Origin of the sequence: Faecalicatena faecalis (assembly GCF_012524165.2) — a bacterium.
GTDB classification, from domain to species: Bacteria; Bacillota; Clostridia; order Lachnospirales; family Lachnospiraceae; genus Faecalicatena_A; species Faecalicatena_A faecalis.
Genome location: NZ_JABACJ020000011.1, coordinates 57,672 through 115,342 on the forward strand (window position 1 = coordinate 57,672; position 57,671 = coordinate 115,342).

Here is a 57,671-nt window from a genome sequence, read left to right on the forward strand (position 1 = left end):
GAAAGCGTAGGGATCGAGGTAGTGGTCCCGCTGGCGAAAATGTAACATGATTGTGATGTTGATTTCAGATGAATCGAAGAAGGAAAGACAGTATATCGTAAGCTATGCCAAGGACCTGGCAGGAAGATGGACGGAAGAAAGCTGGAAAATGCTGCAGTGTGCCACTTATGCAGAATTAGAGGAGACGGTGAGCAACAAGATAAAGACGGACCTGATATGCGTAGATATCACAATGGAGGGGGCGCTGGAACTGACCAAAGAGCTGCGCCGGCTCACCCCTTCATCCTATATCATTCTCATTGCGAGCCCGAAGATCTCGCCTGCCATCTATATGCGTCCTACGATCGGCGCAGAGTCCCTGCTTCTAAAGCCGTTGACGTTTCAGCAGATCGAAGAGGTCTTGTCAGAAGCGGTAAGGACCTATCTGGATCGGTTCTATCGTCCCGATGAGAAAAAGGTATTCGTTGTGGAGCATAAAGGCGGCAGGGCCCTGGTAGATTATGAGAATATATACTTCTTTGAGTCCAGGGAAAAGCGTGTCTATCTGAATACAGAGACGGAGGAGTATGGATTTTATGATACGCTGGACCAATTGGAGGTAAGACTGGAAGAAGGATTTATGCGGTGCCATAGAAGCTTTCTGGTCAATAAAAACAAAATCGTAAAAGTATTCCTGTCACAGAACCGTCTGCTTTTGGAAAATGAGTTTGAGATTCCTTTATCGCGGTCATATAAGCCCGCAGTCAAAGCCTATCTGGAGAAAGGGGAGTGAGCATGTGGAGGAAATGATAGAAAAGGGATTTATCCTAAGCTTTGATGAACTGCGGATTCTGTTACATAGCTTAGGAGTCCGCACAGTGGAAGGTGTTTATATGCCAGAAAAGGAATTTACAGATTCAGAGGTGATAAAAGCACTTCATCACTTGGCGAAAAGCGGACTGATCCTTTCGGCGGGGGAGCGGTTCCTGATTCGGGAAGACCTGCGGGAGGTCCTGGAAGCAGTAAGCAGACCGGAGGCATCCTTTATCTGGCGCAATGAAAGTGAGGGAGGGCAGGAATATTACTGTTATGTAGTGCCCGGGCGGGTCGCCGTGAGTGAGCGCTATTGGAAAAAGAGCGATACGATAAAGCTGAGGCTGTTTACAGTGGAGGAATTTGAAGCATGGAAGGAGCAGGCAGAGGATGATAACGGTGGAGATCGAAATCCCTATGATGGGGAAATTGTATGATTTTCGAATCGATGAGGAGGTACCGCTGTGCGAGGTAAAGACTGAAATCACAGAGATGATCTGCCAGAAGGAGCAGTGTGCGGTACAGGGAGATGTGGAGCGTTTTCTGATGTGGAATGCACAGAATCATACACAGTTGATGCAGGATCAGAACGCACAGGAGAACGGACTTAAGACAGGAAGCAGGATTTTACTGGTGTAAACGGCCTTATATGAGTCATTTATCCCAGAAAAAATGCCGTCCGTCCGAAAATATAAATTTCAGGGGAAAACCTGTTATGATGAGTTCATCAAAGAGATACAGCAGTAAGCAAATAAGAAACGGAGGAATAGAAAATGTCAGATTTTACAGTATCAATCAATGACCTGAAAACAAAGGTGGATTCTTTAAGACAGTTAAATGCACAGTTCAAGAGCCAGGTAAATGAATTGGAGGGAACCGAGGCGAACTTGAATGGAATGTGGGAAGGACAGGCAAGAGAAACATTCCATAATGCATTCGCAAGTGATAAGGTGCAGATGGATAATTTCTACAATGCAGTTGAGGTCTATGCACAAAGGCTGGAAGGAATTGCTGCCAGATATGCCCAGGCAGAGGCCACTAATGTGGAGATTGCCAGTGAGAGGACAAATAAATAGGATTTTAGTCCTAAAAAGTTACCTTAAGAAACGAAATCATAACCGGATAGAAAAGGAGAATTTATTATGGAAGGAATCATTAAAGTATCACCTCAATTATTAACCAATACAGCATCTGAATTCAGCAGCCAGGGGGCCGCAGTCAACAGCCTGACAGGAGAGATGATGAACCTGATCACAGGAATGTCCGCCACATGGGAAGGAGAGGCAGCAACCGCTTATATTAATAAGTTCAAAGGGCTGGAGGATGACATTCAGAGAATGGTCCGCATGATTCAGGAGCACAGCAGTGATCTGGAAGAAATGGCACAGGTTTATGCACAGTCCGATACAGCGAACACTGAGGATGCCAACAGCCTTTCTTCAGACGTAATCATCTAAGGAGAGGTCAGGGAGAGCATACGTGAGCTACATTGATTTCAAATGTGTTCAGGCAGCCGCAACGGGGCTGTCTGGACAGATTTCCATATTGAGGGAAATTGAGGAAGAATTAAAGCAGTCAGAGCACAGAATCAGGGACATGGCTTATACGGATGAAACGGTGTACCTTTTGCGTAAGAGCCAAGAAGAAGTGCAGGAGGAAATCAGGAATCTGCAGCATTTTTCTGCATGTTTGGAAGAGTTGTGCGCCATTTGGAAAAAAACAGAAGGCAGGATTTCAGATACCTACAATTTGGAACTTACCGTTTATCCAAGGACAGTTTTTGGAACCAGCCGGATTACCGGGCTGGCTGGATTCGAACACTTGCTTACATTCTAGAAGGTAAGTCCGACCGGATATTGGAAGCTCAATGAATATGGAGTTTGAAATGACGTTTAAAAGAAGCAGCGGAGGATGAGATCATGAGTGGTTATATCAGGATATCAACGCAGCAGCTTTCCAAGGACCGGGATGCCTTGCAGGGGGAGATCAAGGAAATCGGCGGTGTTGTGAAGGAGCTTGCGGAAGAGATGCAGTTATTAGGGCAGACATGGGAGGGCCCGGCCTGGAATACATTCCAGAATCAGGTATCAGAAGATATCGAAAATATGCAGTCTGTCTGTGAAATGCTGTCTGTATACTTAAGTCATATCGAATATGCAGAACGGGAATACCGGGCCTGTGAGAATCGGATCGGGGATCTGGTGGACAGCATTCGGGTATGATAAGAGTCAGGAAACGTGGAAGGGAAAGGAGAACCGAGCATGGAGCAGATTCGGATCAAGGTTGAGACGGCCGCCCTGGAGGCCCGTGCAGATGCTGCACAGCAGAAAATCCAGGCGGTGAAGGAGCGTTTCAGTAAGGTCGGTGAGATTGTCTCCAACTCCCGCAGTTATTGGGAGGGAGATGCAGGGGACGCGCACCGCAGAGAATACCAGGAGTATCAGGAAGAGATTGAGGAAGCTCTCTTAAGATTTCAGGAGAATGTGACAGATTTGAGGAAGATTGCCGGAATTTATAAGGAGGCCGCAGATCAGACAGCGCAGCTTAGCTATGATCTGCCTTGCGATGTGATTCTTTAGCCTCATCAAGGAGGCGGATTTTGAACATCCGATTCGACGGGGGAATGGATATGATAGAATTTGATTTTGAACTTGCAGAGGCAGAAGAACAGAGATTGGAGAATACGGCAGAAAGGCTGAAACAGACGGCAGAGAATTCATATCTGGATATTGTGCACAAGTTAAGACAGGGCTGGCAGGGCGAGAGTGCTGGAAAGTTCGTGGAAAAGGCTGTGCTGCTGCAGGAAAAAATGGAGAGGACATTTGAGACTGTGCATCTAGCGAAGGATGCTCTGCGGCGTGCATCAGTCAGGGCAGAACAAGTGGAAAAAAGTGCAGAGGAAATTGTGGGTGTAAAGGGGAGGAATCGATGAGTACACAAGCGATGATTCTTATGATTTTTTTATTTCTCCTTATCACAGTATGCGTTGTGTTTACGATTCGAAAACTGTTATCAGGAAAGGAAGCACAGCGTAAGGAGTACCATAACCAGAGAAAAAATATACTCGTGCAGAATGGAATAGATGTCAAAAAGCAGATGCTCGGTTCTGGGAAAGGGGAATATTTTTCCGGGAACCTGCGGGAGTACGACACAAACTATGTCAATGGGCCCATCTATTCTACATGGAAAATTTCGTTTCAGAATCTGGCAACGGGCCGGATATATCAGTATCGTTTTCGAAAACAACTGCAGATTGGAAGAGTTCCGGTACAAAATAGTGACGCATGCCTTGTGCTGGATGGTGACTCAAAGGTTTCCAAAAGACATTGTATCGTTTACGAGGGGGAGGGAAGACTTTGTCTGGCAGATCAGAATTCCAGTAACCATACATACGTGAATGGTACTAGAGTAAAGGCACCAGTGTTTCTAAATACCGGGGATGTCATAAAAGTGGGAGATACAAAGCTTCGAGCAGAGTTCGGAAAGTAGTGAGGCGGATATGGTATACCCATTTTGACGATTAAGGAAAAGGAAGGCGGGGAATGAAATGACAGGAAGAAATGAGATCCAGTTGAACTACAAGAGGGCCTTGAGACAGGCAGATGAATTGGATAGACTGGCACGTCAGCTAAAAGCTTTAGAAGAACAAAATTGTGAGGATGCACTGGAAGGAATCAGGAATGCATGGGAAGGAGAAAATGCAGGAGATTTCTGCAGGAAAGGGCAGAGGATCAATCTTTTGATCAGGCAGCATAGTAATACGCTCAGAGAGACTGCGGCTGTTCTTCGCAGGACGGCTGTGAATACCTACCGTGCCGAGTTAAGGAGCATTGAAATTGCAGAACGGAGAAAGTATCATTAAAGCCAGAAGCTTTTCAGCTTTGCTCGAGGAGGAGGGGCCTTTTTTACTTTCTCCGTTGATGCTGATTTTATTTCTTTTTCAGAAGATTCTTTAATATTTTTACTGTTTCTTCTGTAGGATAGAAAAGACTTTCGTCCAAAGAACTCAGATAGTCGTAAAATGCATGCAGAAGGCTCGGTTCTTCTAAGTTCAGATAGACCAGGTCTTTGGTATTAGAAGAGAACAGCAGATATCCATTATGTACGGTGACATAGATGCATAGATTGCTGTTTGCAATCGGGGCATCTGGACGCAGCATAACATAGTTGTTGTTCTGACATGCATGGATCAGATTTCTCATGATTAATACCCGGTCTGAATATTCAATCGGTATATAGATTGAGTCGGGCAGTTCAGAGAGTCTTCCAGTCTGTAGAAAATTACGGATTCCTTCCTCCGTAAAAATAAAATGTGTAGACAAAGTCTTTAAAATCTCCGATTTCTGCTGGATATATTCTTTTACAGATATTACAAAATTTTTCCTGTCCGGCAGTGTACTCACGAGATACTTTTCTGGAAAGGAGAGGGGGACCATAGGCATGACGCAGGGTTCCTGTTGGAAGGAATATCCCGCCTTCTCTCCAAGGTTCAGGTTATTAAAGTATTCAAATTGCGTAAATATAGAATCAATCTTACACACTATAGGTGTGGTCTCTGCTTTCAGTTCATCAAAAATGGAACAGAATTTCTGCAGAGTGCTCTTCGAAGTAAATAAAATCCCATATTGAAGCTGCGGCGAAAATGTAATCGCATACTCTGAAGTAATGATCAGAGAGGAAAGCAGATTAAAATTGCTGTTATGTGAATTTATGCTGTCATAATAGCAGAACGGCGTATAATCACAAAGGCAGGTGTTATACATAGGAATAATTTTCTGCAGGCAGGAGAGGTTATAATCCCGCTTATCAGAAGTAATATTATCTGTATTATTCAAGCAGATAATATGATCAATCTTTAAATTCTTTTTATTCTTGCTGATAGAGGCAAGAATGTCCATGAAATCATCAGAATCCGGCTGAAAGAGCAGCTTTATATGTCCGTCCTTCTTTTGGGATTCTAAGGCCAGGATTCCGTATAAGGCGTGATTCAGTTTCGTTTTACCATTAATAGAAAGTGTGTCAGTGAACTGTGAGTAATCTAAAGTTGAAGAAAAGTAGGGAGAGGAATCAAATGTCTCTTCCTTTCTCATGGAGAAATTACTGATAAAGTCCTGAACGTTTTTACGTCTATAATAGGTCTCGTAGCCGGTGATTGTAATTTCATAGGCCTCCAGAAGTTCTCTGCGTTCTGTTGGTGTCAAACGCATAAAGTCGGCAATTTTTTGTACCAGTTCTTCGGAGCCTGGGTTTCTCTTACCGTTTATGATTTTATACATATTAGAGCGGTCTACACCACAATACTGAGCCAATTGGTGTATCCGTATATTTTTTGTCTTAATGTGTTCAGAGAGAATTGTTGAAAATAAAGTCATATAGTTACCCCCCAATTTGGATATATTCAAATCATAAAAGGAAGGCTATAAAAATTCCATAATTTGGAATAAAAATGTTTGACCACAATATGTGACACATGGAATACGGTTTTATTTGGCTTCGTAATAGTGAAATGGCCTGTCAGATTATAAGTGATACTTATGAATTATAAGGAGGGCGAAATGGAAAGAAATGCACCTGTTTTTATCGAGAATTTAATTACGCGAAATATTAAATTAAGAAAGAGAAGTTTTTTGTTCGGAAAAGTTGAAAAATGAAAGAAAATTCTGTAATATTAGATTATATTAAAATAAATTCTGAAAATATATAAATCATAATTGAGATGAATTTTTACCAAAACGATAGTACCCAATAAAATCAACTCGTGTCAAGAAAGACTGAGGGGGAAAGAATATGCCGGTAGAACAGAAAATAAAGCGTTTAAAAATAGTTTGTGGATATCTCATCTTTTTTTTATTGATATTTCAAAAATTGTATTCACCATGGGGACCTTGTTCTATTTGGGATTATATCCTGGAGTTAAAGGATGGGCAGGGTTTAGATGGAGATGCCAATACCTATCTGCAGTTTTTTACATTAGTTCCGGCTCTGCTTACGAATATATTATATTTTGTTCGGAGCATTTTACTTCAGAAAAATAAGTCGCCTAAATTTTTTGGGTATTTATCAGGGATTGGATTAGGAACATACGCGATAAGTATGCAGCCATACTTTTTGATAAACCTGGTATTGGTTATCTTTGATTTTATGTTCGCACGCTGGTTAGAGGAGCGAGACAGGATAAATGCGGCATATGAAATCCAGAAAGCCAAGGAAAAGGCAGAGAAGGCGGAAAAAAAGAGAATCCGATATTTTCCGGGAAGATATCCGGCAGAATTTTTTCAGATAATCAGAAAGAACACGGTCTATGAAAGGAAAGGCCTGAACATTCTGCGCGCCGGATGCTTTTTGAGCGGAACATGTATTTATACAATGCTTTCCATGTATGTGTTAACATCACAGATACATGGAAAAGAAGATTTGGTGACAGGCAGCGGACTGGTCCAGATTTTTCAGCAGGCAGGGCTATTGATTGTCGTGTTCAACATACTGATGCTTACTTTAATTATTTCTTATTATATTAAAGATAAGAAAAAGTCGAACCATTTATTAGTGATTCTTGGAATGCGCAGCCGGACCGTTTATCTGATGTTTGCGATCATATTTGGCTGGAATGCTTTTTTGGCAGGCATGGCAGGTATGGCGGGAGGATTTGTGACCTCATATATTGTCAGGGGAATCTGTCAGAGCAGCCTCAAGCATGGTGGGGTTCCTATTACTCTGGCATCCGTTATTTCGGGAAGAACAATCGCAATTAGTTTTCTGGTCTATGTAATAGTTCTTCTTTTAGCGCTTGGACTCAATCAGGAAAATATATTGAACCTGGCAAAGTCCGATGAGATGAATAAAGAGGTGCAGAAAGAAAAGCGGAAAAAGAAATTTGCATTGCTTTTGATTGCAATCGGAGTCGTTCTTTTTATGATTGCCATGTGTTGGCTCCGTTCAAGAAATTGGGCTGAAACTTTATATATCCACATTTTGAGTTCCATAGGTATACTTCTTATTCTAATTGGAAGCGTGACCTGCTTTTTGAACAGACTGGAATGTAACAAAGATAAATATTATTGTAAAATCATAGAAAATCGTCCCTTTTACTATCGGTATTGGAAAAGTATATGGAACTTATTTTATTTATCAATCATTCACTTTTTTGTTCTATCTGTATTTGTTGTGCAATTTAACGGTGCAGCCATAAAGCAGGATGTACCTGGAATGTTTCCGTACGATATTGTATGTACTGCATATGAAGCTGATTTAAATCAAATCTACCAAAATGCAGAGGAGCACCATGCAGAAGTACACACTTATCCTATGTTCAGAATGACTTCATTGTATGGATCTGACAAGTTAAATCCATGGTTTGGGCAGCGCCCGATTCAATGGCCCCAGGGACAGCATATTGCCATATCAGAATCGACATATGATCAATTAAATGAATATTTGGGAAAAGTACCAGAAAAACTGAATTTAGATGGAAAAGAAGTACACATTGTATATCAACAGGATCTATCTGTTAAGGCTCATACCATAGACTGGGATACGAATCGGGTAAATAAACATCTTCGAATTGGCCAGCCATTATCATATTATAATACGGCGAATTTTGAACGGATATTTCCGATATGGGATGTAAAAAGTGAAGAAAGAGATATCTTAACAGGGACCTTTTATCAGGGAATGCAGGATAATTTGATTGTATTTAACGACTCATACTTTGAGGAGGCTTATCAGCAGGTGTCTGATTATAATAAAAAGCAGTGGACGTTAAGGGAAGATGCGTCCTTTCAGGATTGGAGATTTTATGCGTTATACAATACCTCTAATATGACGGAAGGGCCCACACAGCTAATCTGCCTGAATGTACCAGATGAAGAACGGGATGGAATGATGCAGAGTATGAGGTTTCTGGAGGATAAATACCAGTACGACAGAATGTGGGATGATTCCATTCAACAGTTTTACGAGAAACGGCAGATGATAATCAACACGGAGACAGAGATTCTTTTCCGTAAAATAGTATATGCATTTGTGATACTATTACTTTTGGTAATGGGATTTTTCCAATACTATGTAAAGTTCGAATCAGAGATGAGAGAGCTGAACTGGCAGAATATCTTTCTTAAAAATCTGGGGATGAGGGAAAAAGACAGGAAAAAGGCACTGGCGGGACAGATGAAAAAGTTTGTGATACTGCCGTTGGTTATAGGAATCTGCGGAGGAGCCGCGTTCAGTATACTTACAATAAAGGCCCGTCTGTATACAACAACAGAGATGGTTCGCTTTTTGGGGGCAGAGGCTTTTATTTATCTGTTGTATGTAGGAGTTTGGATAGTATGGTACCTTTGGATTAAGAAGATGGTTTGGAAGCAGGCAGAGGTGGAAAGGTAAAAGAATTGGTATAATAAGTAATACATAAAGGTGGACTATTCCTCCCCTTTCACGCATACGATACATTAGACATGCTGATAATCCACAGCAATGAGGATTCACTCAGCCATCGTACAAACGTGAAAGGGGAGGTTTTTATTGTTTGAGGAAAAATCAGTACGAGAGATATCGGATTTATTACATACAGACAGGGAGAAGGGGCTATCAGAACAGGAAGCATCACTACGTTTGGGAAACTATGGACCGAATGTATTAAAAGAAGGCAGGAAAAAGACGAAGGCAGAGTCCTTTCTGGAGCAGTTGAATGATCCACTGATCTGTGTTCTGCTGGTTGCAGCGCTGGTGTCGTTTCTATTAAAAGAAGTCAGTGACGCAATCATTATTACAGTTGTGATTCTTGTGAATGCGACGGTGGGAGTCATCCAGGAAGGAAAAGCGCAGAAGGCGCTCGAATCGCTGAAAAAGCTGACAAGCCCGAAAGCCGTGGTTAGAAGGGAAGGAACGGCTCGGGAGATACCTGCATCAGAGCTTGTCAAAGGGGATCTGGTGCTGTTAGAGGCCGGGGTACAGATTCCCGCTGATCTGCGTCTTGTACGGACGTGGAATTTAAAGATTGAAGAATCCGCTCTGACAGGAGAATCTCTCCCGGTAACGAAGGATGCGGATTTTCAGGCAGTAAAGCCTCTGCCAGTAGGTGACCGGAAGAATGAGGCGTTCATGTCTACCCTGGTGACGGGCGGAAGAGGGGAAGGAATTGTAATAGGGGCCGGCATGGAGACAGAAATCGGAAAGATCGCTTCGATTATCAATGACGTGCCCCGGGAATATACCCCGCTCCAGAGGAAGCTGGCTGATTTAGGAAAAATACTCAGTATCGTATCTGTCCTATTATGTGTGGTTCTTTTTGGGATTGCTGTATTCCAGAAACGAAACATCCTGGAAATGTTAATTACTGCCATTTCCCTGGCCGTGGCGGCCGTACCGGAAGGGTTACCGGCAATCGTGACCATCGTCCTGGCAATGAGCGTTTCCAAGATGGTAAAGGTCCACACAATCGTACGTAAACTGCCTTCAGTGGAAACATTAGGAGCAGTAAATGTTGTGTGTTCGGACAAGACAGGGACACTCACGCAGAACAAAATGACAGTCATGAAGTATTTCGTAAATCAGAATGTTTACAAATGCAGTCAGGCTGCACCCAACATGCCGGATGAGTTTACAGAAGGGATGCTGCTCTGTAATGATGCGGTGATCACTTCAAAGGAGGAACTGGGAGACCCTACAGAATTGGCGCTGCTGAGGTTCGCAGAGAGTTATCATTCAGGAAGTGAGAACAAGACATTAGAGGGACGGTCTAAGAAAGAAGCTTTAGAAATCAGAATGCCCAGGATTCAGGAAAAGGCATTTGACTCACAGAGAAAGATGATGACTACACTTCATCGCGGGCCCCAGGGGTTCATTGCATATACAAAAGGAGCGCCGGAGGTACTTCTTAACAAATGTACAAAAATCCTGATTAATGGGAGGGTACAGTCTCTTACTGATTCACACCGCAGACAGATTCGACAGACCGTGGAGGATTTTTCAGCACAGGCATTGAGAGTTCTGGCTGTTGCATTTCGAAGGGGAGAAAAGGATGTACAGGAGGATGGTCTGACATTTGCAGGACTTGCAGGGATGATCGATCCTATCAGGCCGGAGGCAAAAGCTGCAGTTGAACGCTTCAAACAGGCTTCTGTGCGGACGGTTATGATAACAGGAGATCATATTGATACGGCCTTTGCAATTGCCAGGGAGCTGGGGATAGCAAAGAAAATGGACGAGTGTATCACTGGAGATGAGTTAGAGCATATATCTGACGCACAGTTGAAAGAAAGGCTGGGGAAGGTCAGTGTATTTGCCAGGGTCTCCCCGGAACATAAGGTGCGGATCGTGAGATCTTTGAAAGAAACAGGAAATATCGCAGCAATGACTGGAGATGGTGTGAATGACGCTCCATCTCTGAGAATGGCGGATATTGGAATTGCAATGGGAATCACAGGGACAGATGTTGCGAAAAATGCCGCAGATATGATATTGACCGATGATAATTTTGCAACGATTGAAAAGGCGATTGAAGAGGGACGCAGTATTTATGAAAATATCAAAAAGACGGTCTTGTTTCTTTTGTCTTCCAATTTCGGGGAAATCATTACTATGTTCACCGCTGTTCTTATGGGGATGGCGTCCCCTTTAAAAGCCAGCCATATCCTGTGGATCAATCTGATTACAGACTCCCTTCCGGCTTTAGCGCTGGGGGTAGATAAGAATGATAAAGAGGCACTCATGAAGCGGCCGCCGAGAAAGGCAAAGGAAGGTCTGTTTTCCAATGGAGGGATTTCCTGCACGATCTTTTATGGATGTCTGATTGCAGCGATCAGTTTAACGGCATTTTTAAAGGTGCCTTGGGAAATCCTGGCCCAGCAGCAGAAGGCTTTTACGTTGGCAAATATATCGGCAGTGTTTCAGTCAGCAGAAGTTCTGACAAGAGCGCAGACGTATGCGTTTACTGTGTTGGGAATGTCTCAGCTTTTTCACGCGTTGGGAATGAAGGATGTGCATACATCGGTATTTTCCAGGAAACGAGATTTTAATCCGGTGATGGCGGCATCCTTTGTGGTCGGGTTCCTTCTCCAGGCTGCGGTCACGGAAGTACCGTATCTGACTGTCATGTTCGGGACTGCGGCACTTTCATTCAGAGAATGGGGAGGCCTGATTATACTGGCAGCATTTCCTGTCCTCGCACATGAGATTTTTGTCCTTCTGCATGCGGCAGAAAAAAGAGATCCAGAAAAAGAGGAGCCAAAAAAAAGCCCCTCTCTGGTTCCGGGAAAAGGCCGTCTATAGGCCCCTCCAGAAAACAGAGAAGGGAAACTATAATTTTTTTACGAGCATCTCAGGATTGGTTGCGTGGGTCAGAGCAGTTTCTTTTGTAATGACACCATTTTGGCAGAGCTTCTGCAGACTGGAATCCATGGAGACCATATCCTCTTTTACCGATGAGTAGATGATTCCGTCAATTTGATGTACTTTGTTATCACGGATCATATTGCGGATCGCAGGAGTCACCGTCATAATCTCAAATGCGGGGGTGACCTTGCCGTCTACCGTCGGTACGAGCTGCTGCGATACAACGGCATTCAGGACCATGGAAAGCTGAACGGCAATCTGCCGCTGCTGATTCGATGGAAATACGTCTATGATACGGTCAATCGTATTCGCAGCACCGATGGTATGGAGCGTGGAGAAGAGTAAATGTCCTGTCTCCGCTGCTGTCATAGCGACATTGATCGTCTCGTAATCACGCATCTCACCTAAAAGGATCACATCAGGGCTCTGCCTTAAGGCGGCCCGCAGTGCAGTGACATAGTTGTCAGTATCTACGTTAATCTCGCGCTGGCTCACGATACTGCGGTTGTGTCTGTGGAGGAATTCCAACGGATCCTCCAGAGTGATGATATGTTCATCTCTCGTTCGGTTGATCTGGTCGATGATACAGGCCAGGGTAGTGGACTTCCCGCTTCCTGCAGGCCCAGTGACCAATACCATCCCTTTGCCGTTGTTACCGAGCTGCATGATATAGTCGGGTATTCCAAGCTCTCTATAATCTGGAAGCTGGAAGGTGATGATCCTGATGACAGCAGAGAGAGCACCCCTCTGTTTGTAAGCACTTACACGAAAACGGGAAACGCCCTGAATCGCAAATGAGAAATCATCATCTCCATGCTGGTGAAGCTGGTGAATATCCCGATGACCTGCAAGATGATAGATCTCGTCCAATAAGGATTCGGTATCTGGTGGAAGCAGACGCTCCTCCTCTTCCCGGTGGATGACTCCGTTGATTCTATATGAGACAGGGAGGCCGGCTACGATAAACACATCGGAAGCTCCTGCCGAAACAGCTTGTTCTAAGATTGATTTTGCGCTCATTGATACAAATTCTCCTTATATAATAATAAATTCATGATCTCTTCCTATTGGATGAGGTTTAACGTATCGTCTCCGCTCCATTCTTTTGTTGAAACGACCTTCCATTCACGAATCTTGTAAAGCCCCTCATCAGCATTTTTGCCAGGAACAAGTGTCAGTATGACAGATAGGGCCTGCTTCTCACTGATTGGTACAGTATAGGCGACAGTAGGCGAATCTGTAGAAAAATCTAATTCCAATTCTGTACTATTTCCGCCTTGTTTTGCATTCTCAAAAGTAAAATCAGACAGACGTCTTTGGACTTCATGGTAGTAAGTGCTTTGTGAGGATTTGTAACTCTCGGTGAGGACTGCATCAATGGCATCGAGGATCTCCTCTGCCTCATTGGCAGCCGTGTAGTAAGCGGTCCTACGGTCAGCCAGTCTCTTACTGAATTTATAATCGCTCTGGGCACTAGAAAGTGATAATGTGGCAAATGTGACCAGGCAGAGGACCAGAAAGATGACCAGTAAAGAGGAGGAACCGATATTTACAAATGGGGCTGATTTTTTCTTAGATTCCATTGCCGGCCCTCCTTTGCAGATGATGTGAAATATCCAGGGAATAGATGCTGCTGTTGTCGTCGGACTTTCTCATATCTAGTTTTCCATAAAGCATCTGGTCTTTTGTCCTTAAATCAACGGTCAAGACATAGACTCCATCCTGTTTGGGACAGCTTTGAAAATCCTGGTCGAAATAGATGGACATGCTGGCTGTCTTGTCTGTCCTGGCATCGGGATACTGGTTCAAAAGCAGTTCCAATGCAGAAGGGATGCTGTCGGAGACATCGATCAGTTCTGCCGCATTGGATACTTCCGTGACCGCCGCATTTAATGCCTTTGCGTCCCGGCTCAGCAGATGGGATTTTACAAAAAACTGCACACAAACAGCACTTGCGATAGAAAAGAATAAAATCGCAAGAATCAGTTCCAATAGGAACAGGCTGGAAGATTTGGCGCGGTTTCTGCGTATCATTGTGAACTCCTTTCGCTGTCAGAGGTGCTCCTTATACTTACAATGGAGGATGCCTTTTGTCCGTCCTGGTCAATACAGGTGAAAGAAAAAGAACTGTTTCCAGCTTCTTTCATCGTGAAAGATTTAATTGGCAGGATCGTCTTACCAGAGGCAGCATCTGTCTGCACACCATCTTTTACAAATAATTCTTTTAATTCATTTTGGTCTGTGTATATATAAGTGAAATAAGTCTCATCGCTGTATTCCTGCTCTAATATCAGGGCATCATGCCCGTCAAAGGTCCCAAGGGAAACATTCCCCTTCTCATCTCCCTGGTGGATTTTTTCTGTGATATAGGAGAGAGAAGTACCTGCTGTATAATTCAGTGAGGAACGTTCTGTTGTGGAGCGGTAGATGTTCGTAGCAAGCAGGATGACTGTCAAAGCCGATACTGCAAATACGAAGAACAACGCCACAGGGAACAAAAAATCAATCATATGGTTTCTCTGTGTACGGAAGCGCATGATCAGTCTCCTTTCTCAATAATGGTCACATCCGGCAGGATATTCGAGCCGATGACCTTATAGTCTACGAAAAAACGGTCCTCATCGTATGTCAGCCCATAATGCTCTTTTAGATAATCCAGGCTTTCAGGATAGGCCCCTTCTACGGCATAACAGTATGTGATATTGCGGTTCAGTGCATTTTCCAAGCTTTCCTTCTGTCGTCTTATGGAACTGGAGGAAAGTGATTCAATTCCCTGGCAGAACAGTACAATAATCAGTAAAAAGGCACAGACGGATAGAAGGAACTTCCGGTATGTATTCTGTTTTTTCTGATATTGAAAACGTGCCATAAGTACCTCCTTTATGTGCTTAGATGCTTGACATAATGCCCATCAGCGGGAGCATGACAGACAGCAGTATGACTCCGACGATCAGGGAAAGAGCGATTACCAGGGTCGGCTCCAGTACGGCCAGTGCATTATTCATCCGGTTATCGATATCATCCTGATAGAGTCCTGCAATCTGGTTCATGACTTGATCCATAGATCCGGTCTTGCCTCCGATGGAAGCCATCCGGGCATACATTCCGGTGAATATACCTGCACTAAAAAGTGCCTCTGATAAGTCACTGCCCTCATTTATAAGCTCCTGGCAGCGGTCTATCTTTTTTTGAAAATCACTATCTTCATTCAATGCGGTCACCAGCTCCATGCTGCGTTCTGGATTCAGTCCGCTGCTTAGAGTCAACGCCATACCGCTTGCAAAACGGCAGGCAGCGATCTCTTCATAGATGGCTCTTGAGAACTTAAAGTGATAGGCAAGCTTACGAAAAGTTCGTTTTCCACGGGCTGTCCGTGTCGTATATAGAATGAGGGCCGCAATAATCACGAGAATTACAATAAATATGATGGAATACCGGTTAATTGCGTTGCCCAGGTTCATCAGAGTCCGGGAAAATCCAGTCATCTCAGTACCAAGCTGGATGAACACCTGGTTAAAAATCGGCATGACCTTTACAAGGAGGACGAGAATGACAACGACCATCATCCCAGCCATGATCAGTGGATAGGTAATGGCATTCTTAATACTTTTGGCAATCGAGTCTTCTCTGTCATAGTGGTCGCCAAGTGCGGTCATTACCTCATCCAGAGTTCCGGTCTCCTCACCGATCTGGACCATATGGAGCATATAGGCAGGGAATAGCCCGGTAGCGTCCAATGCCTGATAGAGACTTCCGGTCTCCTGGATATTTTCTAAAATAGCCTGTAAGATCTGCTTCTCATCCGCAGAAGAGGCATCCTCAAGCATAATGGTAATCCCTTCAATGGATGAAATCCCTGACTTTAAGATCAGGGCAATCTGCCCGCAGAAAGAGGAGACCTCTATATTTGAAAATGGCTTTGCCTGCAATTGATTCTCCATAAATGTGTCCTCCATTATCTTCTAATAAGAATATTTCACGATATAATTGCTTCCGTCACCAATATATTTCCCTACGGCCTTTGTACTGTTATTGGCGGCCAGGGTTGGGTCCATCAGGGACCAGTTCTTTCCGTCGAACTGGATGATTTTATCAATCCAGCCCTTCCCTTTGATGTATACACTTACCCAGGCATGGTAGGCCTCGCCGGAATATCCCACCTCCAGTTTCGTTGGAATGGACTGGGAACGCAGCATGGCAGCCATTAGGGAGGCATAATCGAAACAGATCCCAGTTCCTGTATCAAGGGTCTCATTCAGATTAGGAAGGTAGTCGGTCGGAGTGTCCTCGGCCTTCTTTTTATCATAGGAAATATGATCTATGATATAATGATAAACATTTTTCACATAATCTAAATCGTCTGTCGACTGGCCGGACAGCTTTTTCCCAAGCTTAACAGCCTTGGAATCCTCTGTGAACCAGACATATTGGTTGGGATATAAAAATGGTTTGAACTCATCAGCAATCGTGACATCCATGTCCTGAGAGAAAGCAATGGCATAGGAGTTGTCCTTTACATGCTCCAGAATCTCAAGATGGTATCCTCCATTACCGCCAGTCAGAGGGAAAGTCTCATAGGAGCTGCCTCTTAAGGTGTAGGTGTAGATCGTACCATCGGGAACAGTGATCCTTAACTTTACTTTGTCGACGGTTCCTTTATACTGGACCATGACATATCCGTCGCTTGAGTTGGAAGCATCTATAGAAACAATTTCATTGCCATATACGACAGTTCCACTGGCCTGGGGAGCTAGAATCTGGAGCGTGCTCTCTCTTTTTTTCTGATCAGAGGCGGATGCATCGGAGATATTATTGTCTTTGCCGGAGCAGCCAAAAAGAAAGGAGAACATGATGAAAGTTAAAAGAAATACACTTATATAAGGTGTGCTTCTTCTATCCATTACATCAGGCCTCCTTTCCGGGTTTGATAGATTATATTTTCGTGAGTGGTGACGTATCCGTTTCAATTTGTCTTATCTTCTCATTGTATATCACGAGGGGGGAAAAATAAAGGTTTGGCGCATAAAAATATGATGTTTGTAACAGATTTACAAGAGATTTTGGCTTGATTGTAGGCATAAATCCAGGTTTACAGTATTTTTTCCTTATGATAAAATAGGAACAGGCATCAAAATTAGAAGGGAAAATTAAACATGCAGATGCGTTTTGAGGTCCCGGACACCTTCTGGAGTTTATTCCGCTCGGTGAACCGGGATGTTTATATTGAAGCATTATTGACGATAAATGAAGAATATCAGTATAATAATTATTTTTTGACCCGTGAGGCATGCATTCAAGTTCTAAGTGATATGAATGCGAAAAAGAGATTTGAACTTCAGCGTGAAGAGGATGAGACAGAGTTTGATATGCTGGAGACACCTTCCTCACGTATTCTGAACTGGCTGCTCCGTAAGGGCTGGCTTAAGAGGATCGAGGACTATAATACGCTGGCGACAAATATTGTGATACCGGACTATTCTGCTATTTTTATTGATGCGTTCGAGAGGCTGACTTCGGAGGATATGGAGGAGACCGAGATTTATATCCAGAATGTCTATGCAACGCTATTCTCGTTTAAGAATGATTACAGGGTGAACCTGAATATGCTGCGTACGGCGCTGATCAACACGAGACGGCTCAATAAAGCGCTCCAGGATATGCTGCATAATATGGATAAGTTTTTCGCCCGTCTTCTGGATCAGAAGTCCTATGGAGAACTGCTCAAGGAGCATTTGGAAGGCTACGTGGAGGAGATTGTCCGTAAGAAGTATCATATTTTGAAGACTTCGGATAATTTTTATATTTATAAGATGGATATTAAAAAGGTCTTAAGGGATATGCGTGAGGATGAGGAATGGATTGAGACTGTTCGTAACCGTTCCAGGGCGCAGGGAGATACGAGGGAGGATGTCCTGGATCTGCTGGATATGATTGAACGTGGATTTGATGATATCGAGCATCGGATTTCCAACATGGACAAAGAACATACGAAGTATGTCAGGGCTACGGTGACAAGACTGAATTACCTGCTGAACGGTGAGACCGACACAAAGGGATTGGTCGTCCAGCTATTGAACCGGATGGCCGCGAGTGATAATTGTGAGGAAATGCTGAAATGCACGGGGCAGAAGATGAACCTGTCACTGTTAGAAATGATTTCAGAAAAGTTTCTGTACAAACGCCGGAAAGGACGCCAGGACTTCATCAGCCAGATGGCGCAGGAGGAAGTGTTAGAGGATCTGGACCGTGATGATGTGCTAAAGCTCAATAAGATCCAGGCAAGGTATAGTAAGAAGCAGATTGAGGAATTCATTGAGGCACATATGGATGGTGAGATCATGGATGCGTCAAAGATTCAAGTGAAAGATGAGGAGTCCTTTGAGAAACTGATTCTGGCATACGATTTGAGCACAAGAAGAAATAGTAAATATATGGTGATTGAAGAGGAGCCAGAGATGATCGAACAAGGGGGATATCGATATCCGGGGCTGAAGTTTGTGCGCAGACGTTAAGTAAGAGGAGAATTTTATATGATAGAGTATTACGAGCAGCTCATGCAGGAGGAACAGGAGGCAGTCACGGAAGTGATCCAGCTTTTATACCGCCAGACCTTTCTGCTGGAGCGAAAGTTTGATAAACGTGCCGGAAGGCTTTCCTTTGTGAAGGAGTACCGGACATGCAGTAAGCATTTGGAATTTTTGAAGGAATATTTTAAGGTGGCAGGTGTCACCCTTTATGAGAATGCGCATATGGGATTGATCTATATCCAGGGTGAGAACTTGTGGGGAGAGAAGCTGCCAAGGCTTGCGACCATTTATCTGCTTGTTTTAAAGCTGATTTATGATGAACAGATGGCAGAGGTTTCTTCGAGCAGCCACATTGTGACGACGATGGGAGCGGTCAATGGGAAGGCCGGAGATTTTAGGGTCCTGAAAGGACTTCCTTCACCGACGGAGATGAGGAAAACAATTTCATTGCTAAAGAAATACCAGATTATCGAACCATTAGATGTTCTGGAAGAATTGAACGAACATACTCGTTTGATTATTTATCCCTGTATCAACGCAGTTTTGATGGGGGATGACATCCGGGAATTACTGAATACATTTAACGAGGAGGAGAACATTGGAGACGAATCAGCCATTCAAGGCCATCTCGAAGATATGCCTGAATAATTGGCATTACATAGACAGGAAAATATTAACTCTGAATGAGGGCATTAACTTTTTTACAGGACACTCTGGAAGTGGAAAGTCAACGGTGATCGATGCCCTTCAGATCGTGCTGTATGCAAATACAGACGGAAGGGGGTTCTTTAATAAAGCGGCGGCAGATGATTCTGACAGGTCCTTAATAGAGTATCTGCGTGGAATGGTGAATATCAGTGAAAATAATGAATCCCAATATCTGAGAAATCATAATTTTTCCAGTACGATCGTGCTGGAGCTGGAACAGACGAATACCAAGGACAAACAGTGCGTGGGTGTTGTTTTTGATGTAGAGACCTCTACAAATGAGATCAGCCGGCTCTTTTTCTGGCACACAGGGGGGCTGCTCGCAAATGGATATCGTGCAGATAAGCGCTGTCTGACTACGATTGAGATGCGGGAATATCTGCAGAGGACCTTCCCGGGGGAACAGTATTACTGTGGACCCAGCAATGAAAGATTTCGGCGGCAGTTGTACGATATCTATCTGGGCGGACTGGATATGGAGAAGTTCCCACGTCTGTTCAAACGCGCGATTCCATTCCGCATGAACATCAGGCTGGAGGATTTTGTAAAGGAATATATCTGTATGGAGCAGGATATCCATATCGAGGATCTTCAGGAAAGCGTCATGCAGTATGGGCGGATGCGCAATAAGATAGAGGAGACCTTGGAGGAAATCCGCAGACTTACAGAGATTCAGGAGAGCTTTAAAAAGTATGAGCAAGAGCGCCGGGAAGTTGGTGCGTGTACGTATCAGATCGATAAGCTGGAGATGATGCAGTTGCGAGCTAAGATTCAGGAGCTGACAGACAGGATCGAAGGCCGCCAGGAGGAAATCAGCCGTCAGGAGACGATGCGGGCCAGATTGGAGGAAGAGGAGCAGAAGATCCAGAAGGATTATGAAGAGATTCTTCTTCGCATCAATAACAGTGGGTATTCCAATCTTGAGACAGAACTGTCCAACATCAATGAGACGCTGGAGCGGCTTGAGAACAGCAAGGCCAGATGGGAGCAGACTGCAGAGCGTCTGAACGAGTGGAAAGAAAAAGACATGACACCAAATCAGACAATCTGGGATATCGAGAAGTTCGAAAAGGGAACGATTTCAAAAGAGGAACTGAGTCGATTGAAGGATAGTTTGACAGAGCTAAGAGAGGAAGTTGAGGAGGAGCGCCGTGAGACGGACTCCCGTCTGCGCAGGATTAAGAAGGAAGAGCACGAGGCACGGGAAGAATTAAAGGAGCTTAAGCAGGGGCGCAAAGCCTATCCGAAGGAATTGGAAGAGGCAAGATATGAGCTTCGGACCCGGTTGGGCGAGCGTTGTGGAAAGTTTGTCAACGTGCAGATTCTGGCAGATCTATTGGATATTAAGGATGAGCGCTGGCATAATGCGGTGGAAGGGTATCTAGGCAATAATAAGCTTTTGCTTGTTGTCGAACCGAAGTATGCGAAAGCCGCTATGGATATTTATCAGGAGATGGATAAAAAACGATTTTTCCGGGCGGCTGTTCTGGACACGGAGAAGGTCATGGAGTCTGCGAAGAAGGGGGAGCATCAGGTACGTCCGGGAGCGTTGGCAGAAGAGGTGACAGCAAAGGAAGAGCATGTCAGGGCCTATATTGATTTCTTCCTTGGAAATGTGATGAAGTGCGAAAGCCTGGAGGAACTTCGTGACTGTAGAATCGGGATCACACCGGATTGTGTATTGTATCACAGCTACCGTCTGCAGCATATCAATCCCGAAAATTACACCCGGAGGGCTTATATCGGTGAGACGAGCATGCGTCAGAGGATTCGTCAACTGGATGAGAAGTGTCAGGCGTTCCAGAACGAGCGTCTTCCGCTTCAGGAGACATTGGAAGAGCTGAAAAAGATGGGACAGCTTGAAGGACTGCAGCAGCCGTTGGAGGACTATCTGGGATGGCTGTTCGATATGGATCGGATTGCCGGGAAAGAGCGCCGTAAGAAGCAGCTCACTGAACAGATGAGACAGCTTCGGGAAGAATCCGTTTCGGCATGGGAAGAGCAGAAGGCTGATCTGATGAGACAGCAGATCGATAAAAAGACGCAGATACAGAAGGTACAGGAGGAAATCTGGAAGAACCGGGAATTCATTCAGAAATGTAAAAGCGATAATTTGGAGATGAATGCACAGCTTGCAGACAGAGAGCGGTATTTTCACGAGGATGCCGGATTTGAAGAGGCGTTTCGTAAGTTCATGGAGAGCCGCAAGTCTGTCAACTATGAGTATTTGAGGCGGCAGAGGCTGGGAGACCGGATTCCGATGGAGGAAAAGCTGGAACGCTCTTATCAGGCGTTGGTAGATGTGAGAAGCAGCTATATCCAGAAGTACCCGAACCGGACATTTTCCACCAGTATCAAGGACAACGGGCCGTATGATAAGCTGCTTGAGCGCCTTTCATGTGATCATCTGGAAAATTATAAGGATGCAGCCAGGGAGCAGGCACGGTCCGCAGTGGAGCATTTTAAGGATGACTTTATTTTTAAGATCCGAAGTGCAATCCGGGAGGCATATCAGAGAAAGGACGAGCTGAATCGGATTATCAGTAAACTGGATTTTGGTAAGGACAAGTACCAGTTCGTAATTACAAAGAACAAAGGCGCGGATGGGAAATACTATAAGATGTTCATGGATGATTCCCTGCAGATCAATCCATCGCAATTGACGAATGCCATGGAGAATCAGCTCAATATGTTCACAATGGAGCATGAAGATCAGTACGGGGAGATGATGAACGAACTGATCAACATTTTCATCCCGCCGGAAAATGCCACAAGAGAGGAACTGGAAGAAGCTAAGAAGAACATGGATAAATATGCGGATTACCGGACGTATCTGTCTTTTGATATGCAGCAGATCGTACAGGGCGAGAAGGATATGACGATTGGCTTAAGTAAGATGATTAAAAAGAACTCTGGCGGTGAGGGACAGAACCCGCTTTATGTGGCATTGCTGGCGAGCTTTGCACAAGTGTACCATATCAATCTGTCGCCGAAGATTCAGAGGAATCCTACAATACGTCTGGTCGTATTGGATGAGGCATTCTCGAAGATGGATGCAGAGAAGGTGGCAAGCTGTATTTCCTTGATACGCGGCCTTGGCTTTCAGGCGATCATCAGTGCGACTAACGATAAGATCCAGAACTATCTGGAGAATGTAGACAAGACATTTGTGTATGCAAATCCGAATAAGAGGCACATCTCGATACAGGAATTCGAGAAGACAGAATTTGAAGAACTGATCGAGGAGGAGTAAAGGGGTCTGACCCCTTTGTAATTGTGGAAGGAGGAACGTTATGGAGAGTAAGAAGGAGAGCTGGCTGACTCCGGTACCAAAGCAGTCATTATCCAAAATGGTGGTAGAGAAGATTAAAGAAGGACTCATCAGCGGGGCGATTGTTCCAGGAGAATTTCTCCCATCGGAGACAGAGCTTTCAGAGCGGTTCGGTGTAGGAAAATCGAGTGTGCGTGAGGCAGTTAAGATGCTGGAGGCCATGGGAGTCGTGGAGATCTGTAAAGGGAATGGCAGCCGTATCCGCACAACGGTAGATTCCAGTGTCATGAATCCACTCATATTCCAGCTCATCCTTCAGAGCCGTACAGAAAGCAAAGACAAGCTTGTTGAATTCAGGCGGATGCTGGAAGTGTCAGGCAGCCTTCTGGCCATTGACAATGCATCTGATGAAGATATAAAGGAACTGAAAGATATCCATGAACGGACGAAGCAGGACTTTAAGAAGGGCAGGGCGACAGTAGAGAATGATATGGAATTTCACAATAAGATATATGAAAGCACTCATAATCCGTTTGTAGTCAGTATAGGACGCAGTATCATGGAGCTATTCCAACCATCACTCGTGATTGCCAACCGAGATTATTCGAGGATGGTAACAGATAACCATGATAAGATCTTAAAGGCTTTGGAAGGCCGGAATAAGGCGGCTATGGAAGAAGCGATTATCCTCTCTCTTGAGAAGTGGAAGGAATTGGCCCTGGACGAGTGTATGGAGTAAGTAAAGGATGTATTCACTGATTTTTGTGAATACATCCTTTTTTGTGCAAAACATACATAAAATAGGACTGAATATTAGTAAAATAGTAAAAAGTACCGAACTCCTATTGACGAGAGGTCTGTTTAATGCTAATCTAACATCAGAGGACAGACATCAGATGACTGATGTCATAGAACAAATAAAAAGGAGTGTATTTATTATGGCAAACATTTATTATGACAACGATGCAGATTTAGGTTTAGTGATTGACAAGACAATCGCAATTATAGGGTATGGGAATCAGGGACGCAGTCAGGCGCTGAATATGCGTGATTCTGGAATTAAGAATGTGATCGTAGGAAGCAGACATGACGAATCCTTTGATCAGGCAAATGAAGACGGTTTTATGGTCTATTCAATTGCTGAGGCAGCGAAAAAGGCAGACATTATTTTCCTTCTTTTGCCAGATGAAGTGGCACCTGAGATTTATGAAGAGCAGATCGCTCCAAATCTGGAGCCGGGTAATGTATTGAACTTTGCATCCGGGTATAATATTACCTTTAAAAGGATTACACCGGCAGAGGGACTGGATGTTGTCATGGCAGCCCCGCGTATGATTGGAAAAGGAGTTCGTGAGCTGTATGTCAGTGGAGAAGGATCACCAGCATTTGTCGGCGTTCACCAGGATGCTTCCGGCAAGGCACTGGAATATGGAAAGGCACTCTGTAAAGCAATCGGAGCTACCAGAAAAGGTGCGATCGAGGTAACATTTGATGATGAGACTTGTCTGGATTTAATGGCAGAGCAGGGAACCTGGCCGATTATTTATAACGTGTTCGTTGAGGCGTTCAAGCTTCAGGTTGAGATGGGGCACCCGGAGGAGGCTGTACTCATGGAGATGTATTTGTCCAAAGAGCCGGCTGTTATGATGGAGAAAGCTGCTGAGGTCGGTTTCTTCCGTCAGCTTCCTTACCATTCACATACGAGTCAGTATGGACAGTTGATTGGATTTAACGATGTAGATACCAGCGAAATTCGTAGTTTCCTGAAGAACCGTTATGAAAGAATCAAGGGTGGAGCATTTGCAGAGGAATGGGATAAGGAGCAGCATGAGAACCATTTAAGTACATTAGAGAAGCTGGAGTCAGACGCATTTAATAGTGAGTTTACAAAGGCAGAAGATCGGTTAAAAGCAAGATTGAAATAAGAAGCTGGTTCAATGTGGTGGTCCGCTTGGAATGAAACGGCGGAGAAGGAGGGGCTTGTGAATATCATGGTTTTTGTTTCGCTGGCTGTGTCAATAGTCATAATTTTGTTTGTTATCTTAAAATTAAAGCTGAATCCGGCAATTGCACTTGTATTGGGAAGTATCTTTATGGGGATTACAACAGGACTCGGTGCTGCAGAAACGATTGACACAATCAGCAGCGGGTTTGGAAATCTTATGACCGGGATTGCACTGCCTGTTGGTTTTGGAGTGATTTTAGGTCAGTTACTTTCTGATTCGGGCGGTGCAAAAGTAATTGCAACTACAATGATTCAGAAAACATCCGAGAAATATGCCTTGTATGCATTGGGAATAACGGCTTTTCTTTTATCAGTTCCCGTATTTTATGATGTTACATTTGTTATTTTAATCCCATTAGCTATCGCAGTATCACGCCAGATACATAAGCCGCTGCCTTATACAGTAGGCGCGATGATTATAGGTGCTGGAGCCGCCCATACGCTGGCGCCCCCGACACCGAATCCATTGGCAGCAGCGGAAATCCTGCACTTTGACTTAGGGGTCATGGTCATTGTTGGAATTGTCCTAGGTTTGATTTCAGCAATCATTGCGATGAAGATATTTTTTACACTTCTAGACAAAGGATTCTGGAACAAAGAGAAGGATGAGACCGGAGTGGAGGTATATGAAGAACATATCTCCAATGAAAAGAGGAATGAGCCGACATTTATCATGTCATTGATACCGATCTTGCTGCCAGTTGTTCTCATTCTGGTGGGGACGATCATGGGGGCCGTGATGAAGCAGGTCCCGGCTGCAGTCACCTTCCTGAGCAATAAAACAGTGGCATTGTTGTTGGGTGCATTGAGTGCATATGTGATTTCTGCACGGGCAATGGATAAAGAAGAACGCGATCAGTCTGCTACAGAAGCGTTAAAAAGCTGTGGAATCGTGCTTCTGATCACAGGTGCGGGTGGCTCCTTTGGTGCAATTATAAGTGCCACAGGAATGGCAGATATGCTGGCTGACCTGATTCAGAATATTTCAGCATCTCCTGTTGTAGCTCTTTTGATTGCATTTGTAATAGCAGCACTTTTCCGTGTGGCTCTTGGTTCAGGAACAGTGGCTTCTATCACGACCATGACCATCATGGCTTCCGTACCGGCGGCTGTGGGCATGCATCCGGTGTGGATGGCGATCGCCTGTCTGTCAGGCTCACTGAGCTGCGGACATGTCAATGATAGTGGATTCTGGGTCAGCACGAACTTATCAGGATTTACTATAACAGGAGGATTGAAGAGTTATACCTTGGGAAATGCAATTACGGCAGTCTTGGCAATGCTGTTTGCCATTATCGGATGTCTTGTGATTCCCATTTAGTTATCGATATCATAAAAAAATAGATCAAAGTAAAACTGGCGGCTAGTGATAGCGGCCAGTTTTTTTGATGACACAGGAATCTCTGTTCCCTATGCCATTAAAAAGAATAGTTAAGTACACGAGAACATTTAGAATAAAATAGTAAAAAACAATAAAAAATCAGATATAAACAGATAAATATAAGAAAAATAGACAAAAATATTATGCGATATTATTGCATAATGCCGGTTTTTGAAATTAATATTGACATTTTTGCACAAAGGTAATATTCTTGTTTTAGAAAAACAAGTTACACGTGTACAATCAAAGAATGATATACATATAAAATCCGGTAAAGTGTGTATGTCAAGTGATTAAGAAAGGGAGACAATAGTATGAAAAAAATGAACAAGTGGAAAAGGCTGGTTGCACTTGGTGTTTCAACAATGATGGTAGTTTCGACGGCGGCTTGTGGCAGCGGTTCTGGTGACAGTTCAAAATCTGATAGTACAGAGAAGAAGGATAGTAAAAAAGGAACCACAATCTCATTTTGGAACAGTTTTACAGGATCTGATGGAGATATGCTGGTAGAACTCGTAGATCGTTATAATAAAGAGAACGAAGATGGCATTACAGTTGAGATGGATATTTCTTCAGACTTTGACAGTCAGCTATCTACTGCATTTGCGGCAGGTACCGGACCGACGATGATGTTAAGTTCAAGTGCTTATAGATTTACATATGGTGACTATATGCAGGACATCAGTGATATATTTGAGAAGACAGATTTAAATAAAGAAGACTTTATTCAGTCTTATCTGGACTATTGCTCAGAAGGAGATTCTTTATACTTTGTTCCCTTCCAGGTCGTAGGTTATTACATGTATTGGAACAAGGACTTATTTGAAGCAGCAGGTCTGGATCCGGAGACACCTCCGACAACATGGGAAGAGTGGCAGAAGGATGCTGAGAAGATTACAGATGAGAGTAAGAACGTATACGGATCTGGTATTTCTTACGACTATCCATACCAGATTGCACACATGATGCAGCGTCAGGGTGGTCTGGCAGTTACAGATGGCAATGGCAAATGGAAAGCGAACTTCAAAGGAAACAGCGGGTATGCAGACTTCCTGAATATGTATAAAACTATGGTAGATAATGGGGATAATCCGCTAGAAGCTGACACAGATTCTATGATGAGTGCAGGACAGATCGGTATTACTGTAGGCGGACCTTGGGTGACAGCCGGACTTGATACAGCAGATGTCAACTATGGTATTGGTCTGATTCCTCAGGGGGAGGCAGGAGATATGAACTCTGTTGAGGTTCTTGGCTTCTCTATAACGACGGCTGCAAGTGATGAAGAGAAAGAAGCTGCATATAAATTCATCGAGTGGTGGAACTCCGAAGATAAAGAGGGGTCAAGTCCAGCTTTAGAATGGTCAGTTGCAAATGGTTTCCCGGCATATACTTATTCTGTTCAGGAGAAGCCTGCATATAAAGAGAGTGAGAAACTTAGTGTTATGTCTTCTGCAAATCCAGATGCACCGACAGACTTCATCGTAGATTCTAGTTTCCCTGGAATTAATGATGTACTGAATGATGTGATTCCTGAGATGATCAACTCCGTGGCATTTGGCAATGCATCCGTTGATGATGCACTTGATAAGGCACAGACTGCAGCAGATAAAATCGTTGATGAATATAATAAATAATTGATTTTAACAAGATTCTCAGATAGGAGAAAGGCGGCTGAAAAAGAGCTGCCTTTCTTGCAAGAATCGAGGCAGGCAGATTGGAGAAGGAAAATGAAGAAAATGATGAAATATTGGAACAAGCCATCCAGGAGTGCATACCTCTTTTTGGCCCCTTCCGTCATTTTGTTAATTCTGTTTAGTGTAGTACCGCTTATCATCGCATTTGGTTTGAGTGTGTTTGATGTATCGATTACCATGGATTCGGCAAATTTTATAGGTTTAGATAACTTTATCGAAGCATTTCATGACAGCCGGTTCCTGAATAGTTTGAAAGTGACAGCGATTTTTACAGGTCTGGAGGTTCCTCTGCAGGTTTTAGGGGCATTAGCCGTAGCAGCCCTGATTACGAAGAACAACATAAAGAACAAGTTTTTTAGGGCGGTCTACTTTCTGCCTGTTATATGTTCTGCGACTGCAATTGGTATCATGTGGAAGATGATTCTGCACTCGAACATTGGATTTATTACAGCAGCTTTGCAGTCCATGGGCCTGGGAAAAATTAATTTCTTAAATACACCTGGACTCACAATATTTGTAGTCTCATTTATTTCTATATGGAGAAGCTTTGGTATATCTGCAATCATTTATGTGACAGCGATCCAGCAGGTATCTGCATCTTTATATGAAGCTGCCGAGATGGACGGTGCGGGAAAGATACGTCAGTTCTGGCATATCACGGCACCTTCCATCAGACCTACATTTTGGTATATTTTAATGACGCGATTTGCCGGTGCGCTGCAGATATTTGATATCATATACATTACGACCAATGGTGGTCCGAATTATACCACAGAGTCTACAGTAACCTATATTTATTCAAGAGCGTTCTCATCGCGATCCAGCATGGGATATGCTTCTGCCATGTCGGTGATTTTGTTTGTGATCATTATGGTCATCACTGTCCTGATGTACCGCAAAATGAACCAGGAGGAATAGCATGAAAAAGAAGAAGACGATTAAAATCAAAAACGTAGCAATTAGTATTCCGATATTTGTCGTTTTGGTCATTCTGGCTTTACTTGTACTGGTGCCGGTCATCTGGATGACATTGAGTGCATTTAAGCCGGAAAAGGAGATTATCTCCTGGCCGCCTACTTTTATACCACAGTCATTGACCTTAGAAAACTTTGTGGATGTACAGGACCGAATCAATATTCTGCGATATATGCTCAATTCAGTGATTTATGCTGGAGGGACAACACTTCTGGCAGTCGTTGTAAATAGTATGGCAGGCTATGCATATGCTTTTTATGACTTTAAGGGAAAGACAGGGATGTTTCTGATGACACTGGCGACTATGATGGTTCCTTTCCAGGTAATCATGGTTCCGCTATTTCTGGTCGTATTTAAGATGGGAATGTATGACACCTATTGGGGCCTGATTATTCCAAGGGTCGCGGTAGCAGGGTCCATCTTTATGATGAGGGCGGCGTTCTCTGGTATCCCAAAAGAATTAGCAGAAGCGGCCCGGATAGATGGGCTTTCAGAAATGGGGATTTTCTGGAGGATCATGATGCCTCAGGTAAAGCCTGCGGTAATCACGCTGGTTATCTTAAGTATTAATGGCTCATGGAATGACCTGCTGTGGCCGATGATTGTAACAAGTAGGACAGAAATGCGTACACTCGCCAATGGATTGGCATTATTTATAGGACAGAACACGATAGAATATGGCGCGGCATTTGCGGGGGCACTGATTTCACTGCTTCCAATGTTCATCTTGTATATGGTGGGACAGAAATACTTTGTTGAAGGTATGGCGAGCGCCGGATTAAAGGGTTAAGGAGATTCGTATGTTAAAGGCAGAAGTGATTTGCGATAAGAATTTTAAGATAGGAGAAATTGATCCGAGGCTTTATGGTTCCTTTTTGGAACATATGGGAAGAGTCATCTATACTGGAGTGTATGAGCCGGATCATTGCAAATCTGATGAAGAGGGATTTCGCAGTGATGTTCTGGAAAAGGTTCAGGAGATGGGGGTCACGGCGGTCCGCTATCCGGGAGGCAATTTTGTCTCTTCCTATCACTGGGAGGATGGTGTGGGGCCGAGATCAGACAGGCCGAAGAAACTTGAGCTTGCGTGGAAAGCGATCGAGACAAATGAGTTTGGTACAAACGAATTTGTTCATTGGGCACGTAAAGCAGGTGTAGAGCCTATTTTTACAGTGAATCTGGGGACACGGGGCATAGAAGAGGCTGCCCAATATATTGAATATTGCAATTTCCCAGGCGGAACTCAGTATAGCGAGATGCGAAAAGCACATGGTGTGTCAGAGCCTTATGGTATCAAGATGTGGTGCCTTGGCAATGAAATGGACGGAGAATGGCAGATCGGACATAAGACAGCATATGAATATGGGCGTCTTGCAGCAGAAGCAGGAAAGACGATGAAGCTGATCGATCCAGACATCGAACTGATTGCATGTGGAAGTTCCCTGTCAAATATGGAGACATATCCGGTGTGGGATATGGAGGTGTTGGAACAGACATATGATGTCATTGATTATCTGGCCCTTCATCAGTATTATGCAGGACAGGAAAAAGGAACAAAATCATTTTTAGCTCAGACACTTGATATGGAAGAGTATATCAAAACGATTCGTTCTGTGGCTCAGGTCATAAAAAAGAAAAAGCGTTCCGACAAAGATATTAAATTCAGTGTTGATGAATGGGGAGTATGGGCTCTACCAAGTAATTCAGTAAATATAGAGGTATCTAAAGAACCATGGAAAACAGCCCCTCCAATCAGCGAACAGATCTATACGATGGAGGATGCTCTTTTGTTCGCGGGGATGCAGATGGTAATGTTGAGAAATGCAGATGTTATCAAAATTGCATGTCAGTCCCTCCTGACGAATGTCAGTGCATGCATTATGACCGAGAAAGGTGGAGATGTCTGGCTTCAGACTATTTATTATCCATTCTGTTATTTCGCAAATTATGCGAAAGGGACTGTTCTAAAAAGTACTGTGGCAGGTCCATCTTACGAATGTGAGGAATTTAAACAAGTCCCCTATCTTGACGAGGTAATCGTTTGGAATGCAAAAGAGCATGAGGTCGTCCTTTTTATGGTCAATAAAAGCGAAGATGAAACCTTGATGGCAGAAGCAGTATTACAGAATTTTATACCAAAAAAAATAAAAGCCTTTATTAGTATGACAGCAGAAGATAAAAAGATGACGAATCAGCAGAATCACAATGCTGTAACTCCAAAACAGCAGGAAGGTGGAGTCCTTATAGAGAACCGATGCATCGTAGAGCTTGCGCCCCTGTCTTTTAATATGGTGAGAATTGAGGTGTAGTGTATCCTCAGGGCAGTGTGATCTCTTCATTGCGGCAGTGTTCCTTTTATGTTATACTCAAGCTGATTTTACACACTTTGTTCGAAAAGGGAGGTAATGAAATGGCAATTACTGTTAATCAGATAGCTGAAATATGCAAGGTTTCAAGGACTACAGTTCTGAGAGCTTTGAATGACAGTGGAAGTGTTGGAAAGGAGACAAAAGAAAGAATTTTGTCTGTTGCCAAAGAATATAATTACCGTCCTAATTTACTTGCAAGGAGCCTGAATCACGGCAGGACAATGTCCCTGGGCGTAGTGACCATCAATATTGAGAATATGTATTTTGTCCAATCCTTGAATATTATCAATAAGGAAGCAGACAAGAGAGGGTACTTTACCAATATTGTGGTCTGTGATGAAAGCCTGGATTGGGAGAGAAAGCTGATTCAGGGGCTTGCAGACCGCCAGATGGAAGGGATATTGATCAGTCCAATTAATAAAGGAAAAGAATTTGAAGACTTTTTATTATCTTTAAATATACCTGTTGTCTGTATTGGCAACCAAGTATCAGATTCAATAACTACAGTACAGGTAAACGAAATGGCAGCAGCAATGGAGTCGGTAGACTTGATCGTTTCTAAAGGATATGAAAGAATCATATTCATCTGTCCTCCGCTTGCTGTGAAAGAGAAAGAAAATATATATGTCCATGAGCAGCGGCTTCTTGGTTTCCAGGCATCTGCTGCAAAATACCCTGGTCTGATCCAGGAGGTGATCGGCAAGACGGATTATCTGCCAGATGTGGAAGAAATGCTGGCTCGAAAAGATCAGGGAAAGACAGCCTTTTTATGCTCTGGTGACAGCTATGCATTAAACGTGATGCGCTGGGGACAGCAGAATGGGATGAGCATACCGGACGACTTCGGTCTGATGGGATTTGATGATATCAACATTCTGGAATTCATTACTCCTAAGCTGACAACGGTCTCGACGAATCTGGAGGGAGTGGCGGCAACAGCGGTCTCAGAGCTTCTTACACAGATAGACTCAGAGGATTATGTTCCCAAAGCAATCTATTTGAATTACAAAATATTGGATAGAGAGACTTTGTGACATCTAATGATGGAAATATATTTTCATGATCAGAAAGCTAGCAGCAAAGAGGCCTTAAGTGGCCTCAACTCAACGTGGGTGGAATGCTGTATATAAGTTTACCTGCACATTTGAGATGTGAGGATAGTATCATGAATATTCATAATTTTATACAAACGAAATATAATGAACCATTTATAGTTCAACGGGCTGACCCTTATGTCTATAGACATGAAGATGGGAGCTATCTGTTTACTGCATCTGTCCCGGAATATGACCGAATCGTGCTCCGTCAGAGCGATACACTTGATGGACTGCAGGATGCAGAGGAAGTTACGATATGGAAGAGACATGAGACAGGAAAGATGAGCATGCATATATGGGCGCCCGAAATTCACTTTATAGAAGGAAAATGGTTTCTCTATTTTGCGGCCAGCGAAAAGGATGATATCTGGGCACTGCGCCCCTATGTTTTGGAATGTACAGGCAGTGACCCAATTGCAGACCCCTGGATAGAAAAAGGGAAGATGCAGGCAGCGGATGACTTTTCTTTTCAAGATTTTTCACTGGATATGACGGTGTTTAAGAACCAGGATAAATGGTATTGCGTTTGGGCCGAAAAGGTGAGTGTAGGGAAGAAAATTTCCAACCTTTATATAGCGGAATTGGAAAGCCCATGCAGGCTGTCCACAGCACAGGTGCTTTTGACATCGCCTGATTATGATTGGGAGAGAGTAGATTTCTGGGTGAACGAGGGTCCGTCGCTGCTGCGGCATGAGGACAAGCTCTATCTGACGTATTCAGCGAGTGCGACCGGAGCCTGTTACTGTATGGGAATGCTGAGTATATCGTCCGGGGCCGACCTCTTAGATCCACATGCTTGGAAAAAGGAAAGGCTGCCGATCATGAAAACAGATTGGGAAAAAGGGATTTTAGGTCCAGGACATAATTCATTCACGAAATCGGAAGATGGGAAAGAGGATATCATGATTTATCATGCCCGGCAGTACGATGAGATTGAAGGGGATCCCTTGTATGATCCGAATCGGCATACCTATCGTATGAAAATTCTGTGGGACAAAGATGGTCGTCCGGTATTTGATATGACAAATAATTTTTGAGATTTTGAAGGAAGTGGTGAAGCGGATTCTGAATATCCGCAGCACCGCTTTTTTTGCGGTGTAGAAACTATTTGGACTTGACAGTATCTTTTCTGCAAAGTAGGATGAAAGAAGAGAATCGTATAAAACGATAAACGGAGGAAAAAATATGAAATATGAGATCAAAGGCGGAGCATTTCCAGTTGTTGAATGTCAGCTCACAGATGGTGAGCAGATGATCACGGAGAAGGGCTCTATGGTGTGGATGAGCCCAAATATGCAGATGGAGACGGCAGGCGGCGGTATTGGGAAGATGTTTTCCAAGGCATTTTCTGGAGAAAGCATGTTCCAGAATATTTATACGGCACGTGGTGCAGGTGTGATTGCATTCGGCTCCAGCTTCCCGGGAAGGATCATGCCGGTCCAGATTACACCGGGGCATGAGATGGTCGTACAGAAGAGCGCATTTCTTGCGTCAGAGAGCAGCGTGCAGCTCTCTATTCATTTTAATAAGAAGCTGGGCACCGGGGTATTCGGTGGAGAGGGATTCATCATGCAGCGTCTGTCTGGAAGTGGAATGGCTTTTGTTGAAATTGACGGGGAACTGGTTGAGTATGAATTGGCAGCAGGCCAGCAGATTATCGTTGACACTGGCAATGTAGCCGGCTTCGAGGTCGGAGTACAGATAGATATTCAGCAGGTTCCAGGACTGAAGAATAAACTGCTAGGTGGAGAAGGTCTGTTTAATACAGTATTGACCGGACCAGGGAAGATCTGGCTGCAGACGATGCCTATCTCCAGTGTAGCGGGAGCTATCCGTCCTTATATACCATCAGGAAATGCGTAGGACAGGGAGGGAATTGCATGAGGTTGATGATTGCATCAGACATCCATGGTTCTGCGTTCTACTGTCGTCAGATGGTGGAGGCATACAAACGAGAAAGGGCGGACAGGCTGTTATTACTGGGGGACATTTTATATCATGGACCGCGCAATGATCTGCCGAAGGATTACGCTCCAAAAGAAGTGATTGCCATGCTGAATCCGATCAAGGAGCATTTGCTCTGCGTGCGCGGAAATTGTGACACGGAGGTAGACCAGATGGTGTTGGAATTTCCGATTATGGCAGAGTACTGTTTTCTGGAATTGGACGGACAGACGATATTAGCGACACATGGGCATATATGGAATCCTGCTAATCCACCAATGCTGAAAGAGGGGGACATCCTTCTCAACGGTCACACCCATATTCCAGCATGCGAGGAGAAGGAAGCGTATATTTATATGAATCCGGGTTCTGTATCCATACCAAAAGAAAATTCAGCGCATAGTTATATGATATATGAAAATAAAATCTTTGAGTGGAAAGATTTGAATGGAGAGGTATACCGAACATGGACGACAAATATGCATTGCTAATTGATGCGGACAATGTTTCCGCCAAATACATCAAGCCGATATTAGATGAGCTTTCCAAATATGGAAATGTAACATACAAAAGAATTTATGGTGACTGGACCAGTACGTACAGTTCCAGTTGGAAGGAAGAGCTTTTACAGAATTCGATTACGCCGATCCAGCAGTTCAGCTATACCCATGGTAAAAATGCGACCGATTCCGCGATGATCATCGACGCAATGGATATGTTGTATACAAGTGAGTTAGAAGGATTCTGCCTGGTATCCAGCGACAGCGATTTTACGAAGCTGGCCAGCCGCCTGCGTGAGAGTGGAAAGACGGTCATCGGCATGGGGGAAGATAAGACTCCGGTGCCGTTCCGTAAGGCGTGTGATATCTTTACGGTCCTGGAATTGCTGCTGGAAGATAACACCATAGAAAAAGAAGAAAAGGCCTTGGTCCATGCGACAAATAAGGAAAGTAAAAAGTGCAATACCGATGTGGTTTCTAAGAATCAGATTGAAGAAGCCGTTGTAAAAATTATTACAGAGAATCAGAACAATGATAAAGAGACTGGACTGGGCGAGGTGGGAAGCCGTCTTGTTAAGCTGTACCCGGATTTTGATGTCCGTCGTTATGGATACAGCCTTCTGTCCAAGTTTCTGGAGACATTTCCCAAATTAAAGTTGAAACAGGATGGAACCCAGGTGACGGTGACCGTGTATGAGGATAAGAGCAAGAAAGAAATGCTGGAAGAATATATCATCATGCTTGTCCAGAATGCCGGGGCCCAGGGCGTCTCACTCGGAACATTAGGGAATAAGATACGGAACCGGTTCGGTGATTTCAAGGTCAGAGATTACGGATACTCTCAATTCAAACAGTATATCCAAAGCTTTCCAGAGATTCAGATCCGGGATGACGGAGAACAGAACTGGGCAGTTTACGGGAAGAACTACAAAGGGGTGTGACCCCTTTTCACACGTTATTTAGAGAAATTACAAAGGCCCAGGCTTCTGCCTGGGTTTTTTCAATATTAAAAAACTACAATCATAGTGATACAAGAAAAATAACAGAAAATCACAACATGAATTTGTCTAAATCTTACAAAAAAAATGAGGATTTATCAAACATATTGACAGATAAAACAAAAGGTGTTAGTCTCAAAATGTAAACGTTATCAGAAAACGTTTGCAAGAGGAGGAAGCTATGAAATCCAGCACGTTAAAGGATATCGCCAAGAAGTTGAATCTATCAGTAGCAACGGTATCGAGGGCGGTCAACAATAAAGAATATGTGAAGGAAGAGACAAGAAAGAGAGTACTTGAGGCATTGGAAGAATATAATTATGTTCCCAATGAGGTCGCACGCTCCTTAAAGCTTCAGTCTACGAAGACAATAGCAGTCATACTGCCGGATATCTGTGAGGCATTTTTCGGCGAGATCATCAAAGGAATCGATCAGATCGTTTCCCCGAAGGGGTATACGATCATCGTAGCCGATACGAACGAGAAGAAAGAGAATGAGGAAAAATATCTTGCGCTCCTACAGCAGAAGCGGATCGATGCACTCGTATTTGCCACAGTAGATTTATCAGGTTGTAATGTTAAGAAATATCTTCCCAGTCTCCCGGTGATTTTTATTGATAATATACCAGAGCTGGAAGGAATCGACTCCGTTACCATTGACAATGTGCAGGCCAGCAGCATGGCGATCGATTACTTATTAGAGCAGGGACACAGGCGGATCGCTACGATCATTGGATCGGTGAAAGAGACTACAGGATTTGCAAGGCGCGAGGGGTATCTCAAGGCGCTTGAAAAACAGGGAATCCCTGTGGATGAGTATTTGATCCAGTATGGGAATTATAAGGAGAATGACGGATTCAGATGTATGGAAAAGCTGATTCAGAACATTAAGGAGCATCCCTTCACATCTGTTTATGTCACATCTGAGAAGATGACATTCGGAGCGATCAAAGCGATTCGGGAGTATGGTCTTCGTGTTCCAGATGACATTTCACTGGTCGGTTTTGATGTACAGGATAAGGCACAACTGATCAGTCCGAGCATCACGACAGTGCGTCAGCCAGAGAATCTGATTGGAAGCAGAGTGGGAGAACTTCTCCTCAGACGGCTGGAGGAGAAGGATGAAGAACAGCGGATACCGCAGCAGATACTTTTGAGGCCATCTATTGTAGTAGGTCAGAGTGTAAAAAAAGTGAACTGAACAAGTGCTGGAGGGTATTTATGGGGGGCTTTGCCATAAATATCTTCCAGCAAAAAAATTTAACATTTTCTGTAAACGTTTACAGAAATATGGAAAAGAAAGGAAAATGAGGTGAGAAGTTTGCAAGAAGAGCTATTGAGGATGGAGGGAATCTGTAAAACATTCCCAGGAGTCAAAGCATTGGATGAAGCTGCGATTACTGTGAAAAGGGGAGAGATCCATGCACTGATGGGGGAAAATGGGGCTGGCAAATCTACACTGATGAAAGTATTGAACGGTCTTCTGGAGCCAGACAAGGGACAGATATGGTTCGATGGGGAAGAAATCCACGTGGAAAATCCAGCAGCGGCATTGAAGAAGGGAATCGCCATGATTTATCAGGAGCTGAATCCTGTAAGGGATATGACCGTGGCAGAGAACATATTTCTTGGGAGAGAGTTCACAAGAGGAAAAAGCTTTATTGTGGATAAGAAGAAGGGGGAAGAAGAGGCAAAGGTACTTTTGGAAAAGTTTCAGCTCGACGTGAAGCCGGGGGCAAAGATGCGAGGTCTGTCTATTGCGAAGATGCAGATGATAGAAATCGTGAAGGCCGTATCCTCGGGGGCGAAGCTGATCGTTATGGATGAACCGACCTCTTCCCTGACAGACGATGAGATCCGCGTCTTGTTCGGAAAAATCATGGAATTAAAAAAGGAACAGGTTTCGGTCGTTTATATTTCACATCGTATGGAAGAAATATTTGAGATTGCCGATACGGTGACAGTCATGAGGGATGGCAAATTTATAGATACAAAGAGGATTGATGAAATTGATAAGAATGCGTTGATACATATGATGGTGGGACGCGAACTTTCCAATATCTTTCCGAAAGTATCCATAGAGATAAAAGAACCTCTGTTGGAGGTCAAGAACTTAAATTCCCGCCGCTTTTCGGATATCACATTTCATGTAAGGAGAGGGGAGATTCTTGGGTTTTATGGTCTAGTGGGTGCCGGAAGGAGTGAAATCTTCAAAAGTATCTTTGGGATGGACCCTTATGACAGTGGAGAAATTGTCGTAGAAGGCAAAACAGTCCATATCAAAAATCCCCACCAGGCCATTGAGGCAGGTATCGCTATGGTGACAGAGGATAGAAAAGAGTATGGACTGGTATTATGCAGGTCCATACGGGAAAATATTGCACTTCCGAATCTGGATCACTTTAAGAAAAAATTATTCCTGGACGGCAGGAAGGAAGAAAAGGAATGTAAGAGTATAGCGGAAAAGATTTCTGTCAAGATGAGCAGTATGAGCCAACTGGCCGGCAACCTGTCAGGCGGCAATCAACAGAAGGTCGTGCTTTCGAAATGGCTGATGCAGGAGCCGAAGATTCTGGTCCTGGACGAGCCGACAAGAGGAATCGACGTAGGGGCTAAGGCAGAGATTCACTCCTTGATGTGTGAGTTCGCAAAACAAGGGATGGCAATTGTCATGATTTCTTCCGAGCTTCCAGAAGTGATGGGGATGAGTGACAGAATCATGGTAATGGGAGAAGGAAAAATCAAAGGAGAATTCCGGTACGGAGAGTATTCACAGGATGAAATACTGGCCTGTGCTTTAAGTGGGAAGGAGTATGTGAACAATGAACAATAAAAAAGCAGTACTGAGTAATGAGAATATCGCCTTGTATTTAAGAAGTTATGCACTCATGGGAATCTTCCTTCTGATGTGTATCGCATTTGCGGTTGCCTCTCCGACATTCTTAACAATGTCAAATATTATAGGTGTTTTCCGGCAGATATCAACGAACGGTATCCTTGCAATCGGGATGACATTAGTCATTATTACAGGAGGTATCGATCTCTCTATTGGACCTCTGGCAGCAATTGCAGGTGTTGTTTCAGCAATGATCCTGGAGAAGAATCCAGACCTGTTCATACCGGCCGTTCTATCCGGCATTGTTGCTGCAGCCATTATGAGCATGTGGACAGGCTTTCTGGTCGCTAAGATGAGAATCGCTCCTTTTATCGCATCTCTGTCCACCATGTCAATTGCCAAGGGAATCGCACTTCTGATCGCGGACGGCGTTCCCCATACCATCTCAAATGAGTCCTACATCAAGCTTGGCAATGGGTATCTGTGGGACCCAAATAAGACGGGAGGCTTAAGTATTCCGACCCCGGTATTAGTGATTTTTATCGTGGCAATTGTCATCGGGATCATTTTATATAAAACCAAATACGGCCGTCATATCTATGCTGTCGGCGGAAATGAGAATGCCGCTATTGCATCTGGTATTAATGCGGCAAGGGTAAAATTTTGTACCTATGTTTTGAACGGCCTGTTGTGTGGAATCGCAGGGATCGTGCTTGCCGGAAGAATCACATCCGGTCAGCCCACGGCAGCGACAGGCTACGAGATGGATGCGATCACGGCTGTCATAGTAGGCGGAACGAGTATGACAGGCGGTGTTGGCAAGATAGGCGGAACAATTATTGGCGCGTTGATAATCGGAGTTCTCAATAATGGACTGATTCTTATGGGAGTGTCGTCCTACTATCAGCAGATTATCAAGGGCATCATCATTGCCGTCGCAGTGTTACTGGACATGAAAACAAAGAAGAATTAGAAAAGGAGAGCTGTATTATGAAAAAGAGATTATTAAGTCTGCTGCTTTGTGCAGCAATGGTTATGACAATGTTAGCCGGATGCGGAGGTTCCAAGGATTCCGCAAAGAGCGGAGATGACACAAAAAAGACAGATGACCAGAGTAAAGACAGCGGCTCAAAGGATCAGAAGGTGTATAAGATCGGAGTCTCCACACAGGCCTGGAAGTATGAATTCATTAAGAATATGGTAAATGCTCTCAATAAACTGGATGATGACATGGACAATGTTGAGCTTGTCATGGTGGATAGCGAAGATTCCGTAGAGAAACAGCTAAGTGATGTCGATACGATGATCGCGCAGGGCGTGGATGGCATTCTTTTGAACTGCTTAAGCTTTGAAGGAAGCTCTTCTGCAGTGGAGGCGTGCAAGAATGCGGGAATTCCGTTGGTTGAATTTATCTCTTATACAGAAAATGAGGACTATGCGACCTTCGTGGGGACCGATGTAAAATCCTCCGGTATTATGGCGATGGATCTCATTGCAGATTCTATAGATAAAAAGGGAAAATTATTCGAAATCCAGGGTGTCATCGGCCATACCGCACAGATCAACAGAGGAGCTGGGATTGCCGAAGAATTAAAGAAATATCCAGACATCGAGCTGGTAGAATCCCAGTCTGGTGAATTTTCAAAGGATAAGGCTATGGCTGTAACAGAAGCATGGCTGGCAAAATATCCGGCAGGAGAAATCGATGCAATCGTAGCCCACAATGACCAGATGGCATTAGGTGCATTGAATGCATGCCAGGCTGCCAACAGGACAGAAATCAAGATTGTCGGGATCGACGGAGATGCAGAGTCCCTTCAGGCAGTCATTGATGGAAAGATGGCAGCGACCGTAGTGGATTATTGTGAAGAGGAATGCAGACTCGCAGTAGAAGAAATGGTCAGCATCCTGGATGGAAATGAGCCAAAGAAGGAAATCCTGGCAGATTATGTGCCAGTCAGCACAAAAGAAGAGGCAGAGAAATTCCTGGATCTGCGCTCAGGCAATTAAGCACTTATATTTTTAGAGGGGCAAAAGACACTCCCAATGAATCAGTAAAGGAAGATGCAGATGAAGATACTAGAAGGCTCATTTCAATGCGAAGCAAATACGTTTTGCAGACAAAGGGCGAAGAGAGAGGATTTTGAATTATTTGAAGGGGAAGAGCTGCTAAAAAAAATGGCAGCTACCCCTGTATTCCGGGAAGCAGGGGCACAGGTCGTTCCGCTGATCTATGCAAGTGCCCTGCCCAGCGGGATGGTATCACGGGAAGCATTTGAATATTATAAGAAGATTTTCACAGAACTCATAGAAAAGAATAGAGATGCAGATGGAATCTATCTGTATCTGCATGGCTCAATGTATGTCGACGGCCTGGGAAGCGGAGAAGAGTATCTCATAAAGGCGATTCGCAAGATCGTTGGAGATAAGCTGCCGATATCGGTCGCACTGGACTACCATGCGAACCTGTCCGATGGATTTCTCCAGAATGTGAATGCCGTACAAGGATTTCGGACGGCTCCTCATGTGGATCATGACGACACAGAAAGAAGAGCGGCCAGGTCTCTTCTGAAATGCATTCGAAACCAGTCATGCCCTTCCTTGGCATACATCAGAGTTCCATATTTAGGAGGGGATGCAGCAACAACAGAGAAAGAACCATTTTTAAGTATCACGAAGTATTTAGAGAGCCTGGACAAGGAGGAAGAGATGATTTCCTGTGCTTTCTTTAACGGACAGCCCTGGTATGACTCTTCTTATACGGGCAACTGTGCTGTAATCTCCGGGCTCAATGTCCAGAAAAGCAGAGAGGCGGCCTTACGGCTTGCAAAAATGTTTTGGGATGGAAGGGAGAATCTAAAGCTTAATCACGCACTGCCCGTAGACCAGGCGGTCGAGGAGTCCTTAAAAAACCAGGAGGGAGTTCTTTTTGTTACAGATTCCGGGGATAATACGACGGCGGGAGCGAACGGGGAAGGGACGCTCCTGCTTCGGAAATATCTGGAACGGAATCAGGAAAATGTCCTGATCTGTGGAATCCTGGATGCAGACACAGTCAATGGATTTTTAGATCAAGAGCCCGGGACAGAAAAAGAAATTGTTCTGTGCCGTGGTCAAGCTGGGAAACAGGAAATAGAGACAAAATTAAGTGTCGTCTTAAAGAAAAAAGGAATTGTCTATGGATGGGCCGGAGATGAGGTCGGTGAAGGTGTATTAGCAGGGTGTGGTAATACAGATATCGTGTTGACGAATGCGAGGGCAGCATTTACGACACCTAAGCATTTCAAGAAGATGGGAATAGACCCTGATAAATACCGTGTGATAGTGATAAAGATGGGATATTTATTTCCAAGATTAAGAGAAATTTCAGACCGCTTCATCTTTGCCATGACACCTGGAATTAGCAGCAATGATTTTGCACAGATCGAGTATCAGAGACTGAAGAAAAAGATGTATCCCATAGATCAGACCATCACATGGGAAGATATTTTAGAGGAAAATCAGATAGAAGAGGAGGTGCACCTATGAGGCAGATGATGCCGGAGGTAAAGAAAATCAGGGAAAAGGGAGGATATTCCAAAAACTTCTACAGCTTTTTCCTGTTCGGAGAGGTCCCTTTTCTGGAGGAGGCAAAGGAGATACTGCATCTGAAACTATGGAATTATGAAGAGCTTGGAGGCAGTAAAGACGGCATTGGAATCCATCTGAGAAGTCTGGGGGAGATTCAGGAGGTTTTAGGGGAGCAGACATGGCTTGCCAAGGCTGTTCCAGAAGAGGAAGCCGGACTATTTCAGAAACAAGGGTATCTGCTGGATATTTCAGAAGAAGAGATACAGATTTTTACAGACACGAAGGAGGGCTTGGTATACGCACTGGCTACAGTGAAACAGCTTTTGGAAGAGGGGGAAGGCTTCTGTCTGCCGTGTATTACAGCAGCGGACTGGCCGTCCATTAAATACCGCAGTCTATCGGTGACCTTCGCATGGTATGCAGGGTATGGCAGGTTCGGGTTTGATATGCAGCTATGGGGATTGGAGGAATGGAAACAGTTCCTTAATATCTGTTCAGATTATAAAATGAATCAGCTTAATATGTGCCTTTATGGATATTGGCCGTTTCATATGAAGGAGTATCCTGAGGCGGAGCTGCGCGGGCTTAAGATGAAATTATGGAATCCAGAGAGTGAGAATTGGGTGGAGGTAGAGTATATGCATCCCAATCTGGCGGAAGAATTCCTGCCGCAGTTGATCGAGTATGGACACAAACTGGGAATTCAGTTCTTTGCCTATATCGGTCTGAACAGCTATAGTGGAGGCTACTCGAATGCTCACCCGGATCAGCGGATGAAGATGCCGAAGGACAGTCATTTTATCAACGATTTTGACAGCCTATGCCTGAGTGATGAGAAGACGATCCAGTATTTAAAACAGAGCATGCGAAATATCGTTGCTCAGGGGTTCGATGGAATTGATTTTGAGGAGAGTGAGGAAGCCTACTGGTATTGTAATTGCAAGACCTGCAGACAGACCTTCTGGAAGGGATGTAAGACCCCGGAGGAGACGCTGCATGCAGCGAATACCTGGCTTTTAAAGATTCTCTATGAAGAATTAAAAGCGGCTAGACCAGACATTACGATTGGCATTCGGGCATGGAGACAGCCTCCGCTCGTCCGTTCAGAAGAGCTGATCGAGGAGATGAAGGCAAGTATTCCAGAAGATGTGGTATTGTTCTGGGCTCCGGGACAGTATGTCGAGGAGAGTGAATTCGAGAAATGGGTACGGGCTTTCGGAAGAGACAGGATTCGTGCAAGGGATACCGAAGCGATTGGATTCGCAGCCGGACTGGGGCGCTTGATTCGTCCTTTCAAATGGAATGGGCTACGGTGTGAGGAGGAACCGATCACGCAGTATATCGATGAAGATATCAGACAGCATAGAGGCTCCGTGAAGATGCATGCGGCTGGAATCAACGGATATCTTTTTGAGTGGTATGGCTTCTTTATGGCCTTTTTTGCTCATGCATATTACAGTTGGGGCGGTGAAAAAGCTGCAGAAGATTTCTACCGGTATTCCCTTCAGGCTGTATTTGGAGGGCTGGCCGATGATATTTACTTTGTAATGACACAGATGTTCACGATTCATGAGAGCCAGTTGAATATCTTTGAGCTGGAGTTCCCGTTTGCCAAGAATAAGGTGGAGGAAAGAGATATTCCCAGGATTCAGGAGGCAATCGAGGTTTATCCAGTTTTGATCCAAAAGCTGGATGGAATCATAGAAACACTGCGTCTGGATAAGAGGAACTCGGCATTTGCCCTGCATTTTAAGAAGTGGAAGGTCTCTGTCATGCGCAGCAGGGTCATCTATGATATGGCACTGGAATCATTAAAGTATGAAAAAGCAGAGACAGAGGAGGAAAGGCAGGATTGTCTAAGAAGAATGTATCTGCAAAATGAAAGGGAGTTCGAAATCATCCGGGAAAATTATTTTGACGTAAATCCAGTTACAGAAACAGGAACGGCATCCTGTATGATTCCTTACCATGAACTGAAAAGATGTATCCTGAACAGACTATACCCGGACCGCAGACAGGAGAAACCTGTTTATCTTGGGGTAGAATCATTGGGGTGGATGTGGTTTTAAGGAGGATGAATATCAGACAATGAAAAGGACGGGAATCTATTTTCAATTGAAGGATGGTGCCAGAGAGGGGTATGTGGAAGCGCATAAGAACATATGGCCTCAAATGCGCGAGGTGCTGAATGAGGCAGGAATCCAGAATTACTCCATCTGGAATCTGGGACAAAAACTATTTGCTTACTATGAGACAGAGGATGAGGAACAGACACAAAAAGTCCTTGCCTGCAGCGAGGTATATGGAAGATGGCGTGATATGATGGAGGAATTTGTCTACATAGAAGAAGGTACAGGAACAAAGGAATGGCCGATGGAGCTGGTATTTTATAATCAGGGAAAAGAAAGAGAGGATCTATAATGTCATATTTTAATCAGGAAGAAACAAACAAAAGAATGGGAAATGTCAGGGCAATCCTGAAAGCGCATGAGCTGGATGCCGCTCTGATCTATTACGATGAATTGAATATTGCGAATGGATGGTATCTGACTGGCTGGTGTCCGCAGTTCGAGAAGGGAGCCGTCTTCCTTCCGGCAGAAGGCGAGGCAATTCTGCTGGGGGGACCGGAAAGTGAGCCATTCGCAAAAATGAGCAGTGCAGTAAGAGAGACCCGCAACTTTACCGTGTTCATGGTTCCCGATGAGGAGTATCCAAATGCGACGATCATTGATTTTGAGAAGCTGTATCAGGAGCTTCATGGAAAAGGAATTTCATTAAAACGAATCGGTGTGGTCGGAACGACCGTTATTCCGCACGCTGTATACACACAGTTCGCAGAGGGATTCAAGGATGTGGAATTGGTAGATATTACAGAGCAATATGAAGAACTGCGTTCCCACAAGTCAGGATGGGAGTTGGAAAATGTAAGACAGGCTACCAGATTGTCCTATCTGGCTTATCAGGAGATGAAGGAACTCGTAAAGCCGGGGACTTATGAGCATGAAATCGCAGCGGTGGGTGAGTATGTATGCCGCAGAAACGGAGCAAATAGTTTCGCATATGCGACGATCGTGGGCAGCGGCGAACGATCTGATGCAGTGGTACCGACTGCGATTAACAAAGAACTTAAGGAAGGCGAATGGGTCATGCTTGGAATCGCACCGAGAGTAAATGGATATGCGGGGACCTTTGGTGAGACCGTGCCGGTGTCCGGTGTCTATACCAAGGAACAGAAATGGGCGGTCAATGTGCTTCGGAAGGTGCTCAGAGCCACAAAGGCGATGCTGCGACCTGGAGTATCTGGAAAAGAGATCGATGTGCCGGGCCGCGAGATTTTTGAGGAGGAGGGACTTCTCCCCTATCTGGTATGCCCATTTGCCCATACGATTGGTTTAATGGAGGCAGAAGCGCCGTTCTACGGGCCGAATTCGGAGGATATATTAGAACCGGGCATGACGGTCTGTGTCGATATCAGCTTTTTCGGGCACCCGACCCTGCATGGAGCCAGAATCGAAACTGTATATACAATTACTGATAATGGATGTGAACCGCTTTGTCCTGAACTGGATGCATGGTTCGAGGAAGATGTAAAATAGGAGGGATTCAGATGGAAATCGGAAAAAAGACATGGGTATTTGCTGACGGTGATCTCCCACCGAGAGGAGAGGAAGAGCCATTTGGACATGAGGCTCTGATGGTCGTAAATTCTGGGGAAAAAGACGCAAAAATCCGGCTGGACCTTTTGTTTGATTCGAAGGACCCTAAGGAAGGAATTCTGCTGCATGTGCCTGCAAAACGCGTCATCTGTTTTCGGATGGATGAGCCGCTGGGGGAGGAGCAGTATCAGATTGGACCAGGTCAGTTCGCAGTCGTATTGAACAGTAATGTTCCGGTCGTAGCCGTTTATGGACGGCTGGATAGACGAAAAGATATGGCTTACTATCCGGTTGCCGGATACAGCGTTTAAATGAAGAGGGTAAAACCATTTCTCATATCCCTGACATTGATGTTCCTTTTGGGAGTCGAATCCGGTGGATTCCAAATGTCTTTATTGGAAATTGCAGGGGACTTCGGATTGTCAGGGATTGAGAATGGAACTCTGGTAGCGGCACAGTACAGCGCAATCATTATGATGCCGTTCCTGTTCGGAATCGTGGCAGAACGTGTGGGGAAGATTCGAATTCTCCACATCTTCTGCCTTGTTTTTTCTGCGGGGTGTACGGTTGTTATTTTTACACATTCTTATCTTGTGCTCGTCCTTGGTATTTTTATTATTGGTTCCGGCTACAGTGTATGTGAGAGTCTTGTGTCGGCAGTTCTGACGGAGCAGTATCAGGATAGAGCTGGGAGATATCTGAATCTTGTCCAGGGCGCATTCAGCCTCGGCGCAGTCATAGGCCCCCATATGATTACATGGGCCAAGGTGATGGGAGCTGGTTGGAATATCTTGTTCTTGATTTGCGGAGCAGGATTTTTTGCCGTGTGGATAGGTATGTTTTTTGTGAAGGAAAAGAACGACAAGGGGGAAGATGCAAAGAGAAAACACAGCAAGGATGCTGCTTATATAAGAAGGAGGCAGCATGAAACCGAGACACGTTTTCCGGCAATTTTCTTCCTGCTTGTCGTGTCTTTCTTCTTATACGGGGGAATGGAGGTGGGGGTGAGCTACTATATTGATTCATATATGCAGCTTGAATTAAAAGGAGCCTCACTCTCGGCATGGGCCGTCTCGTTATTCTGGCTGTCTATGGTGCCGGCCAGACTTGCGTCGGGTGCACTGTACCGTTATAGAAAAATATTACTTCCGGTATGTTTCATTTTATCGGCACCGGTTTTCCTTGGAATCGCATTTACAGAAAATCCCCAGATCGGTCTGATCCTGTTTGCGTTTCTCGGCCTTCTTTTGGGGACACTCTGGCCCAATCTTATGGGAATGGCCACAGAAGATAACCGGGAAAGAGCCGCCTTGGCAGCAGGCATCATGTCTACGGGGTGCGGATTAGGCGCAGTCCTTTTTCCACTTCTCTTTGGCAGCCTGACAGAAAGTGTGGGTCTAAGGAAAGGATTTCTATTGCTTGCAGCATGCAGCATCATTGGAGGAATACTATGCATCCGCTATGAAAGCTTAAAAAGGCGGCGGAATCAATAGTTGAGATACCGCTCACTCCAAAACAAAAGCCTATCCACAAAAGTCTATTCATCTGTCTTGTCACCTGTAAACTTATGTGCTATAATGCTCGCAGTCGGCGTGGCGTTTTCACGCCTGCTAAGACAGATACCGGAATTCTAAGTAAGGTGTTCCATGAGCGTCAGAATTCACGGTGTAATGGTGAAAATTTACCGCGGAGTTTTTCCGCAAGTGAAATCCGCCGGGGCGGGGAGAGGTGTGAAGAAGATGTCAATAATTGATGAAATTAATGCACAAAAGAAGGAAAAGAATGCTGTTATCCTTGCTCATTATTATGTGAGCCCGGAAATACAGGATATCGCCGATTACATAGGGGATTCCTTTTATCTCAGCAAGGTAGCTGTGGGACTCAAGGAACAGACGATTGTGTTCTGCGGTGTTTCTTTTATGGGCGAAAGTGCAAAAATCCTGAATCCTGAGAAAACAGTCTTGATGCCGGATATGTCTGCAGACTGTGCAATGGCACATATGGCAGATGAGGAGACAATCAAAAAAGTCCGCGCTGAGTATGATGATCTGGCGGTTGTTTGTTACATTAATTCCACCGCCGAGCTGAAAGAACTTTCTGATGTCTGTGTAACATCTGCAAATGCAGTCAAAATTGTGAAGGCACTGCCGAATAAGAATATATTCTTTATTCCAGATCGAAATCTGGCCCATTTTGTAGCAGAGCAGGTGCCGGAGAAGCATTTTGTATACAATGAAGGGTATTGTCCGGTACATGAACAGATGCGGATCGATGAGATTTTACACGCAAAGGAAATGCATCCGGAAGCAGAGATTCTGACTCATCCAGAATGTCCGAAGGCAGTTCTTAAGCTTTCCGATTACATAGGGAGCACCAGCGGTATTATCGATTATGCGGTCAAAAGTGAGTGCCAGGAGTTCATTATCTGTACGGAAAATGGTGTCCGCCACAAACTAGAGCAGGACAACCCTGGAAAGAAGTTTTACTTTACAGAGACGGAACCAGTCTGTCAGGATATGAAGACGATTACCTTGGAGAAGATCCTGCATGTGCTAAAGACCGGGGAAAATGAGGTCCATGTGTCTGATTCACGGAGGGAGAATTCCAGAAAACCTCTGGAGAAGATGCTGGAGTTGGCAAAATAGGAAAGGCTGTGAGACTGGTTATGGAAATAAAGACAGATGTTGTAATCGTTGGAACCGGAGTGGGCGGCCTGTTTACGGCACTGAACCTGCCGAGAGAAAATAAGATTCTGATGATTACAAAGTCAGATGTAAAGAGCAGCGATTCTTTCCTTGCACAGGGGGGAATCTGCGTACTGCGGGACGAAGAGGATTATGATAGTTATTTTGAAGATACGATGAAAGCCGGACATTATGAGAACCGGGAAGAATCAGTGGATATCATGATCAAGGGCTCCACAGACATCATCAAGGATCTGGTGGGTTATGGTGTCGAGTTCGAAAAAAATGGTGAGGAATTTGTGTATACCCGCGAGGGCGCACACTCTAAGCCGCGGATATTATATCACGAGGACATTACAGGAAAAGAGATTACGAGCAAGCTGCTGGCACAGGTGAGAAGGCTTCATAATGTCACGATCATGGAATATACTACGATGATAGATATCATCGAAAAAGGCAGCCAATGTGCAGGAATTATGGCAGTGACAAAGAAGGATGACAAAGAAGAAGAATTAACCATTTGGGCCGCCAATACGGTACTGGCCAGCGGTGGAATCGGAGGCCGGTATAAGCATTCCACGAATTTCCCGCATTTGACAGGAGATGCCATTGAGATTTCTAAAAAACATGGCGTCCGATTAGACAATCTGGATTATGTCCAGATACATCCCACGACCCTATATTCCAAAAAGCCTGGCAGGCGTTTTCTGATCTCGGAATCTGTCCGGGGCGAGGGCGCAGTGCTGTACAACAAGGATATGAAACGGTTCGTCAATGAACTGCTTCCCCGGGACGTGGTGACACAGGCGATTCATGAGCAGATGGAAAAGGACGGCACGGATTACGTATGGCTGTCCATGGAACATATTGACAAAGAAACGATTATGTGTCATTTTCCGAATATTTATCAGCATTGTCTGGAAGAGGGATATGACGTGACGAAAGAATGTATCCCCGTAGTTCCGGCCCAGCACTATTTTATGGGAGGAATCTGGGTGGACTCAGACAGTAAGACCTCCATGAAGCACCTATATGCAGTGGGTGAGACAAGCTGCAACGGGGTACATGGGGCGAACCGTCTCGCAAGTAATTCCCTGCTGGAGAGCCTTGTATTTGCAAAACGTGCAGCGGCTGCAATCAGCGGCACCCCCCAGTGTAAATGAATATAGATCAGAAAAAGGAGAATCAGATCATGAATAAAATCACAATGACATTACAGGCAGACCACTTGATTTTAGAAGCATTGAAGGAGGATATTTCCAGTGAGGACGTGACCACCAATTCTGTCATGAAGGAAGCAGTAAAGGGTGAAGTGGAGCTGATCTGCAAGCAGGATGGAATCATTGCAGGTCTGGATGTATTCAAAAGAGTTTTCGAACTTTTAGATGATACCACAGAGGTTGAATTCTACTGTAAGGACGGAGATGAAGTGAAGAACGGACAGCTGATGGGAAAAGTGATCGGCGACATCCGGGTGCTTCTGTCCGGGGAACGGGTCGCTCTGAATTATCTTCAGAGAATGAGTGGAATCGCCACCTATACACATTCTGTGGCAGCACTTCTGGAAGGCAGCAAAACGAAGCTCCTGGATACAAGAAAGACGACCCCAAACATGCGTATTTTCGAGAAATATGCCGTCCGCGTGGGCGGCGGCTATAACCACAGATATAATCTGTCAGACGGCGTTCTTTTAAAAGATAACCACATCGGGGCAGCAGGCAGCGTGACAAAGGCGGTTCAGATGGCAAAAGATTACGCACCGTTCGTCCGCAAGATCGAGGTAGAGGTCGAGAACCTGGATATGGTAAAGGAAGCCGTTGAGGCAGGCGCGGATATCATCATGCTGGATAACATGACCACAGAGCAGATGCAGGAAGCAATCCGTATCATTGACGGCAGAGCCGAGACAGAGTGTTCCGGGAACGTGACAAAGGAAAATATCAGCCGGATTACCTCTTTAGGTGTAGATTATGTTTCCAGCGGCGCACTGACACATTCCGCACCGATTTTGGATATTTCTCTGAAAAACCTTCATGCGGTTTAAAAATAGATTTCAGATTCAAATAAAAATTCGCAGAAAGGAAGGTGAAATCGTCCATGTTGACGGGTTTCGAACGAAGGAAAGATATTGTAAACCGAATCAGAAACAGCTTTGCTCCGGTCTCGGGCAAGGCACTGGCACAGGCTTATGAAGTGAGCCGCCAGGTCATCGTGCAGGATATCGCACTGATCCGTGCATCCGGTTATGATATCATTTCCACGAACCGTGGATATATCCTGAATACACCTCACACAGCCACCAGAATCTTCAAGGTCCGGCATACGGATGAGGAGCTGGAAAATGAACTGTGCTCTATTGTGGACCTGGGCGGAAAGATCGTAAATGTTATGATCAATCATCACGTTTACGGTCACATGGAAGCCGAAATGAATATCAATTCCAGGCGTAAAGTCATGGAGTTTATGGAAGATATCAAAAGCGGCAAATCCAGTCCTCTGAAAAATATTACATCCAATTATCATTATCATACAGTCGAGGCTGACAATGAGGAGACACTTGATATAATTGAGGAAATGCTGAGGAAAAAAGGATTTCTGGTTGAGAATAGTGAAGCAGTGTTATAGGTGTTAAGCGGAACGTAGGAACATAAAAAAGCCGGGGCTTCAAGCTCCGGCGGAGAAAAGGAATGAAAAAGAAAAATCTATGTAATAAAGCATCTCTGCTTTGTATGTATATAAGATAACGTTTTTTTGTGATAAAACTGTGATGTCAAAATGAAGAGTTTGTAAAGAAATTATTTAGTGTTTATGAACACTCTTTCTAAGGATCAGTTATCACAATCCAGCATTACTATGAATTTATTAGTAGAGATTCCATCGGTCTCAGCCCATATTCTGCCACTATGTTCTTCTACAATAGACTGGGCAATTGATAGTCCAAGTCCGTAACCAGAAGAGTCAGTGCCGATTCTATAAAACTTTTGAAAAATCCGTTTCATATCATCGGTACTGAAAGGAGTTCCATAGCTTTCAACAGAAAGCAGTACGTTACGTTTTTGGGCTGTTAAAGTAATTTTTATTGTACTTTCAGGCATGGAATATTTTATAGCATTGTCGAGCAGTATATCAATAACCTGTCTCAGGCTTTCTGCATTACCCAGTACAATAATATTTTCTGTATAATTAAAGTCTAATTTTTTCCCGAGGTCATATATAAACGGTTCATATGTAAGAACACTATTGCATACAAGGAAACTGAAATCAAGCTTTTCCTTGTGGACTGGCAAAGTGGAACTATCAAGTTTTGCCAGCATCAGAAGTTGTTCAATTAATTCCTTCATTCTTAAGGATTCACTATGAATAAAATTTAATCTCTGTATGGAACTGCTATCCGTTTTATCAGCGCTGTCCTTTGTGTTCAAAAGCATTTCGGTATTTGAGAGAATCACTGTTAATGGAGTCTTAAGCTTATGAGAGGCATTGGCTACAAAATCCTTTTGGGCAAGAATTGTGTTATGCACAGGCTTTGTTAACTTGTCAGACAGTATAATACTTAAAATTCCAAAAGTAACAATTGATATGACTGCAATTATAATTAATTGCCATAATTGTTTTTTTAATAATGCCTGTTCAGTCTGAATATCGGCAATCGCGATCCGTATATCAGAGATACCAATGCTTTTCCGGAGAAATCTCAGATTCCCATCAATAACAGAGGATTTTGACTTACTGGTTAGTACCTCATGGACAAGACTGTTAATATCTTCTGTTGAAAGATAGTCGATGTCATTGACCAGTAGTTTTATATTATTTTTATAATCAACAGTTACGACCAGAATAGGTAGAGATGTATCCTGTATAAGTGGAGATCTATTAGAATATGTTTTATAAATTGCTGATTCAAGCTTATCCCAGCAGCTGCCCTCTAAAGTCTGTTTCGTAGAAAAATATGTACTGACAAGTATAATAAACAATAAAATACAAAATACAGTCATAATAGTTGCAATAATTTGTTTACGAAGTTTTTTTATCATGTGTCTCCTTTATATTTAAGGACCATATTACAGTTTATTTACTTTCCAGATAATAACCTACTTTTCTTGCAATACAAATAGTAACTCTTGAAGATAATAAATGGAGTTTACGACGGAGAAAAGAGACGTATGCTTCCAAATTGTTATATGTTGCATCAGAATCATAACCCCAAACTTTATTTATAATAGTATCTTTAGAAAGTATATTGTTGCGATTCAGAATAAGAAGGCGCAGAAGCTCATATTCTTTTGAATTTAATTTAATACTCTTAGTGCCGCATTTTAATTCATGCAGTGAGGTTGAGAGTGTAATATCATCAAATAGCAGGTCTTCTGTTATAATAGGACTTTGACGCCGCATAATGGCACGAAGGCATGCGGAAAATTCTTCTGTTTCAAAGGGCTTAGTTAAATAATAGTCAGCGCCGCTGTCCAGTCCATAGATGCGGTCTTTGAGATCACTTCTTGCTGTTAGCATCATAACAGGAGTTTTAATTTTCTCACTGCGTATACAATTTAAGATTTCGAATCCATTCATGCCCGGAAGCATAACATCTAAAACGATGGCATCGTATAAGTTACTTCTTGCATATTCAAGACCACAGTTTCCATCTAAAGCGATATCCGCAGTATTTCCGGCTTCTTCAACTAGATCAGCAAGGGTCTGCGCTAAAGTCTTAGTGTCTTCAATAATTAATACTTTCATAATGATTCACCCCCATTACAATATATCTGCTAGAATATAGAAAATCAATACATTGTGCAAAGAATATAAAAAATAATAAGAGATTAAAAGAAAATAGGTCAATATGTAAAAAAGTATTAGTTTTTTAAGATAAATTTAAGGTTTCTGTTTTAAAATCCATTTATCGAGTTAAATACGAAATAAAAGGAAAGAGAAAGGAGAAGCATATGAAGGGATGGACAAAAGTAGTTAGTTGTTTAGTGTTAGCAACAGGAATTGCATTTAGCATAGGAAACATATCCGAAGCAAAGGTTATTGAAAATGGGACAGATGTTTTTAAGGTAAGTGTAAATGATTCTTTTGATGCTGAACAAGCACTGACTTATGGAAGAGTACTTTGTTTAAAAAATAGTGGGGAAAATAATGGAGTTTTGCTGGCAACATGCGATCAGCATATGTGGGTAAATTCCGAACAGGTATGGCCGATATACCGAAGCACCGACGATGGAGAAACCTGGCAGCATATTTCTGATGTGACAGATGAGGTGTTCGGGACAAACCGGAAAGCACAGCCGATGATTTATGAACTTCCACAGGCGGTAGGAGATATGCCGGCAGGGACATTACTGTTAGCAGGAAACCTTGTACCGGATGACCAAAGTTCTTCAAGAATTGTGATTTATAAGAGTACAGATGTGGGTGCTAACTGGGAATACGTAAGTACAGTTGATGTAGGTGGTCCATTTGATTATGACAGATCCCCGGAATCAACAACGTCTACAATATGGGAGCCATTTTTATATATGGATGATTATGGACATCTTATTTGTGCTTTTTCTGATGAACGGTTAAAAGGTCAGGATGTCCTTCAATCTTTATCACTTAGGTACACAAGTGATGGGATAAATTGGAGTGAGGAATCAAATCTGGCTGCTATTAAAAACAAAAATGACCGACCTGGAATGGTAACTGTATCTAAAATGCCGAATGGAAAATATATTGCTACATATGAAGTTGTTAACAGACCAAGCTATGACCAGAACAGTTCTGTTGTTTATTGCAAATTTTCTGATGATGGTTTGACCTGGGATGAGGACGACTTAGGCACATTGGTACAGACGGCTGATGGACAGTGTCTGGGATCCTCACCCTATGTAAAGTGGGTAGATGCAGGTGGACCGAATGGAATGGTAATTATAGGTGCAAAGTGGGTGGTAAATGCAAGTGGAGACATACAAGAAGGTGGTCAGAACATCTTTGTAAACTATAACTTTGGAGAAGGGTGCTGGGAACGTTATCCACAGGCTCTTACGTGGGATGGTGAGGATATCATATATCTGGATGCATTCAGCCAATGTATCGAAACCAATGTTGATAATACAAAACTTTATCAGATTGCCAATATAGGTAATCCAAATGAGAAGGCCAGTTCTCTGCGAATTGGCACATTACCTCTAACAATGGATATATACGAGGCGGAGAATGCAGTTCTGAATAATGTACAGGTAATCGAGTGTGAAGATTCTTCAAATAAAAGTGAAGTAGGATATATAAATTATAATGATAGTCAGCTTACTTTTGATAAAGTCATGGTTCCACAAGAGGGTGCATATACGGTCTATGTTCGCTATAATAATGGGAGTGGAAGTGAAAGCAGGCATCAGGTTACTGTAAATGGGCAGGGGGGAAATTCGGTAGTTTATGCGCAAACTCCTAATTGGCATCAATATTACTGGGCAGAATTCACCTGTGATCTTAATGCAGGAACAAATACAATTAGTCTTGCCTATGATACTGGATATGCAGAAGTAGATTGTATTGCTGTTTATAAATCGGATTTGAATCTTGGAAATTACTTTATGTTGAAAAATAGAAATAGTGAAAAGTACTTAGAAGTACCCTCTATGTCTGTACAGGAAGGTCAGACCCTTGCACAGTATGATAAGACATATTATCCATGTCAGGTATGGCAGATTAGTGATACAGGGAATGGTGTTTATTTTGCAAATAAAAACAGTGGGTTAGCACTTGATATAAATGAAAGTTCAAGCCAGGATGGTGCATCTGCAGTTCAAAATGCATTGACACAATCCAATAGCCAGCTTTGGAATTTAGAAATGACGGAAGGAGGGTATTATCATCTGGTTAATATCAACAGCCAGAAATATTTAGAAGTTGTTGACAATTTAACTACAAATGGTGCCGCTATTGGTCAATGGGGACCTACAGGATATACTTGTCAGGAATGGACATTTGTAAAAGAAGGAATTCAATAGGAGGATCGTATTATGAAATTGAAGAAAATTACCAGTATTATTTTGGCATGTACCATGACAGCTGCTTTATTTGCAGGTTGCGGAAAAAAGGAAACAAAAGAGCCGGAGTCTGCAAAAGCAAATGAGACAACATTGTCTTTATGGACCGTATTTACAGGTTCCGACGGAGATGTCCTGAAAGAAATAATCAATAAGTATAATGAGACTAATGAAGATGGCATTACAGTGGAAGTGGATATTATGGATAATGACACACTTCAATCGAAGCTGCCAGCGGCTATATCAACGGACACAGCACCGTCATTTATCTTAGTAGGAATTGAGTATATACAAGAATATGTGAATAATGACTCTCTGGAAGATATCAGTGATTTTTGGAAAGCTACGAATACAAACGAAGATAATTATTATGAAAACGTTGTTGCAAAATCATATGTTGGCGATACTTTATATGGTGTGCCGATGCAGTACAATCTGCAGTATCTCTATTACAATAAGGATATGTTCAGTGATGCAGGGCTGAATCCGGATGCACCGCCGACCACATTTGATGAGCTTGAAGAGTGTGCAAAAGCATTGACTGACAAAGATCAAGGAAAGTACGGATTAGCAATGCCGACAGATTTTGGCTATTACGTACAGTATCTTTGGGGAAATGGCGGGGATGTGATTAATACAGCAACCGATGAGAATCTCCTGAATTCCGAAACAAATATTAAGACGTTAACATGGCTGCAGGAATTAAAGAAAGCAGGGGTATCACCGGACGGGCTGACATCAGCGGAGGCCGATACGATGTTTCAGTCCGGACAGATTGGAATGTGTCTGGCAGGGCCGTGGAATATTAATATTTTAAATGGTCTTGGGATGAATTATGGTATTGCAGCTATGCCATCAGGAAGTGATGGGGCCTATTCAGCAGAGGGAGGCTGCTCATACATGATTCCAAAAGGAACAGATGAAGCAACGAAAAATGCAGTCTACAAATTTATGGCTTACTGGCTGACGGATGATGTACTGAAAGAATGGTCTGTACGCAATGGTTTCCCGGTATGGTCATACTCCCTGCTTGAGGATGAAGAGATTAAGTCTAATGATATTCTGAATAGTGTTTCTGAGGCATCTTCAATCGGAAGGGACTGGCACTTAGGATATGAATATGGAACTCAGATTGATAATGATGTAATGAAGCCTATGATGGAGAATATATTAATGGGGTCTGATGTTACTGGTGAAGTAAAAGACGCATCAAACAGGTTGGATGAGATAGTCACAAAATAATGGATGCAAGAGGAAAGTTCTGGGGTACTCAGAACTTTCCTTGCGAAAGGAGTAAATATCAAAATGGAGAAGACAAAAAAAATAGCAGCAAAAAACCAAAAAACAGCGTATTTGTTCATTCTCCCATCCATGGTTGTCCTGACTGTATTTGTATTTGTTCCGTTGGTTTCAGCATTTATCATTAGTATGCTGAACATGGATCTGTATATGAAAGATATATCCTTTGCTGGGGCGGAAAATTATCTGAAAATGTTTCAGGATGCACGTGTGTGGAATGCCACTAAAAATACATTGATTTTTACGGTAATAGAAGTTCCTGTACAGATATTTCTGGCATTAATACTCACTATGTTCATGCAGAAGAACACGAAATTGCATAAGTTTTTGCGTGCATCTTTCTATGTGCCTTATGTGTGTTCAATGACTGCTATTAGTATATTATGGTCCATGCTGTTAAATTCCAATTCTGGTATGCTGGCGTATTTATTGAAGAAAATAGGAATTGTCATGCCGAACCTAATGTCCAGTCCTACATATGCAATGGCTGTTATTATTATGGTTACTGTCTGGCGGAACTTTGGGTATACGCTGACTATTATAACGGCTGCGACTTTGGATATTCCATATTCTTTGTATGAAGCGGCAGATTTGGATGGGGCAAGTGGCCTCAAGAAGTTTATCTATATCACAATTCCGTCTATAAAGCAGACGATCGGATTCTGTGCAGTGACAACATTTATCCTTGCCTTCCAGGCATTTGACCAAATCTATGTGATGACTGGAGGAGGACCCCAGCATAAAACAGAAACACTGGTAAGTTATATCTATGACCGGGGATTCAAGACGGAACACGATTTAGGGTATGCGTCTTCTATATCTGTATATCTGTTTATAATTATAGCGATTATAACGATTTGCATGAGAAAATATATTAGTGGGAAGGAGGAACAACAGGCATGAGAGAAAAAAGAAAAGGTAAGATATTTGGAGTAACTGGAAATATTATTTTGTGTATCGTTGCTCTGCTGGTATTTATTCCGCTTGTCTGGCTGAT

The 57,671-nt window shown here is 43.6% G+C and carries 57 protein-coding genes (2 of these 57 cut by a window edge); 47 read left to right on the forward strand and 10 right to left on the reverse strand.

The annotated features are described in order from the left end of the window. From essC to HGO97_RS12450, 12 genes are all read left to right on the forward strand, one after another. Window positions 1-45, forward strand: partial view of a type VII secretion protein EssC gene (essC, locus tag HGO97_RS12395; RefSeq protein WP_216242085.1) — the final stretch only. Its footprint begins 4,665 nt before the window's first position; the window shows 45 of its 4,710 coding nt (coding positions 4,666-4,710); the start codon falls outside the window, past its left edge; its stop codon occupies window positions 43-45. A gap of 1 nt (window position 46) precedes the next feature. Further along, window positions 47-772 carry a LytR/AlgR family response regulator transcription factor gene (locus HGO97_RS12400; protein ID WP_216242087.1) on the forward strand — a complete coding sequence of 242 codons (726 nt, stop codon included), beginning with the start codon at window positions 47-49 and terminating at the stop codon, window positions 770-772. Window positions 773-776: 4 nt separating this feature from the next. Beyond that, window positions 777-1,229 carry a hypothetical protein gene (locus HGO97_RS12405; RefSeq protein ID WP_216242089.1) on the forward strand — a complete coding sequence of 151 codons (453 nt, stop codon included), beginning with the start codon at window positions 777-779 and terminating at the stop codon, window positions 1,227-1,229. Continuing rightward, window positions 1,210-1,431, forward strand: a complete 222-nt coding sequence (locus tag HGO97_RS12410) for a hypothetical protein (protein ID WP_216242091.1) — start codon at window positions 1,210-1,212, stop codon at window positions 1,429-1,431. The genes HGO97_RS12405 and HGO97_RS12410 overlap by 20 nt, the downstream gene beginning before the upstream one ends. Window positions 1,432-1,565: 134 nt before the next feature. After that, window positions 1,566-1,868 carry a WXG100 family type VII secretion target gene (locus HGO97_RS12415; RefSeq protein ID WP_216242093.1) on the forward strand — a complete coding sequence of 101 codons (303 nt, stop codon included), beginning with the start codon at window positions 1,566-1,568 and terminating at the stop codon, window positions 1,866-1,868. Between the two features lie 66 nt (window positions 1,869-1,934). Continuing rightward, window positions 1,935-2,249 carry a WXG100 family type VII secretion target gene (locus HGO97_RS12420; protein ID WP_216242094.1) on the forward strand — a complete coding sequence of 105 codons (315 nt, stop codon included), beginning with the start codon at window positions 1,935-1,937 and terminating at the stop codon, window positions 2,247-2,249. 22 nt (window positions 2,250-2,271) lie between these two features. Further along, window positions 2,272-2,628, forward strand: a complete 357-nt coding sequence (locus HGO97_RS12425; protein WP_216242096.1) for a hypothetical protein — start codon at window positions 2,272-2,274, stop codon at window positions 2,626-2,628. A gap of 83 nt (window positions 2,629-2,711) precedes the next feature. Next, a complete protein-coding gene (locus HGO97_RS12430; protein ID WP_216242098.1) occupies window positions 2,712-3,014 on the forward strand; it encodes a WXG100 family type VII secretion target in 303 nt (100 codons plus the stop codon). 39 nt (window positions 3,015-3,053) lie between these two features. Further along, window positions 3,054-3,371, forward strand: a complete 318-nt coding sequence (locus HGO97_RS12435; RefSeq protein WP_216242100.1) for a WXG100 family type VII secretion target — start codon at window positions 3,054-3,056, stop codon at window positions 3,369-3,371. A 20-nt stretch (window positions 3,372-3,391) separates the two neighbouring features. After that, the gene (locus HGO97_RS12440) at window positions 3,392-3,724 is read left to right on the forward strand and encodes a WXG100 family type VII secretion target (RefSeq protein ID WP_216242102.1); all 333 of its coding nucleotides are present in this window, start codon (window positions 3,392-3,394) and stop codon (window positions 3,722-3,724) included. Beyond that, window positions 3,721-4,281 (forward strand): FHA domain-containing protein, encoded by a 561-nt coding sequence (locus HGO97_RS12445; protein ID WP_216242104.1) that lies wholly within the window; start codon window positions 3,721-3,723, stop codon window positions 4,279-4,281. The genes HGO97_RS12440 and HGO97_RS12445 overlap by 4 nt, the downstream gene beginning before the upstream one ends. 58 nt (window positions 4,282-4,339) lie before the next feature. Beyond that, the gene (locus HGO97_RS12450) at window positions 4,340-4,654 is read left to right on the forward strand and encodes a hypothetical protein (protein WP_216242106.1); all 315 of its coding nucleotides are present in this window, start codon (window positions 4,340-4,342) and stop codon (window positions 4,652-4,654) included. 67 nt (window positions 4,655-4,721) lie between these two features. Here the strand turns inward: HGO97_RS12450 and HGO97_RS12455 are convergent, their stop codons facing one another. Beyond that, window positions 4,722-6,164: a helix-turn-helix domain-containing protein gene (locus HGO97_RS12455; RefSeq protein ID WP_216242108.1), complete on the reverse strand. Its 1,443-nt coding sequence runs from the start codon at window positions 6,162-6,164 to the stop codon at window positions 4,722-4,724. 736 nt (window positions 6,165-6,900) lie between these two features. Between HGO97_RS12455 and HGO97_RS12460 the strand changes: the two genes are divergently transcribed. After that, entirely contained in the window at window positions 6,901-9,174 is a 2,274-nt protein-coding gene (locus HGO97_RS12460; protein ID WP_216242109.1) for a hypothetical protein, read from the forward strand. Between the two features lie 138 nt (window positions 9,175-9,312). Further along, window positions 9,313-12,060 carry a cation-translocating P-type ATPase gene (locus HGO97_RS12465; protein WP_216242112.1) on the forward strand — a complete coding sequence of 916 codons (2,748 nt, stop codon included), beginning with the start codon at window positions 9,313-9,315 and terminating at the stop codon, window positions 12,058-12,060. A 27-nt stretch (window positions 12,061-12,087) separates the two neighbouring features. On the opposite strand, the gene HGO97_RS12470 is transcribed toward HGO97_RS12465, so the two are convergent. From HGO97_RS12470 to HGO97_RS12500, 7 genes are read right to left on the reverse strand one after another with little or no spacing between them, the layout of a single operon-like run. Then, a complete protein-coding gene (locus tag HGO97_RS12470) occupies window positions 12,088-13,143 on the reverse strand; it encodes a type IV pilus twitching motility protein PilT (RefSeq protein WP_216242113.1) in 1,056 nt (351 codons plus the stop codon). Between the two features lie 44 nt (window positions 13,144-13,187). Further along, window positions 13,188-13,706, reverse strand: coding sequence for a hypothetical protein (locus tag HGO97_RS12475; protein WP_216242116.1), 519 nt, complete (start codon window positions 13,704-13,706; stop codon window positions 13,188-13,190). After that, window positions 13,696-14,157 carry a hypothetical protein gene (locus HGO97_RS12480; protein WP_216242118.1) on the reverse strand — a complete coding sequence of 154 codons (462 nt, stop codon included), beginning with the start codon at window positions 14,155-14,157 and terminating at the stop codon, window positions 13,696-13,698. The genes HGO97_RS12475 and HGO97_RS12480 overlap by 11 nt, the downstream gene beginning before the upstream one ends. Further along, window positions 14,154-14,660, reverse strand: coding sequence for a DUF4860 domain-containing protein (locus tag HGO97_RS12485; RefSeq protein ID WP_216242120.1), 507 nt, complete (start codon window positions 14,658-14,660; stop codon window positions 14,154-14,156). The genes HGO97_RS12480 and HGO97_RS12485 overlap by 4 nt, the downstream gene beginning before the upstream one ends. A gap of 2 nt (window positions 14,661-14,662) precedes the next feature. After that, entirely contained in the window at window positions 14,663-14,992 is a 330-nt protein-coding gene (locus HGO97_RS12490) for a hypothetical protein (RefSeq protein ID WP_216242122.1), read from the reverse strand. A gap of 19 nt (window positions 14,993-15,011) precedes the next feature. Then, window positions 15,012-16,064 (reverse strand): type II secretion system F family protein, encoded by a 1,053-nt coding sequence (locus HGO97_RS12495; RefSeq protein ID WP_216242124.1) that lies wholly within the window; start codon window positions 16,062-16,064, stop codon window positions 15,012-15,014. A 21-nt stretch (window positions 16,065-16,085) separates the two neighbouring features. Next, window positions 16,086-17,024: a transglutaminase-like domain-containing protein gene (locus HGO97_RS12500; protein WP_216242126.1), complete on the reverse strand. Its 939-nt coding sequence runs from the start codon at window positions 17,022-17,024 to the stop codon at window positions 16,086-16,088. 252 nt (window positions 17,025-17,276) lie between these two features. Here HGO97_RS12500 and HGO97_RS12505 point away from each other — a divergent pair, with 252 nt between their 5' ends. The 29 genes from HGO97_RS12505 to HGO97_RS12645 all read left to right on the forward strand — a co-directional run bounded on the left by HGO97_RS12505 (window position 17,277) and on the right by HGO97_RS12645 (window position 50,966). Then, window positions 17,277-18,635 (forward strand): Wadjet anti-phage system protein JetA family protein, encoded by a 1,359-nt coding sequence (locus tag HGO97_RS12505; RefSeq protein WP_216242128.1) that lies wholly within the window; start codon window positions 17,277-17,279, stop codon window positions 18,633-18,635. 18 nt (window positions 18,636-18,653) lie between these two features. Continuing rightward, entirely contained in the window at window positions 18,654-19,298 is a 645-nt protein-coding gene (locus HGO97_RS12510; RefSeq protein WP_216242130.1) for a DUF4194 domain-containing protein, read from the forward strand. Then, entirely contained in the window at window positions 19,249-22,611 is a 3,363-nt protein-coding gene (locus tag HGO97_RS12515) for an ATP-binding protein (protein ID WP_216242132.1), read from the forward strand. Before HGO97_RS12510 ends, HGO97_RS12515 begins: the two co-directional genes overlap by 50 nt. Before the next feature lie 40 nt (window positions 22,612-22,651). Beyond that, the gene (locus tag HGO97_RS12520; RefSeq protein ID WP_216242134.1) at window positions 22,652-23,368 is read left to right on the forward strand and encodes a FadR/GntR family transcriptional regulator; all 717 of its coding nucleotides are present in this window, start codon (window positions 22,652-22,654) and stop codon (window positions 23,366-23,368) included. Window positions 23,369-23,567: 199 nt separating this feature from the next. Next, window positions 23,568-24,554, forward strand: coding sequence for a ketol-acid reductoisomerase (gene ilvC, locus HGO97_RS12525; RefSeq protein WP_216242136.1), 987 nt, complete (start codon window positions 23,568-23,570; stop codon window positions 24,552-24,554). A 66-nt stretch (window positions 24,555-24,620) separates the two neighbouring features. After that, on the forward strand, window positions 24,621-25,955 hold the full coding sequence (locus tag HGO97_RS12530; RefSeq protein ID WP_246597431.1) for a GntP family permease: 1,335 nt from the start codon (window positions 24,621-24,623) through the stop codon (window positions 25,953-25,955). A 374-nt stretch (window positions 25,956-26,329) separates the two neighbouring features. Next, on the forward strand, window positions 26,330-27,652 hold the full coding sequence (locus HGO97_RS12535; RefSeq protein ID WP_216242140.1) for an extracellular solute-binding protein: 1,323 nt from the start codon (window positions 26,330-26,332) through the stop codon (window positions 27,650-27,652). A gap of 93 nt (window positions 27,653-27,745) precedes the next feature. Further along, window positions 27,746-28,630 carry a carbohydrate ABC transporter permease gene (locus HGO97_RS12540; RefSeq protein ID WP_216242142.1) on the forward strand — a complete coding sequence of 295 codons (885 nt, stop codon included), beginning with the start codon at window positions 27,746-27,748 and terminating at the stop codon, window positions 28,628-28,630. A gap of 1 nt (window position 28,631) precedes the next feature. After that, complete coding sequence (locus HGO97_RS12545) at window positions 28,632-29,477, forward strand: carbohydrate ABC transporter permease (RefSeq protein WP_216242144.1); 846 nt, start codon at window positions 28,632-28,634, stop codon at window positions 29,475-29,477. 10 nt (window positions 29,478-29,487) lie between these two features. Next, on the forward strand, window positions 29,488-30,996 hold the full coding sequence (gene arfA / locus HGO97_RS12550; RefSeq protein ID WP_216242147.1) for an arabinosylfuranosidase ArfA: 1,509 nt from the start codon (window positions 29,488-29,490) through the stop codon (window positions 30,994-30,996). A gap of 101 nt (window positions 30,997-31,097) precedes the next feature. Next, window positions 31,098-32,090: a LacI family DNA-binding transcriptional regulator gene (locus HGO97_RS12555; RefSeq protein WP_216242148.1), complete on the forward strand. Its 993-nt coding sequence runs from the start codon at window positions 31,098-31,100 to the stop codon at window positions 32,088-32,090. Window positions 32,091-32,221: 131 nt separating this feature from the next. Further along, window positions 32,222-33,190 (forward strand): glycoside hydrolase family 43 protein, encoded by a 969-nt coding sequence (locus tag HGO97_RS12560; RefSeq protein WP_216242151.1) that lies wholly within the window; start codon window positions 32,222-32,224, stop codon window positions 33,188-33,190. A 148-nt stretch (window positions 33,191-33,338) separates the two neighbouring features. Further along, the gene (locus HGO97_RS12565) at window positions 33,339-34,016 is read left to right on the forward strand and encodes a TIGR00266 family protein (protein WP_216242153.1); all 678 of its coding nucleotides are present in this window, start codon (window positions 33,339-33,341) and stop codon (window positions 34,014-34,016) included. A 17-nt stretch (window positions 34,017-34,033) separates the two neighbouring features. Then, entirely contained in the window at window positions 34,034-34,588 is a 555-nt protein-coding gene (gene yfcE, locus HGO97_RS12570) for a phosphodiesterase (protein ID WP_216242155.1), read from the forward strand. Continuing rightward, window positions 34,564-35,538, forward strand: a complete 975-nt coding sequence (locus HGO97_RS12575; protein WP_216242157.1) for an NYN domain-containing protein — start codon at window positions 34,564-34,566, stop codon at window positions 35,536-35,538. The genes yfcE and HGO97_RS12575 overlap by 25 nt, the downstream gene beginning before the upstream one ends. Window positions 35,539-35,776: 238 nt before the next feature. Next, window positions 35,777-36,796: a LacI family DNA-binding transcriptional regulator gene (locus HGO97_RS12580; RefSeq protein WP_216242159.1), complete on the forward strand. Its 1,020-nt coding sequence runs from the start codon at window positions 35,777-35,779 to the stop codon at window positions 36,794-36,796. Between the two features lie 111 nt (window positions 36,797-36,907). Beyond that, window positions 36,908-38,428, forward strand: a complete 1,521-nt coding sequence (locus tag HGO97_RS12585; protein ID WP_330654251.1) for a sugar ABC transporter ATP-binding protein — start codon at window positions 36,908-36,910, stop codon at window positions 38,426-38,428. Then, window positions 38,418-39,404 carry an ABC transporter permease gene (locus HGO97_RS12590; protein WP_216242161.1) on the forward strand — a complete coding sequence of 329 codons (987 nt, stop codon included), beginning with the start codon at window positions 38,418-38,420 and terminating at the stop codon, window positions 39,402-39,404. Before HGO97_RS12585 ends, HGO97_RS12590 begins: the two co-directional genes overlap by 11 nt. A 17-nt stretch (window positions 39,405-39,421) precedes the next feature. Beyond that, window positions 39,422-40,441, forward strand: coding sequence for a substrate-binding domain-containing protein (locus HGO97_RS12595; protein WP_216242162.1), 1,020 nt, complete (start codon window positions 39,422-39,424; stop codon window positions 40,439-40,441). A gap of 60 nt (window positions 40,442-40,501) precedes the next feature. Then, the gene (locus tag HGO97_RS12600; protein WP_216242165.1) at window positions 40,502-41,959 is read left to right on the forward strand and encodes a M81 family metallopeptidase; all 1,458 of its coding nucleotides are present in this window, start codon (window positions 40,502-40,504) and stop codon (window positions 41,957-41,959) included. Continuing rightward, the gene (locus HGO97_RS12605) at window positions 41,956-44,070 is read left to right on the forward strand and encodes a glycoside hydrolase family 20 zincin-like fold domain-containing protein (RefSeq protein WP_216242166.1); all 2,115 of its coding nucleotides are present in this window, start codon (window positions 41,956-41,958) and stop codon (window positions 44,068-44,070) included. The genes HGO97_RS12600 and HGO97_RS12605 overlap by 4 nt, the downstream gene beginning before the upstream one ends. Window positions 44,071-44,089: 19 nt before the next feature. Next, window positions 44,090-44,422 (forward strand): L-rhamnose mutarotase, encoded by a 333-nt coding sequence (locus HGO97_RS12610; protein WP_216242168.1) that lies wholly within the window; start codon window positions 44,090-44,092, stop codon window positions 44,420-44,422. Next, a complete protein-coding gene (locus tag HGO97_RS12615; protein WP_216242170.1) occupies window positions 44,422-45,597 on the forward strand; it encodes a M24 family metallopeptidase in 1,176 nt (391 codons plus the stop codon). Before HGO97_RS12610 ends, HGO97_RS12615 begins: the two co-directional genes overlap by 1 nt. Window positions 45,598-45,608: 11 nt before the next feature. Continuing rightward, window positions 45,609-45,968 carry a sensory rhodopsin transducer gene (locus tag HGO97_RS12620; protein ID WP_216242173.1) on the forward strand — a complete coding sequence of 120 codons (360 nt, stop codon included), beginning with the start codon at window positions 45,609-45,611 and terminating at the stop codon, window positions 45,966-45,968. After that, complete coding sequence (locus HGO97_RS12625) at window positions 45,969-47,150, forward strand: MFS transporter (protein WP_216242175.1); 1,182 nt, start codon at window positions 45,969-45,971, stop codon at window positions 47,148-47,150. A 246-nt stretch (window positions 47,151-47,396) separates the two neighbouring features. Beyond that, window positions 47,397-48,302, forward strand: coding sequence for a quinolinate synthase NadA (gene nadA, locus HGO97_RS12630; protein ID WP_216242178.1), 906 nt, complete (start codon window positions 47,397-47,399; stop codon window positions 48,300-48,302). A gap of 20 nt (window positions 48,303-48,322) precedes the next feature. Further along, window positions 48,323-49,504 carry an L-aspartate oxidase gene (locus HGO97_RS12635; RefSeq protein ID WP_216242180.1) on the forward strand — a complete coding sequence of 394 codons (1,182 nt, stop codon included), beginning with the start codon at window positions 48,323-48,325 and terminating at the stop codon, window positions 49,502-49,504. 29 nt (window positions 49,505-49,533) lie between these two features. Further along, window positions 49,534-50,385 carry a carboxylating nicotinate-nucleotide diphosphorylase gene (gene nadC / locus HGO97_RS12640; protein WP_216242182.1) on the forward strand — a complete coding sequence of 284 codons (852 nt, stop codon included), beginning with the start codon at window positions 49,534-49,536 and terminating at the stop codon, window positions 50,383-50,385. A 56-nt stretch (window positions 50,386-50,441) separates the two neighbouring features. Next, window positions 50,442-50,966 (forward strand): transcription repressor NadR, encoded by a 525-nt coding sequence (locus HGO97_RS12645; protein WP_216242237.1) that lies wholly within the window; start codon window positions 50,442-50,444, stop codon window positions 50,964-50,966. Window positions 50,967-51,169: 203 nt separating this feature from the next. Here the strand turns inward: HGO97_RS12645 and HGO97_RS12650 are convergent, their stop codons facing one another. Together HGO97_RS12650 and HGO97_RS12655 are read right to left on the reverse strand one after the other, a co-directional pair. Next, entirely contained in the window at window positions 51,170-52,375 is a 1,206-nt protein-coding gene (locus HGO97_RS12650; protein WP_216242184.1) for a sensor histidine kinase, read from the reverse strand. 34 nt (window positions 52,376-52,409) lie between these two features. Continuing rightward, complete coding sequence (locus HGO97_RS12655) at window positions 52,410-53,081, reverse strand: response regulator transcription factor (protein WP_216242186.1); 672 nt, start codon at window positions 53,079-53,081, stop codon at window positions 52,410-52,412. A 206-nt stretch (window positions 53,082-53,287) separates the two neighbouring features. Between HGO97_RS12655 and HGO97_RS12660 the strand changes: the two genes are divergently transcribed. From HGO97_RS12660 to HGO97_RS12675, 4 genes are all read left to right on the forward strand, one after another. After that, a complete protein-coding gene (locus HGO97_RS12660; protein ID WP_216242187.1) occupies window positions 53,288-55,336 on the forward strand; it encodes an RICIN domain-containing protein in 2,049 nt (682 codons plus the stop codon). A gap of 12 nt (window positions 55,337-55,348) precedes the next feature. Beyond that, complete coding sequence (locus HGO97_RS12665; protein ID WP_216242190.1) at window positions 55,349-56,617, forward strand: ABC transporter substrate-binding protein; 1,269 nt, start codon at window positions 55,349-55,351, stop codon at window positions 56,615-56,617. A gap of 63 nt (window positions 56,618-56,680) precedes the next feature. Next, entirely contained in the window at window positions 56,681-57,577 is an 897-nt protein-coding gene (locus tag HGO97_RS12670; RefSeq protein WP_216242192.1) for a carbohydrate ABC transporter permease, read from the forward strand. Then, window positions 57,574-57,671: the beginning of a carbohydrate ABC transporter permease gene (locus tag HGO97_RS12675; RefSeq protein ID WP_216242194.1), read on the forward strand. It continues 736 nt past the right edge of the window; only the first 98 of its 834 coding nucleotides appear in the window; the start codon lies at window positions 57,574-57,576; the stop codon falls past the right edge of the window. The genes HGO97_RS12670 and HGO97_RS12675 overlap by 4 nt, the downstream gene beginning before the upstream one ends.

Bases quoted from the DNA above. Each gene is read 5' to 3' on its own strand.
- HGO97_RS12555 (WP_216242148.1), top strand. From the start codon at position 31,098: ATGGCAATTACTGTTAATCAGATAGCTGAAATATGCAAGGTTTCAAGG.
- HGO97_RS12545 (WP_216242144.1), top strand. From the start codon at position 28,632: ATGAAAAAGAAGAAGACGATTAAAATCAAAAACGTAGCAATTAGTATT.
- nadA (WP_216242178.1), top strand. From the start codon at position 47,397: ATGTCAATAATTGATGAAATTAATGCACAAAAGAAGGAAAAGAATGCT.
- HGO97_RS12580 (WP_216242159.1), top strand. From the start codon at position 35,777: ATGAAATCCAGCACGTTAAAGGATATCGCCAAGAAGTTGAATCTATCA.
- HGO97_RS12475 (WP_216242116.1), bottom strand. From the start codon at position 13,706: ATGGAATCTAAGAAAAAATCAGCCCCATTTGTAAATATCGGTTCCTCC.
- HGO97_RS12610 (WP_216242168.1), top strand. From the start codon at position 44,090: ATGAAAAGGACGGGAATCTATTTTCAATTGAAGGATGGTGCCAGAGAG.
- HGO97_RS12430 (WP_216242098.1), top strand. From the start codon at position 2,712: ATGAGTGGTTATATCAGGATATCAACGCAGCAGCTTTCCAAGGACCGG.
- HGO97_RS12595 (WP_216242162.1), top strand. From the start codon at position 39,422: ATGAAAAAGAGATTATTAAGTCTGCTGCTTTGTGCAGCAATGGTTATG.
- HGO97_RS12665 (WP_216242190.1), top strand. From the start codon at position 55,349: ATGAAATTGAAGAAAATTACCAGTATTATTTTGGCATGTACCATGACA.
- HGO97_RS12635 (WP_216242180.1), top strand. From the start codon at position 48,323: ATGGAAATAAAGACAGATGTTGTAATCGTTGGAACCGGAGTGGGCGGC.
- HGO97_RS12410 (WP_216242091.1), top strand. From the start codon at position 1,210: ATGATGGGGAAATTGTATGATTTTCGAATCGATGAGGAGGTACCGCTG.
- HGO97_RS12495 (WP_216242124.1), bottom strand. From the start codon at position 16,064: ATGGAGAATCAATTGCAGGCAAAGCCATTTTCAAATATAGAGGTCTCC.
- HGO97_RS12620 (WP_216242173.1), top strand. From the start codon at position 45,609: ATGGAAATCGGAAAAAAGACATGGGTATTTGCTGACGGTGATCTCCCA.
- HGO97_RS12655 (WP_216242186.1), bottom strand. From the start codon at position 53,081: ATGAAAGTATTAATTATTGAAGACACTAAGACTTTAGCGCAGACCCTT.
- HGO97_RS12450 (WP_216242106.1), top strand. From the start codon at position 4,340: ATGACAGGAAGAAATGAGATCCAGTTGAACTACAAGAGGGCCTTGAGA.
- HGO97_RS12650 (WP_216242184.1), bottom strand. From the start codon at position 52,375: ATGATAAAAAAACTTCGTAAACAAATTATTGCAACTATTATGACTGTA.
- HGO97_RS12660 (WP_216242187.1), top strand. From the start codon at position 53,288: ATGAAGGGATGGACAAAAGTAGTTAGTTGTTTAGTGTTAGCAACAGGA.
- HGO97_RS12520 (WP_216242134.1), top strand. From the start codon at position 22,652: ATGGAGAGTAAGAAGGAGAGCTGGCTGACTCCGGTACCAAAGCAGTCA.
- HGO97_RS12435 (WP_216242100.1), top strand. From the start codon at position 3,054: ATGGAGCAGATTCGGATCAAGGTTGAGACGGCCGCCCTGGAGGCCCGT.
- HGO97_RS12625 (WP_216242175.1), top strand. From the start codon at position 45,969: ATGAAGAGGGTAAAACCATTTCTCATATCCCTGACATTGATGTTCCTT.
- HGO97_RS12470 (WP_216242113.1), bottom strand. From the start codon at position 13,143: ATGAGCGCAAAATCAATCTTAGAACAAGCTGTTTCGGCAGGAGCTTCC.
- HGO97_RS12415 (WP_216242093.1), top strand. From the start codon at position 1,566: ATGTCAGATTTTACAGTATCAATCAATGACCTGAAAACAAAGGTGGAT.
- HGO97_RS12510 (WP_216242130.1), top strand. From the start codon at position 18,654: ATGATAGAGTATTACGAGCAGCTCATGCAGGAGGAACAGGAGGCAGTC.
- HGO97_RS12420 (WP_216242094.1), top strand. From the start codon at position 1,935: ATGGAAGGAATCATTAAAGTATCACCTCAATTATTAACCAATACAGCA.
- nadC (WP_216242182.1), top strand. From the start codon at position 49,534: ATGAATAAAATCACAATGACATTACAGGCAGACCACTTGATTTTAGAA.
- HGO97_RS12455 (WP_216242108.1), bottom strand. From the start codon at position 6,164: ATGACTTTATTTTCAACAATTCTCTCTGAACACATTAAGACAAAAAAT.
- HGO97_RS12400 (WP_216242087.1), top strand. From the start codon at position 47: ATGATTGTGATGTTGATTTCAGATGAATCGAAGAAGGAAAGACAGTAT.
- HGO97_RS12500 (WP_216242126.1), bottom strand. From the start codon at position 17,024: ATGGATAGAAGAAGCACACCTTATATAAGTGTATTTCTTTTAACTTTC.
- HGO97_RS12605 (WP_216242166.1), top strand. From the start codon at position 41,956: ATGAGGCAGATGATGCCGGAGGTAAAGAAAATCAGGGAAAAGGGAGGA.
- arfA (WP_216242147.1), top strand. From the start codon at position 29,488: ATGTTAAAGGCAGAAGTGATTTGCGATAAGAATTTTAAGATAGGAGAA.
- HGO97_RS12480 (WP_216242118.1), bottom strand. From the start codon at position 14,157: ATGATACGCAGAAACCGCGCCAAATCTTCCAGCCTGTTCCTATTGGAA.
- HGO97_RS12670 (WP_216242192.1), top strand. From the start codon at position 56,681: ATGGAGAAGACAAAAAAAATAGCAGCAAAAAACCAAAAAACAGCGTAT.
- HGO97_RS12535 (WP_216242140.1), top strand. From the start codon at position 26,330: ATGAAAAAAATGAACAAGTGGAAAAGGCTGGTTGCACTTGGTGTTTCA.
- yfcE (WP_216242155.1), top strand. From the start codon at position 34,034: ATGAGGTTGATGATTGCATCAGACATCCATGGTTCTGCGTTCTACTGT.
- HGO97_RS12485 (WP_216242120.1), bottom strand. From the start codon at position 14,660: ATGCGCTTCCGTACACAGAGAAACCATATGATTGATTTTTTGTTCCCT.
- HGO97_RS12540 (WP_216242142.1), top strand. From the start codon at position 27,746: ATGAAGAAAATGATGAAATATTGGAACAAGCCATCCAGGAGTGCATAC.
- HGO97_RS12600 (WP_216242165.1), top strand. From the start codon at position 40,502: ATGAAGATACTAGAAGGCTCATTTCAATGCGAAGCAAATACGTTTTGC.
- HGO97_RS12565 (WP_216242153.1), top strand. From the start codon at position 33,339: ATGAAATATGAGATCAAAGGCGGAGCATTTCCAGTTGTTGAATGTCAG.
- HGO97_RS12575 (WP_216242157.1), top strand. From the start codon at position 34,564: ATGGACGACAAATATGCATTGCTAATTGATGCGGACAATGTTTCCGCC.
- HGO97_RS12445 (WP_216242104.1), top strand. From the start codon at position 3,721: ATGAGTACACAAGCGATGATTCTTATGATTTTTTTATTTCTCCTTATC.
- HGO97_RS12490 (WP_216242122.1), bottom strand. From the start codon at position 14,992: ATGGCACGTTTTCAATATCAGAAAAAACAGAATACATACCGGAAGTTC.
- HGO97_RS12560 (WP_216242151.1), top strand. From the start codon at position 32,222: ATGAATATTCATAATTTTATACAAACGAAATATAATGAACCATTTATA.
- HGO97_RS12530 (WP_246597431.1), top strand. From the start codon at position 24,621: ATGGTTTTTGTTTCGCTGGCTGTGTCAATAGTCATAATTTTGTTTGTT.
- ilvC (WP_216242136.1), top strand. From the start codon at position 23,568: ATGGCAAACATTTATTATGACAACGATGCAGATTTAGGTTTAGTGATT.
- HGO97_RS12590 (WP_216242161.1), top strand. From the start codon at position 38,418: ATGAACAATAAAAAAGCAGTACTGAGTAATGAGAATATCGCCTTGTAT.
- HGO97_RS12615 (WP_216242170.1), top strand. From the start codon at position 44,422: ATGTCATATTTTAATCAGGAAGAAACAAACAAAAGAATGGGAAATGTC.
- HGO97_RS12505 (WP_216242128.1), top strand. From the start codon at position 17,277: ATGCAGATGCGTTTTGAGGTCCCGGACACCTTCTGGAGTTTATTCCGC.